At 58.7% G+C, this 57671-nt stretch carries 53 protein-coding genes (2 of these 53 cut by a window edge); 41 read left to right on the top strand and 12 right to left on the bottom strand.

The genetic code is table 11. From position 1 onward, the window contains the following. Positions 1-1491, bottom strand: partial view of a L,D-transpeptidase family protein gene (locus G359_RS06230; protein ID WP_045835421.1) — the 5' portion only. It extends 240 nt beyond the left edge of the window; 1491 of the gene's 1731 nt are visible here — the first part of the coding sequence; its start codon is at positions 1489-1491; its stop codon lies off the left edge, out of view. A 376-nt stretch (positions 1492-1867) separates the two neighbouring features. On the opposite strand from G359_RS06230, the gene panB reads away from it, so the two are divergent. The 9 genes from panB (at position 1868) to G359_RS06275 (ending at position 9613) form a co-directional block, all read left to right on the top strand. Then, positions 1868-2749: a 3-methyl-2-oxobutanoate hydroxymethyltransferase gene (gene panB / locus G359_RS06235; protein ID WP_045835422.1), complete on the top strand. Its 882-nt coding sequence runs from the start codon at positions 1868-1870 to the stop codon at positions 2747-2749. 155 nt (positions 2750-2904) lie between these two features. Further along, positions 2905-3672 (top strand): tetratricopeptide repeat protein, encoded by a 768-nt coding sequence (locus G359_RS06240; protein ID WP_045835423.1) that lies wholly within the window; start codon positions 2905-2907, stop codon positions 3670-3672. Positions 3673-3722: 50 nt separating this feature from the next. Next, positions 3723-5048 (top strand): outer membrane protein assembly factor BamB family protein, encoded by a 1326-nt coding sequence (locus tag G359_RS06245; protein ID WP_156150684.1) that lies wholly within the window; start codon positions 3723-3725, stop codon positions 5046-5048. An 87-nt stretch (positions 5049-5135) separates the two neighbouring features. Further along, on the top strand, positions 5136-6545 hold the full coding sequence (gene der, locus G359_RS06250) for a ribosome biogenesis GTPase Der (protein ID WP_245279945.1): 1410 nt from the start codon (positions 5136-5138) through the stop codon (positions 6543-6545). Between the two features lie 139 nt (positions 6546-6684). Next, positions 6685-6945 (top strand): hypothetical protein, encoded by a 261-nt coding sequence (locus G359_RS06255; RefSeq protein ID WP_052699215.1) that lies wholly within the window; start codon positions 6685-6687, stop codon positions 6943-6945. Between the two features lie 202 nt (positions 6946-7147). Further along, entirely contained in the window at positions 7148-7594 is a 447-nt protein-coding gene (locus G359_RS06260) for a DNA polymerase III subunit chi (RefSeq protein WP_045835425.1), read from the top strand. A 57-nt stretch (positions 7595-7651) separates the two neighbouring features. After that, entirely contained in the window at positions 7652-8494 is an 843-nt protein-coding gene (locus tag G359_RS06265) for a 23S rRNA (adenine(2030)-N(6))-methyltransferase RlmJ (RefSeq protein WP_045835426.1), read from the top strand. A gap of 240 nt (positions 8495-8734) precedes the next feature. Then, positions 8735-8950, top strand: coding sequence for a cold-shock protein (locus tag G359_RS06270; protein WP_013948788.1), 216 nt, complete (start codon positions 8735-8737; stop codon positions 8948-8950). 399 nt (positions 8951-9349) lie between these two features. Then, on the top strand, positions 9350-9613 hold the full coding sequence (locus G359_RS06275) for a hypothetical protein (protein ID WP_045835427.1): 264 nt from the start codon (positions 9350-9352) through the stop codon (positions 9611-9613). A 105-nt stretch (positions 9614-9718) separates the two neighbouring features. On the opposite strand, the gene G359_RS06280 is transcribed toward G359_RS06275, so the two are convergent. Next, entirely contained in the window at positions 9719-10003 is a 285-nt protein-coding gene (locus G359_RS06280) for a hypothetical protein (RefSeq protein WP_045835428.1), read from the bottom strand. Between the two features lie 92 nt (positions 10004-10095). Here G359_RS06280 and G359_RS20345 point away from each other — a divergent pair, with 92 nt between their 5' ends. Together G359_RS20345 and G359_RS06290 are read left to right on the top strand one after the other, a co-directional pair. Further along, complete coding sequence (locus G359_RS20345) at positions 10096-10605, top strand: hypothetical protein (RefSeq protein ID WP_156150685.1); 510 nt, start codon at positions 10096-10098, stop codon at positions 10603-10605. A gap of 196 nt (positions 10606-10801) precedes the next feature. Next, positions 10802-11587 carry a hypothetical protein gene (locus tag G359_RS06290; RefSeq protein ID WP_045835430.1) on the top strand — a complete coding sequence of 262 codons (786 nt, stop codon included), beginning with the start codon at positions 10802-10804 and terminating at the stop codon, positions 11585-11587. A 49-nt stretch (positions 11588-11636) separates the two neighbouring features. On the opposite strand, the gene G359_RS06295 is transcribed toward G359_RS06290, so the two are convergent. Continuing rightward, entirely contained in the window at positions 11637-12005 is a 369-nt protein-coding gene (locus tag G359_RS06295) for a response regulator (protein ID WP_045835431.1), read from the bottom strand. A 169-nt stretch (positions 12006-12174) separates the two neighbouring features. Continuing rightward, positions 12175-12822: a histidine phosphotransferase family protein gene (locus G359_RS06300; RefSeq protein WP_045835432.1), complete on the bottom strand. Its 648-nt coding sequence runs from the start codon at positions 12820-12822 to the stop codon at positions 12175-12177. A gap of 280 nt (positions 12823-13102) precedes the next feature. Here G359_RS06300 and G359_RS06305 point away from each other — a divergent pair, with 280 nt between their 5' ends. From G359_RS06305 to G359_RS06335, 7 genes are all read left to right on the top strand, one after another. Continuing rightward, positions 13103-13957, top strand: coding sequence for a 3'(2'),5'-bisphosphate nucleotidase CysQ family protein (locus G359_RS06305; RefSeq protein ID WP_045835433.1), 855 nt, complete (start codon positions 13103-13105; stop codon positions 13955-13957). Between the two features lie 151 nt (positions 13958-14108). Next, positions 14109-14951 (top strand): DUF1134 domain-containing protein, encoded by an 843-nt coding sequence (locus tag G359_RS06310; RefSeq protein WP_045835434.1) that lies wholly within the window; start codon positions 14109-14111, stop codon positions 14949-14951. Between the two features lie 124 nt (positions 14952-15075). Further along, on the top strand, positions 15076-16479 hold the full coding sequence (locus G359_RS06315; protein ID WP_045837726.1) for a hypothetical protein: 1404 nt from the start codon (positions 15076-15078) through the stop codon (positions 16477-16479). Positions 16480-16615: 136 nt separating this feature from the next. Beyond that, positions 16616-17614 carry a cation diffusion facilitator family transporter gene (locus G359_RS06320; protein WP_045835435.1) on the top strand — a complete coding sequence of 333 codons (999 nt, stop codon included), beginning with the start codon at positions 16616-16618 and terminating at the stop codon, positions 17612-17614. Between the two features lie 120 nt (positions 17615-17734). After that, positions 17735-18628, top strand: coding sequence for an NAD-dependent epimerase/dehydratase family protein (locus tag G359_RS06325; RefSeq protein WP_045835436.1), 894 nt, complete (start codon positions 17735-17737; stop codon positions 18626-18628). Beyond that, complete coding sequence (locus G359_RS06330; RefSeq protein WP_045835437.1) at positions 18625-19869, top strand: class I SAM-dependent methyltransferase; 1245 nt, start codon at positions 18625-18627, stop codon at positions 19867-19869. Before G359_RS06325 ends, G359_RS06330 begins: the two co-directional genes overlap by 4 nt. A gap of 6 nt (positions 19870-19875) precedes the next feature. Then, the gene (locus tag G359_RS06335; protein WP_052699216.1) at positions 19876-20652 is read left to right on the top strand and encodes a glycosyltransferase family 2 protein; all 777 of its coding nucleotides are present in this window, start codon (positions 19876-19878) and stop codon (positions 20650-20652) included. A gap of 20 nt (positions 20653-20672) precedes the next feature. On the opposite strand, the gene G359_RS19615 is transcribed toward G359_RS06335, so the two are convergent. Then, a complete protein-coding gene (locus G359_RS19615; RefSeq protein WP_052699217.1) occupies positions 20673-22115 on the bottom strand; it encodes a tetratricopeptide repeat protein in 1443 nt (480 codons plus the stop codon). A gap of 116 nt (positions 22116-22231) precedes the next feature. Next, positions 22232-22621 carry a PilZ domain-containing protein gene (locus G359_RS06345; protein WP_245279946.1) on the bottom strand — a complete coding sequence of 130 codons (390 nt, stop codon included), beginning with the start codon at positions 22619-22621 and terminating at the stop codon, positions 22232-22234. Between the two features lie 205 nt (positions 22622-22826). On the opposite strand from G359_RS06345, the gene G359_RS06350 reads away from it, so the two are divergent. The 4 genes from G359_RS06350 to G359_RS06370 all read left to right on the top strand — a co-directional run bounded on the left by G359_RS06350 (position 22827) and on the right by G359_RS06370 (position 29030). Next, on the top strand, positions 22827-23069 hold the full coding sequence (locus G359_RS06350) for a hypothetical protein (RefSeq protein WP_045835439.1): 243 nt from the start codon (positions 22827-22829) through the stop codon (positions 23067-23069). Between the two features lie 1009 nt (positions 23070-24078). Continuing rightward, on the top strand, positions 24079-27567 hold the full coding sequence (locus G359_RS06360; RefSeq protein WP_052699218.1) for an autotransporter domain-containing protein: 3489 nt from the start codon (positions 24079-24081) through the stop codon (positions 27565-27567). Positions 27568-27667: 100 nt separating this feature from the next. Further along, positions 27668-28207, top strand: coding sequence for an invasion associated locus B family protein (locus G359_RS06365; protein WP_045835441.1), 540 nt, complete (start codon positions 27668-27670; stop codon positions 28205-28207). Between the two features lie 121 nt (positions 28208-28328). After that, positions 28329-29030, top strand: a complete 702-nt coding sequence (locus tag G359_RS06370; protein WP_045835442.1) for a hypothetical protein — start codon at positions 28329-28331, stop codon at positions 29028-29030. A gap of 14 nt (positions 29031-29044) precedes the next feature. On the opposite strand, the gene G359_RS06375 is transcribed toward G359_RS06370, so the two are convergent. From G359_RS06375 to G359_RS06390, 4 genes are all read right to left on the bottom strand, one after another. Next, on the bottom strand, positions 29045-29740 hold the full coding sequence (locus G359_RS06375; protein WP_045835443.1) for a response regulator transcription factor: 696 nt from the start codon (positions 29738-29740) through the stop codon (positions 29045-29047). 223 nt (positions 29741-29963) lie between these two features. After that, positions 29964-31643 carry a putative bifunctional diguanylate cyclase/phosphodiesterase gene (locus G359_RS06380; RefSeq protein WP_052699219.1) on the bottom strand — a complete coding sequence of 560 codons (1680 nt, stop codon included), beginning with the start codon at positions 31641-31643 and terminating at the stop codon, positions 29964-29966. A 61-nt stretch (positions 31644-31704) separates the two neighbouring features. Further along, complete coding sequence (locus tag G359_RS06385) at positions 31705-33258, bottom strand: O-antigen ligase family protein (protein WP_082072831.1); 1554 nt, start codon at positions 33256-33258, stop codon at positions 31705-31707. Beyond that, on the bottom strand, positions 33255-33728 hold the full coding sequence (locus tag G359_RS06390; RefSeq protein WP_045835444.1) for a hypothetical protein: 474 nt from the start codon (positions 33726-33728) through the stop codon (positions 33255-33257). Before G359_RS06390 ends, G359_RS06385 begins: the two co-directional genes overlap by 4 nt. A gap of 215 nt (positions 33729-33943) precedes the next feature. On the opposite strand from G359_RS06390, the gene G359_RS06395 reads away from it, so the two are divergent. The 14 genes from G359_RS06395 to G359_RS06460 all read left to right on the top strand — a co-directional run bounded on the left by G359_RS06395 (position 33944) and on the right by G359_RS06460 (position 50191). Beyond that, positions 33944-34714 (top strand): tyrosine-protein phosphatase, encoded by a 771-nt coding sequence (locus tag G359_RS06395; protein WP_045835445.1) that lies wholly within the window; start codon positions 33944-33946, stop codon positions 34712-34714. A gap of 214 nt (positions 34715-34928) precedes the next feature. Continuing rightward, positions 34929-35504: a polysaccharide biosynthesis/export family protein gene (locus G359_RS06400; protein WP_245279947.1), complete on the top strand. Its 576-nt coding sequence runs from the start codon at positions 34929-34931 to the stop codon at positions 35502-35504. Between the two features lie 44 nt (positions 35505-35548). Beyond that, positions 35549-37831 (top strand): GumC family protein, encoded by a 2283-nt coding sequence (locus tag G359_RS06405; RefSeq protein ID WP_045835447.1) that lies wholly within the window; start codon positions 35549-35551, stop codon positions 37829-37831. Next, positions 37828-38412 carry a hypothetical protein gene (locus tag G359_RS06410; protein ID WP_052699221.1) on the top strand — a complete coding sequence of 195 codons (585 nt, stop codon included), beginning with the start codon at positions 37828-37830 and terminating at the stop codon, positions 38410-38412. Before G359_RS06405 ends, G359_RS06410 begins: the two co-directional genes overlap by 4 nt. Continuing rightward, positions 38409-39716, top strand: coding sequence for a tetratricopeptide repeat protein (locus G359_RS06415; protein WP_156150686.1), 1308 nt, complete (start codon positions 38409-38411; stop codon positions 39714-39716). Before G359_RS06410 ends, G359_RS06415 begins: the two co-directional genes overlap by 4 nt. Positions 39717-39946: 230 nt before the next feature. Then, positions 39947-41041 (top strand): glycosyltransferase, encoded by a 1095-nt coding sequence (locus tag G359_RS06420; RefSeq protein ID WP_045835448.1) that lies wholly within the window; start codon positions 39947-39949, stop codon positions 41039-41041. A 56-nt stretch (positions 41042-41097) separates the two neighbouring features. Further along, entirely contained in the window at positions 41098-42177 is a 1080-nt protein-coding gene (locus G359_RS06425; protein WP_245279948.1) for a glycosyltransferase, read from the top strand. Further along, positions 42177-43325, top strand: a complete 1149-nt coding sequence (locus tag G359_RS06430; RefSeq protein ID WP_045835449.1) for a glycosyltransferase family 4 protein — start codon at positions 42177-42179, stop codon at positions 43323-43325. Before G359_RS06425 ends, G359_RS06430 begins: the two co-directional genes overlap by 1 nt. Continuing rightward, positions 43318-44541: a glycosyltransferase family 4 protein gene (locus tag G359_RS06435; protein WP_045835450.1), complete on the top strand. Its 1224-nt coding sequence runs from the start codon at positions 43318-43320 to the stop codon at positions 44539-44541. Before G359_RS06430 ends, G359_RS06435 begins: the two co-directional genes overlap by 8 nt. Before the next feature lie 53 nt (positions 44542-44594). Continuing rightward, on the top strand, positions 44595-45962 hold the full coding sequence (locus tag G359_RS06440) for a hypothetical protein (protein ID WP_045835451.1): 1368 nt from the start codon (positions 44595-44597) through the stop codon (positions 45960-45962). After that, positions 45953-47134 (top strand): glycosyltransferase family 4 protein, encoded by a 1182-nt coding sequence (locus tag G359_RS06445; protein WP_245279949.1) that lies wholly within the window; start codon positions 45953-45955, stop codon positions 47132-47134. Before G359_RS06440 ends, G359_RS06445 begins: the two co-directional genes overlap by 10 nt. Before the next feature lie 13 nt (positions 47135-47147). Then, complete coding sequence (locus tag G359_RS06450; protein ID WP_045835453.1) at positions 47148-48305, top strand: glycosyltransferase; 1158 nt, start codon at positions 47148-47150, stop codon at positions 48303-48305. Between the two features lie 15 nt (positions 48306-48320). Next, the gene (locus G359_RS06455) at positions 48321-48875 is read left to right on the top strand and encodes a WcaF family extracellular polysaccharide biosynthesis acetyltransferase (RefSeq protein WP_045835454.1); all 555 of its coding nucleotides are present in this window, start codon (positions 48321-48323) and stop codon (positions 48873-48875) included. 56 nt (positions 48876-48931) lie between these two features. Beyond that, on the top strand, positions 48932-50191 hold the full coding sequence (locus G359_RS06460) for a glycosyltransferase family 4 protein (protein WP_197077537.1): 1260 nt from the start codon (positions 48932-48934) through the stop codon (positions 50189-50191). Positions 50192-50197: 6 nt separating this feature from the next. Here G359_RS06460 and G359_RS06465 read toward each other — a convergent pair whose 3' ends face one another. Further along, positions 50198-50722 carry a transcription termination/antitermination protein NusG gene (locus G359_RS06465; RefSeq protein WP_045835456.1) on the bottom strand — a complete coding sequence of 175 codons (525 nt, stop codon included), beginning with the start codon at positions 50720-50722 and terminating at the stop codon, positions 50198-50200. 175 nt (positions 50723-50897) lie between these two features. Between G359_RS06465 and G359_RS20350 the strand changes: the two genes are divergently transcribed. From G359_RS20350 to G359_RS06490, 4 genes are all read left to right on the top strand, one after another. After that, on the top strand, positions 50898-52343 hold the full coding sequence (locus tag G359_RS20350) for a sugar transferase (RefSeq protein WP_156150687.1): 1446 nt from the start codon (positions 50898-50900) through the stop codon (positions 52341-52343). A gap of 291 nt (positions 52344-52634) precedes the next feature. Then, positions 52635-53363 carry a Crp/Fnr family transcriptional regulator gene (locus G359_RS06480; protein WP_082072833.1) on the top strand — a complete coding sequence of 243 codons (729 nt, stop codon included), beginning with the start codon at positions 52635-52637 and terminating at the stop codon, positions 53361-53363. 229 nt (positions 53364-53592) lie between these two features. Then, on the top strand, positions 53593-54696 hold the full coding sequence (locus tag G359_RS06485) for an alpha/beta hydrolase (RefSeq protein WP_045837737.1): 1104 nt from the start codon (positions 53593-53595) through the stop codon (positions 54694-54696). A gap of 208 nt (positions 54697-54904) precedes the next feature. After that, positions 54905-55534 carry a hypothetical protein gene (locus tag G359_RS06490; RefSeq protein ID WP_045835458.1) on the top strand — a complete coding sequence of 210 codons (630 nt, stop codon included), beginning with the start codon at positions 54905-54907 and terminating at the stop codon, positions 55532-55534. Between the two features lie 62 nt (positions 55535-55596). Here G359_RS06490 and meaB read toward each other — a convergent pair whose 3' ends face one another. Continuing rightward, entirely contained in the window at positions 55597-56598 is a 1002-nt protein-coding gene (gene meaB, locus G359_RS06495; RefSeq protein WP_045837738.1) for a methylmalonyl Co-A mutase-associated GTPase MeaB, read from the bottom strand. Between the two features lie 177 nt (positions 56599-56775). Between meaB and G359_RS06500 the strand changes: the two genes are divergently transcribed. Then, positions 56776-57671: the 5' portion of an alpha/beta hydrolase gene (locus G359_RS06500; RefSeq protein WP_045835459.1), read on the top strand. Its footprint extends 793 nt past the window's final position; the window shows 896 of its 1689 coding nt (coding positions 1-896); its start codon is at positions 56776-56778; its stop codon lies beyond the right edge, outside the window.

Consider the following 57671-nt stretch of genomic DNA (forward strand, 5'->3'; position numbering starts at 1 on the left):
CGGCGTCTGCGCGCTGACGAGCCTCCAATCGAAGGTATTGGGGTCTGAGCCATACCGCATGGCCGTGAAAACGTGCGTCCCGACCTTGTGCGGCAATGGCGCGACTTCAATCGGCGCCTCGAGAAGCGGATCGAACCCTTGGCGAATATAGAGCCGCTGGGCACGCAGACTGACGAGAACGGAAATCGGCTTCGATCTGAGCCGCATTTCCTTGTTGGCGTCTGTCAGCGAGGCCTGCGCTGAGGAAAGATCCGTTTGCGCATCGCGCAGAGCTTCCGCCGCTCTGTCGCGCGCCGTCTGAGCAGCTGAATATGCCGCCTGAACCTCAGCGAAGCTCATCTCGGTCTGCGCCGCTTGTGCGCGAGCCCTATCGGCTTCGATGGTCAAGTCGAGCAATGCGTTTTCGAGCACGCTTTCGCGATCTTGGGCGCTGTCTGTGTCGCTATCGGATGATCTGAGATCGGCCACCAGTTGCGGCTTCGGCGCTCCGCCCGACATATAGGCCTCGAACGCCTTCATGGCATCCAGCTGCCGCGCTTCCGCAGCCGCGAGAGCTTCCCTGATCGGCGCCACCGAACGCCGCGCCACTTCATAGCGTTGGTTCGTGCTATCGAAGTCCTTTGCCGTTACGGCCACCTTCTCCTGAGCGGCGGTAAGCGTCGCCTGCGCGGTCTTGAGCGACGCGCGAGCGCGATCGAGCTTTTCCTGGATGATCTGATCGGCTTCGGCGCGCGTTGTCGGGCGGCGCTGAGGATCGCGCGGCATGTCGGCAACGGCTCTGACGAGTGCAGGCGAAACGCCGATGAACAGCGGCAATTCCTGCGGAGCGTCCGAGGTTGAGCGGTCATCCGCGAGGTTGCTGTTGACGGCGATCAGCGCGGGCTTGGACTGGTTGGATTTCAGCGCCGAAACTTCGTCCGCTGGAAGAGGCTTGAACAGTTTCGGACTATCGAACGCGATCGGCTCGACTTCCTCGGTCGTGACGACGACACGGCTGCCGATCTTGGTCAGCCCGTAAAGTTTTTTTGAGAAAGCGAAGGGAAGGCGAACGCAGCCGTGTGAGGCGCGAAAGCCCGGAACGACGCCCGCATGAAGCGCGACGCCCGACCACGTGATGCGCTCCTGATAAGGCATCGACGCGCCGGAGTAGATGTTGCTCGTGTGATAGACGTTCTTCTCAAGGATCGAGAAAACGCCAGTCGGCGTATCGAAACCGGGACGGCCGGTCGAGACACGAGACGACGTGATTTCGCCGTTCGCATCGTAAACACGGATCTTTTGCTGGTTGATCGAAACGACGAGCAGAAGTGGAGACGTCGGTGCTGCGTTGGTCGCGCCCTCGACGGGTGCTTTCAGAGATTTCAGAACGCCGGATCTGGATTTTGCATCGACGGCAGACGGGCCGACAAACATGCTTAATACGAGAGCGCTAGTCGCGATCGAACGCAACGCCGGCGAAACTCTGCCTTTGAACTTGTTCGAACGACGCACGCGACCCACCCGACGTCGAAATGACAACACCCGTCAGAACGCCAGCATCGGGTCCGTAATTAAACCCTCGTCCAGCGGTATGAATTGGCTATCAGAGGCCAGTCAGACGACGCAACCACGGTGCCGCACCACTGACGATTCGGAAGAAGCGATGTGGCGCTAATTCAACGCTTTCGCAGATATTGCGGGATTAACTGTGGATAGTCAGTGGAGAAATTTACCAATCGACCGCCTTTTGCCGTCCCATCAACGCTAGCGGCTCGGCCTATGGTTTCGTAAACTGTGTTTTCGTCGATAAGGCGTGGCCCGCGGGTTCGTTCAGTCTGGCCATTTGCTCACTTTGAGAATGCAAGGCGCGTGCGCCGATCGGAGTAAAATGTCTATTCACGTCAAGCGCCGCCGGCTCATGGCGCCCGACATCACCGCCCAGAAAGGCGGCGAGCCCATCGTTGCGCTCACGGCTTATCACGCACACACCGCAGCGATCGCGGACAACCACTGCGATTTTCTGCTCGTCGGCGACAGCCTCGGCATGGTGATGCACGGCTATGAAACGACGGTGCCCGTGCCGCTCGAATTGATGATCATGCACGGGAAGGCAGTTGTGCGCGGCTCGAAAAGGGCTCTCGTCGTCGTCGATATGCCGTTCGGCACTTACGAGGAAAGTCCCTCCATCGCCTTTCGCAACGCTGCGAAAGTGATGAAGGAAACCGATTGCGGCGCCGTGAAGCTCGAAGGCGGCCGCCGCATGGCGGAAACAATCCGCTACCTCGTCGATCGAGGCATTCCGGTGATGGCGCATATTGGCCTCACGCCCCAGTCAGTGAACGTGCTGGGCGGATTCAAGACGCAAGGCCGCACGATCGATCAGTGGCATGCGATCGAAGAGGACGCGCGCCTCGTCGCCGAAGCTGGAGCATTCGCAGTCGTTCTCGAAGCGATGACCGCGCCACTCGCCGAACGCATTACCAATGCCATCCCCATTCCGACTGTCGGGATCGGTGCGTCAGCCGGTTGCGACGGCCAGATCCTTGTCATGGAGGATATGCTGGGTCTGTCGCCGCACGTCCCGAAATTCGTGAAGCAGTTCGGCGCGATCGGAGCGGCCATCGATAGCGCCATCGCGTCCTACGCTGAGGCGGTCCGCGGCCGGACGTTCCCCGGGCAAGAGCATACATACAATATGAAGAGCGACGATGCCGAAGCGCCGCTCGCCACCGCCCGAGCCACGAAAAAGCCCAAGACCACGAGCACTTAGCGGTGTTAGGCCGAGGTTAATGTACGCTTACGCAAAGGAAACTTCGGGCGAGGGCTTGCTCGGAGCGCCCGCTCCGCTATCTATGCCCCGCTGGCCGGGCTGATCGTGAGAATATTCTCCGCCATCTCCGGCGACTAGATGAGGTTCAAGAGTTAATGGCCGACGATAATGACAGTCTGCTCCGCGAGGTCCAGGAGGAACTCCGCCGCGAGCAGATGCAGAAAATCTGGCAGCGCTATAATGGCCTGATTGTGGGCGCTGCGGCGCTCATTATTCTCGGCGTGGCAGGCTATCAATTCCTCGAGAAGCGTCGCATTACGGCCGCCGAGAAGGGCGGAGCCGATTTCACGGCCGCCGAGAGCCTCAGCGATCAGAAAAAGAAAGACGAGGCGGAGAAGGCCTTCAAGGCGATCGCTGATAGCGGTCCCGCAGGTTACGCCGCGCTCGCCAAGTTGCACCTCGCCGGCGACCAGGTGAAAGAAGGCAAGTCGGCGGATGCAGTTGCAACCTATGACTCGCTCGCGAAGCAGCCAGGCGTCGATGATCTGTTGAAAAACTTCGCCCAGCTGCAAGCCGCATCCCTACGGGCGGCAGATGCGGACTATCAGGAAATCCAGAATCGCCTGACACCTCTGATTGGCGAGGATGCGCCGTTCGATAAGAGTGCGCGTGAATTGCTCGGCATCGCAGCGTTCAAGGCAAAAAAGTTCGACGAGGCGCGCAAGTATCTTGAGCCTCTGCTTCTCGATCCCAATGCCTCGGATGCTCTGCAGGAGCGTGTTAAAGTCATAATGTCCAGCATAGCTGCCGACCAAGTCGCAGCGAACGCGCCGCCGGCCGCAACGCCACCGCAGGCGACGGCGGCAGAGCCTGCGAAACCGGCCGAGCCGGCGAAGACGGAAGCGGGCGCCGACAAAAAGTAGAACCGCGAAGCGGTGAGGGGAGAACGGGGTTGGGCAAAGGGGGACAGCAGATGCGTTTCGGTGCGTCGTCGCTTTTGGCGATCGCTGCTACGCTGTTGCTCGGCGGTTGCGCCGGTGACGGTCCGTCACTGCCGAAGTTGAGCGATCTCAACCCGTTCAAGGAAAAGCAAACGCCGTTGCCCGGCCGCCGCATTCCGATCGTCGAGACGACGGAAAGCATCTCCGCCAATCTGGCCGACGCAAATGCGCCGGTGATTATCCCAACAGCGCGCGCGAACGATTCATGGTCGCAGCCCGGCGGCGACCCCGGTAACGCACCCGGCAATCTCGCCCTGAATGGGCCGCTGCATCAGACGTGGAGCGCGAGCGCCGGCCAAGGAACTTCCAAAACCGGTCGTGTGACGGCTAGCCCGATCGTATACGACGGGCGCATCTACACGCTCGATGCGGCAGCAAATGTAGCGGCCTTCTCGCTCACCGGCTCGAGCGTCTTCACCATCTCGACGAGGCCCGACACGACTGTCGGCCTTGGCGGCTACGGTGGTGGTCTGGCCGCCGAGAACGGCCGCCTTTATATCGCAAACGGCTATGGCGTCGTCGCCGCTCTCGACCCCGCATCGGGCAAAGCAATTTGGACCAAGAACCTCGAGGTCCCCGTGCGCGCCGCTCCGACCGCATCCGGCGACCGGCTCTACGTCATCACGGTGGATGGTAAGTTCTATTGCTTGAACGGAGTTGACGGAGCCGAGATCTGGTCCGCCCGCGGACTGCCGCAAAGCGCCAGCCTGATGACCTCATCAAGCCCTGCCGTTGACCAGGATGTCGTCGTCGTGCCGTACCCTTCGGGGGACATCATGGCGTTCAAATTGACCGACGGCTCGACCGTTTGGACCGAAAACCTCTCTCGCACCCGTCAGACCTCGCAAATTGCCTCGATGAGCGATGTCGCACGGCCCGCGATTGATAATGGGACAGTGTTCGCCATCGGCCACGCCGGCCGCATGATCGCCGCCCGCGCCAAGACCGGCGACCGGTTGTGGTCCGCAAACATTCCGGGCTCCGAACCGCCGTGGGTCGCAGGCGACGCCGTTTACGTCGTTGACACGGGTGGACGCCTCATGGCGCTGAACCGCAACGATGGGAAAACGCGTTGGACGGCGCAGTTGCCTGCGGCAAAGAGTTATTCCGGCCCCGTTATGGCCGCTGGAACCCTGTGGCTCGTGTCGAGCAAGGGCGATATCGTGAGCGTTGACGCAGCAACCGGCAAGATTGGCGGCCAGATGAGCGTCGGCGACACGGTTTATATTCCGCCAATTGTGGCGCAGGGCAAAATGTTCGTTTTGACCGACTCGGCAAAACTCATCGCCCTCAACTGAGAATTGAGCTAGGAGGTCAATGTTGGCTGTCCGCTTTGCGCGGAGAGGCAACGATCCCCCAGCAATCATATTCTTGTCGGCTCCCTTTTGAATCTCCCTAATCACATTCCTGTCGTCGCGATCGTAGGCCGTCCCAACGTTGGCAAGTCGACCCTGTTCAACCGCCTGACCGGGACGCGCGCGGCGCTGGTCTCCGATCTGCCGGGCTTGACGCGCGACCGCCGTGAGGGCACCGCGGACCTCTTCGGCGCAGAAATTCGCCTCGTCGACACCGCAGGTCTCGAAGAGGCGCAACGCGGTTCGATCGCGGACCGCATGCGCAAGCAATCCGAGCAGGCGATCACCTCGGCGGATCTCATCCTTTTCGTCATCGATGCGCGCGCCGGCGTCACCGGCTCGGATAAGGAATTTGCCCGCATCGCCCGCCAGTCGGGGAAGCCGGTCGTCCTGGTTGCGAACAAGGCTGAAGGTCATAAGGGCACCGACGGCGTGCTCGATGCTTTCTCACTCGGGCTCGGCTCACCGATCGCTATCTCGGCGGAGCACGGCGAAGGCATCGGCGACCTCGCTGACGACGTTCTGGCCGCGCTCGGACTGAAGGCCGCGCCAACGACCAGGAAGCGCCGATCCAACGACGCTGAAGTGACCAGCGAAAAGCCCGAAGCAAAGCCGGAGCGCGAGAAGCGCATCCGCGTCGCAATCGTTGGCCGTCCGAACGCCGGCAAGTCGACGCTCGTGAACGCCTTGCTCGGCGAGGACCGGATGATAACGGGGCCGGAGCCAGGACTGACGCGCGACAGCGTCTCGAGCGACTTCGAATACAAAGGTCAGGCGATCCGGCTTTTCGATACCGCCGGACTTCGCCGCAAAGCCAAGATCACCGAGACCGCGGAGAAGCTGTCGGCGAGCGATGCAGTGCGCGCTATCCGCTTCGCCGAGGTCGTCGTGCTGCTGATCGATGCCGAACGGCCCTTCGAGCACCAGGATCTGACGATCGGCCACCGCGTCACCGAAGAAGGCCGCGCCCTCGTCGTTGCGATCAACAAGTGGGATCTCGTCCCCGAAAAGCAGAAGACGTTGCGCGAACTCAAGGCCCGCGTCGCCGAGAGTCTGGCACAGGTTCCAGGCGTTCCGCTCATCGCGATATCGGCGCGGTCGGAGAGCGGACTGGATCATCTGATGTCGGCTATCGCGAAAACCTATGAGACCTGGAATCGCCGCGTTTCGACGCCGCAGCTCAACCGCTGGCTTGAAGGCGCTCTGAGCCGTCACTCGCCGCCGGCAGTCCATGGACGCCGCATCAAGATCCGCTACGTCACGCAACCTTCAACCCGTCCCCCGACGTTCGTTGCGTTCTCACAGCGCGCGGAGGCGTTGCCTCAGTCCTATGTGAAGTACCTGACGAACTCTCTGCGCGAGACCTTCGATCTTCCCGGCGTTCCGATTCGCTTCAGTCTCCGCTCGGGCGACAATCCGTTCGCGCCGACGAAGCGGTAAGGCGAACGGCGCAACATCCTTTCCGCAATTTGAAATCGTGCGAGCAATACCGCGTGCTCGCAACGAGGAAAAAAGTTAATTTTCGAATCAAGTTCGTTCGCGTAGAGGACGCCAACCACGAAACTTCGAGGATCGACGAATGAGAAAGTTTGATGCGGCCCTGATGTCAGTTGTTTTGGCAGCAGGCACTGCAGTTTTCGCTGGCGCGGCTGCGGCTGCCTACACCGCGAAAGTCCGCCAGGCTTGCGCGGGTGACTATCAGAATTTCTGTTCTCAGTATTCTCCCGACAGCGTCGAACTTCGGCGCTGCATTGAGAGCAACAGAAAAGGCCTGACGCATACCTGCGTGACGGCACTGATCGACGCGGGCGAAGTCCCGGCGAAATATCTGAAGAAGTAAAATCTGAAAGAAGATCGCAGCGGGCGGGAGCGAGGGGCACCATGAAGGGCCGCCATGCTCACCGCCCGCACGGGCGTCAGCCGCATCAACTGGCGCCGCTCCGGACGGGGTTAGATAGGTGCCCCGCGCCCCCATTCAAGACCTGAGTTCAGCCTTCCCGCAAAATCTTGCGTTCTCGCGTCCGGTGCGCCATGCAAGCGGGATGGACGTTTTCTTCTACCATCTCGAGCAGCAAACTCTGGAGCGCGTTCTGCCGAGCCTCCTCGAGAAGACTCTCGCGCGCGGTTGGCGCGCGGTAGTCCAAGTCGGGAATGAGGAACGGCTGGAAGCGCTCGATCAAGCGTTGTGGACCTACGCCGACGACAGCTTTCTGCCGCACGGGACCGCCCGCATAGGCCATGCGAGTGAGCAGCCGGTTTATTTGACGCTGACCGACGAGACACCGAACGGCGCCGGCGTGCGATTTCTCGTCGATGGCGCCGAAGCGCGCGAGTTCAAGGGAGCCGAACGGTTTGTCTATGTATTCGACGGACACGATCCCGATGCCGTCGCCACCGCGCGCGCTCAATGGAAAGCTGCGAAAGCCGCGGGATGCGCCGTCACGTATTGGCAGCAGTCGCAAACCGGGCGCTGGGAACAGAAAGCCTGACGCGGTGATCCCGCCGCAGCGCGGCTTGCCGAGTATCACGAACGCGGTCGTCAAAGCATGAACTACCACCACGACTATCACGCCGGTAACTTCGCCGATGTCTTGAAGCACGTCATTCTGGCGCGCGTCCTGACGTACATGAAGCAGAAGCCGCGGCCGTTTCGCGTCATCGATACGCATGGTGGCGCTGGGCGCTACGATCTCGCCGGAACGGAAGCCAGCAAGACCGGCGAATGGCAGGACGGCATCGCCCGCCTGATCGATGCAGAGCTTCCTTCGCCCGCAGCCGAATTGTTGTCGCCCTACCTCGAAACGGTTCGCGCAATGAATGGCGCTGAACTTCGATATTATCCGGGAAGCCCGCTTATCGCGCGCCATCTGATGCGCCCCGAGGACGTGTTGATCGCGAACGAACTCAACCCCGCCGATTTCGCGCGGCTTAAGGACGAGCTTCGCCGCTTCAAATCGACGACGGTACTCAACATCGATGCCTGGCACGCGGTGAAGTCGTTGCTGCCGCCGAAGGAACGGCGTGGTCTCGTTCTGATCGATCCGCCGTTCGAAGAGCGAAGCGAGTTCGCCGACCTGGCAACCGCCGTCGGCGAGGCCATGGCGCGCTTTGCTTCGGGCACCTACGTCATCTGGTATCCCTTGAAAGACGAAGCGGCGGCGGATCGCTTCGTGGCAACGGCTACGTCGCGTTCCGGCCTCGAATTCCTCGATGTCAGGCTGGCTGTCATGAAGTCGTTTGCGGGCCTTGGGCTGACGGCCTCCGGCGTTCTGGTGATCAACCCGCCCTATACGCTTCGAGCAGAACTCGAAACGATCATGCCCGTGCTGAAAGATCAGCTGGCGGAGGGTTCCGGTGCCAGCTTTGAGTTGCGCTCCGCCGTTCAATAAGTGTCAGATGGTTGCTGTGCAGCATTTCGTCTTGCAAGGTGCCCGTATTTACAGGATAAATTGCCGCACGCTAAGGCGGGCAGCGGCACGGTAGCTCCCGACGCGTTCGACATGACCGGCGCGTTTTTTTGCGACCCGGCAGGAGGCGCTTGGGAACATTCGGCTCCGAGGCCCGCCGCGGTGTCGATGCGAAGCTTGCAACAAGCTTCCGTCGAATGCCGGGCCGCCAGGAGACGATGCATGCGCCAGACAGGTACCGTTAAATTTTATAATTCCCAGAAGGGCTACGGCTTCATCAAGCCGGACGCAGGGGGCAATGACGTTTTTGTACATGTAACTGCAGTTGAGCGATCCGGCATCGGTGAGCTCAATGAGGGGATGCGAATTTCATTTGAGACCGAGCCCGACAAACGCGGCAAAGGTCCGAAGGCCGTCGATCTCCAAAGAGCCGGCTGAAGTTCGTTGCGACGGGAATTGCTCACGTCGCGGCTCTGGTCGCGGCGACGAGTTAGTGTTGGCTTGAGCATCGTCGTTCGAATTTCCGCGTCGCTTTGACGTATGATTGTCAGCACTTCGAAGCGATTTGATCTTGGCATTGCCGCAGATGGGGAACAGCGCTCCGCCTGCTCTGGCGTTATCATGCGCGCGGTCGGTCCGAACGATTCGGGGGAGCACTTCGAAGCATTTGGCCTGTTCCGCATTTGAAAGCTTCGAACCCGAGGCTTTGAACAATGGTGTGACGAAGGCCGAGTATCCGGGATGGGAGCGGCTCGTCGGAAGGCGCACTTACAAGCGCAATTTCCGCGAGATCCCAGATGGCGGCATCACGCACCGGTCCAGGGGAGACTGAAAAATATGAAGACACTTATTCGTACAGGACTCATCGCATTCGCAGCCACAGTCGGAATGGCTTCGAGTTCGGCTTACGCCGGTTGCGTTCTCGCTGGCGGCGAGTCGGTCATGGTCACGGAGGACCTCGCGAAGTTCATGGCTGGCCAGGCACTCAAGCACTCGATCGAAAACCATGGCTGGAAACCGCATGGTGCCGTCAGGGTTCAGTGCGATACGTCGTCGATTGGCCTGCCGCATTGCACGGCTCGTCAGAAGGCTTGCGGCTGAACTGACACTGTCTTTCTGAGCGAGACTTTCAAAAGCGGGCCCTCAGAAATATCACTCGCCGGCGTCGCCCGCCGGCGAGTTTTTTATTTGCCTGAGCAAGTCACATCACTTTGCCATAGCGTTTCGAACGGCGCCGACGATCGCCGTCAGAATGCCGCCGCTGACCGCGCATCCCAGAATCTGAGTGATGATCGCAGATTGGTTCAGGGTATCGGCGGTCTCGGCGGTACGGGACACGAGCTCGAGAAGCTGGCCGCCGATGCCGCCGCCGACGATCCCCGCGATCGCATTGCCGAATGTTCCAAGGCTGAGCTTTTTGAGCAGAACCCCGGCGACATTGCCTGCGAGAGCCCCGCTGATGAGCTGAATGATCAGGAGAGCAATGTCCATGCGCCAATCTCCTCGAGTCCGACGGGACGAACGGCAAAGACCCGCAAAGTTTTCCTTATCGGCAAAGCCTTGCGCATGAAAGCGCTCCAGTAGTGGGAATCGTACCACACCCGCCGGATAAATCGTCGAGCTGGGTCCATGTGGTCGAGCCTAAACTCGCCGATCCGTTGTCAAGAAGTGACAGCCTTGCGCCAATTGCGGCGCGCAACCATTTCTTCAACTCCCGCTGCAAGAATTTAAGTATCTATGGGCTATATGAATGCGTGCGCAGTGAACGTCGTCGAAGAGAGGCTACAGCGATGAAAATCAGAATTATTTCGGCTATCGTCGCCGCTGTTGGGCTTTTCGGCGTTGCAGCCCCCGTGATTGCCGCCGATGGGCAATCTTCGTCGGATGGCTATGCACTTCGTCATAAGCGCGGCGGCTACTCGTACGACAAGTCCGAGTCGGTCAACACCTACGGCAACCCGGCGCGCAAAAAGCGGCCCCCCGGCCCCCCGTCATTCCGGGAGCAGACGATCGCTGGCCCGTTCGACAACAGCTTCTTTTTCGATTCGGGCGTGGGCAGCATCTGGGGCGGCAACTCGCCCTACATGCACTGACCACCTAGAGCATTGGTTTTCCTGAGCATAATTGCCGTCTGACCACACTGGCGGACGGGATTCTGTGAATTCTCCCCGCATCGGCTGTCAAACCTGTCAACTGATGCCGATGCGCCACTCGCCCTCGTCTTGCCATTGTGCTGACAATAGAAAGTCAGCCTGATCTCAAGGTGGGGCTTTGAGGGAGAATTACGTTATGCGCTTCTCGGTCAAACTCGTTTCGGCATTCGCATTGGCCGCGACCTTCGCTGTTGCAACAACAGTTTCGGCAAGTGCGGAGTGCAAGCGCTACGGGTTCACGGTCAACGACTACGGCAAGGACGGCCCGACCAAAGACGCGAAGGAGCTTCTCGACAAGCTCATCCAGTCGAAGATGACGGAGCGCGGCGTCAGCGATTATCGCACCGGCAAGAAGAGCGTCTCGTGCGAGATGTTTTTGAACTTCATCGTTTTCGATGAGCACACCTGCACCGCGGAAGCGACCGTGTGCTGGGGCGGCTCGACGCTTCCGAGTTCCGAACAGTCCGCAGTGGACGATCCCGAGCCTGCGAAGAAGACCGCAGCCGACACCGCGCCTGCCGAGGAAAAGCCCGCAAAGAAAAGCGTGACGAAGGAAGCGGCCCACGCGGACACTGCAACGCCTGCAGCACCCGTAGCTCACAAGACGGCCGCTCAGTCAGTGCCTGATCCGAAGTCGCTCCTCGCTCACAAGGCGAAAAAGACGGAAGAGAAGAAGCAGGTTGCCACGGCGCCAGCTCAGAGCAGCGAGGCAACCCCGTCCGAAGCGACCGTCAAGCCGATCAATACGACAAGCAAGGTTGAGACGGGTTCGTTAGCCGATGTTCCGGCAAAGCCCGTGAAACATAAGACGCAGAAGGCCGCTGTCGATGCACCGGCTGCTGCGCCCGCCAAGGCGGATGCGGACGATGCCGGATATCCGACGCCTCTGCCGCCTCAGGACGGCGCCGACGACGCCAAGTAAGGCCAAGCGCTGAACGAGAACGCCTCAAATTTTTCAAACCGCCGCTTGGTCAAGCGGCGGTTTGAATTTCGAGAAGCTTCATTTCGACGATCTGCCGATTGAACGGTTTCAAGAGGAAATTGTCGGCACCGTGTGTGAGTGCTCGCTGGATTTCGTGCGGATCGTTTTCCGTGACCAGATAAATGATGTAAGGCCGAACGCTGAGCGGCAAGGCGCGTATTTTCCCGAGAAGCTCTAAACTATTCGAGCCCGGCATGCGCCAATCGAGCAGGATATAATCGGGCGCTTCCGACCTCAGCCGCTCCATCGCCGCGATGGGGCTGTCGGCTTCACTGACGCGAAAGCCCAAGTTCTCGAAGATCAGCCGAGTGTATTTTCTGATGATCTCTGAATCATCGATGACGAAGCAGTGGAGCATGAGAAGGGCGTCTCGCAAGCAGAGTGCTGCACCAACCGACAGCAAGGCGACCAGAACAATCGGACGATGTTCTGAAAACTGCCCGTAAAATATTAAGGTGCGATTAAGACGTATGGCAGAATGCGGACGCGATCGTTGCCGATCGCGCCCTGTTCGGCCTCACCGAGCCTTAGCCCGCTGGTTTCGCGACGAGAAGAATGTCCGCGCCGTCCTTCAGGATCTCGAGCCGCATGCCAGCCGACGGCGCAATGCGCCACGTGTAGTAGGCCTGGATTGTGATCGCATCGAGCGCCAGCGGCTTGCCGGCGACGAAATCCGTCAGATATTGCGGCGGCCGCGCAGCCGTGCCCTTGCAACGGATAAGGAACGTCGGCTGCTCGAACGAGCCGCCGATCGAAACATCGATCTCACCTCCGCGCGGCAAAGCCGTCACGGCAGAGGCGATGAGATTGAGAAGCAGCTTCACCTTGTCCTTGGCGACGAGGCCTGGAGCGCCGCGCCAGATCAGCTTGTGCTTGCCCTGCGTGATGCTGACGAAGCCGCGCGAAATCTTTTCCGCAGTGGCGAGGTCGATCATGCTGCCGGCCGATCCGGCGGCACCGAAAGCGAAGCGCGCAAATTCCAACCGCGCGGAGGCCTGCTCCGTTACGTTGCGAATGACGTTCAGCGCGTAGCTTTTCGCCTGTTCGTCGTCCTCCTCGTCAAGGATTTCCAGTCCGTTGAAGATAGCGCCGACCGGATTGATGATGTCGTGACAGATCTTGCTCGAGATCATTGCGGCGAGTTCAAGATCTGACGGCGGAACGCGCTGGTTCATTAGTAGCCCTTTTCTGAGATGCTCCCTATCGAGAGCGTGCGGCAGCTCAAGCGCGACAGCGCGACGCGAACCGACGGGGGCCGCTTGCGATAATGCCCTGTGCTCTGATACATGCGCCGAATGACGGTTGCCAAGTCTCGCGGCCAATGGGCTCTCGAGGCCCGGATTTTCATGGAAGACATGGGTCTTACGCGCCACGGTAAGAACTGCGGTGCGGAAGACGTATTCGTATCGCGGGCTCGCTCCGTGCAAACTGATTCGAACTGGGGTTAGCTTCGCGATGTCGCCAATCGACGTCAACGATCACGATGCTCTGATCGCTGCCTTGCTCCCGGCTGTTCGCACGGCCGGACGGCTTGAGATGGCGCATTTCACCAACGGCGTAAAGTTCGAACAGAAAGCCGACAGGTCACCCGTAACGGTCGCCGATCAAGAGGCCGAGGACGTTCTTCTGGCGGCGCTCGCTCAAGTTGCGCCTGATGTGCCTGTCGTGGCCGAAGAGCAAATCGCAGCAGGCGGCGTCTGCGAATATGCCAAGCTCTTCTTCCTTGTCGACGCGCTTGACGGAACGCGGCTGTTCATTCGCGGCAAGCCCGAGTTTTCGATCAACATTGCTCTCGTCGAAGACGGAAAGACGCGATTTGGCTTGATCTATCTGCCTCCGTCCGAACGGCTGTTTGTGACGAGGTCGGATGGCGCGTCCTACGAGGCTCGCCTTTCTCAGCAAGAAGAAACGCCTTTCGCCGCGTTGAAGTTCAAACGTCTGGCGACACGCAAGCCTGATCCGGCTGCGCTGGTCGCCTTCAATAGCCGCGGCACCGGGAACGCCAGCTCCAGCCTCCTGACGACGCTCAAGGTGCAGGACGCAAGGCCGCTCGGCTCGTCCATGAAATTCTGCCTGATCGCAGCAGGCGAGGGCGATCTCTACGCGCGATTTGGCGAAACATACGAATGGGATACGGCCGCCGGCCAAGCAATCCTCGAGGCCGCGGGCGGCACGGTCGCGAAAATCGACGGAACGCAGTTGACCTACGGGCATTTCGAGCGCGGCTATCGCAACCCCTATTTCGTCGCCTGGGGACGCCAGCCATTGTGGCGCGGCGGTGAGGCCGGAATGCCCGCGCCAAGCGCATAGGCAACGCGAATTGGCCATACTTTAGCAACACATGGCGGCGAATCTGTAAAATAGAAGGCGAACACTCGCTCGGCCCTAGGTGGGCTGCACGAATCGCGTGCGATGGCCGGACGAGGGTCTCGTCGAATAAGAACAATGAGGGGTCACGCCGATGCGGCGCCGCGGCTTCGATAGAACAACGCGAATAAAAGGTGCGGCCTACGCATCGATCTTCAGCTTAGCTGCGTGCTTTTTCGTCGGAGGCTCGACCGCCGACGCGCAGGATGACGCCTATCGGCCGCCGGCGGACACTTACACCGGCCAAAGCGGCGTCGACTCATACCGCACAGCTCCGCCGCCGCCACCGGACAACAACTACGCCCCGCCGCCGCGAAACTCCGCAGGCGGAGATCCCTATGGCCCCTACAACGGTCCGCGTGATCAGGGTGGCGATCCCGGCGGCTACGGCGCGCCTTACGCGCCGCCTCCCGAAAGCGCAGGCCGCGGCTACGAGCCCGGTCCTCCCGAGCGAGACACATATTCGGAAGATGAAATCATCCGTGCCGGGAACCACTTCTTCGGCAAGGTCAGCGGTGGACTGGCGTCAGCCGTCGAATGGGCCTTCCAGAAGGCCGGCAGGCCCAATGGCTACATCCTGGGAGAGGACGCAGCCGGCGCCTTCGTTGCCGGTCTGGCTTATGGCGAGGGCACCCTTTACACGAAGGACGCCGGTTCCTTCCGGGTCTACTGGCAAGGTCCTTCGGTCGGCTATGATTTTGGCGCCGACGGCTCTAAAGTCATGACGCTGGTTTATAACCTCCGAGACCCAAACGACATTTTTGATCGTTTCGGTGGCGTCGAGGGAAGTGCCTACCTCGTAGGCGGCGTTAGCGTACAGTTCCAGAAGTCCGGCCACGTCTCCTTAGCCCCAATTAGGGCTGGAGTAGGCCTTCGGCTGGGTGCCAATGTCGGCTATTTGAAGTATACAAGGAGCCCAACCTGGAACCCATTCTGATGGCCGCGGCCAGCTCAGTACGGGTTTGGCATGGTAGCGAGGCCCAAAAGTGGGCTTTTCTGCCGGTTAGAAATTGTTGCCATCGGCGGGGGCCGAGAAGCTTTTCAATTCAGGGCGAGTTTTCTTGATAACCCTTTCTGCCGCGATGCTCGTGATGCTGGGCTTTCTAATCGCGGCCCTGATCGTGGTTGTGCTTTTGCCTGCCTACAGGCGGCGCGTCGAACGCTTTACCTCCGAAGCATTGAAACGGACGCTCCCGCTCACCGAAGCCGAAATTCGCGCCGACAAAGACCGCCTGCGCGCTGACTTCGCGATGGAAGTGCACCGCCTCGAATCCAAGCTCGAGGAAGCGAGCCTGACGGCCGCGCGCCAAAGGGTCGAGGTCAATCGCCGCGACGCCAAGATCCAGGAACTGTCCGAGTCGATCGCCGATCAGAAGATGAGCGTCGAGGAGCATGAAAATGCTCGCCGCGTTCTCGAGCAGGCCATCCTCGACAGATTGCCGAAGGTTGAGCAGCGTCTCGTCGAGACGCGAAAGCTGCTGGCCACGCGCGACCGAGAGATCAAGACGTTGTCCGCGACGAGTGCCAAGCAGGCCGCGGCGCTCGAGGAAGCAACCCAGCTCAACAAGCAACGCGAAAGAGAACTCGCTCAGTTGCGCACGGCGCTCGAAACGCGAGCGGTTCGCAATCGCGCCGGTTCGGCTGGCGCAATCGCTGATAGCGACGTCGCTCTTCGCACCGAACTTGAAGCCATGCGCGAGAAGACGCGCGAACAGGCCGCTCTGATTGAACGCCTGAAGGGCGCCGCCGCGGTTGCTCAATCGGCTCCCGAGCGCGACGAGCAGAATGCGGAAATTAAGCGGTTGCTGCTGACCCTCGCCAAGACGGAGGCCGAGTTGGCCTCGCTTAAGTCTTCGATCGGCGGCGATGACGCGGAAAAAATGGCGCTCGAAGATCGCATTGCCGATCTTCAGTCGGCTGTCGATGCGAAGTCGACCGAGATGGCGAAGCTCAAGGCCGCGCTCAAAGTCTACGAGGAGAAGGACGCTGAGCCGCGAGGCCTGGCGGATAAAGCGGATCTCAGCGCACTGCAGGCCGAGCTCGAAAATCAGCGCCGCATCATCACCGAGCTTCGTGCCGAGATCGCTTCTGGCCAGGAACGTCTGTCGCGGCAGGCCCTTCGCTTCCACGAAGAGCTTCGGCGGATAAATCCGGAGCCGGTTGCGGAACCGTCAGCCGATAAGGCCGGTTCGCCGCGGCCCTCGCTCGCGGAACGCATTTCGTCTCCGCGCGGACCGCGCCCGGCGGTCGCCTCAAATGATCACGGGGCGGAAACACCCGATCAGCAGCGGCCGGGATCGTATCTGCGCGCTTTGAACAGCAATGGTGCGGGCGCACCGGGTGACGCAGCCGCGGACAAGCCGCCGTCATTACCGGCCAGTGAAGCAGACCAGAGTGCTAGTCCCGCAACCCCGCCGCACCGTCCCCGCCTTCTCGAGCGCATTAGCGGCATCGATAAGCGCTAGCTGTCGGCGAAAGGAAAGGGATCGCTAGCAAGGGGCATAGCGTTTCCAAACATTGCCTTGCCGCCCGCAGTTCCCATCTTATGGTATCGGCTGAGGCAGTACGTTGAACCTGTAACCTCTCATTACGCGGCGGATTATGACTGAAGTCCAACACCGGCACGACGATCACAGCGCTGACCATGATCACGGGGCTCACGGCCATAACCACAGTCATAGCCACAGCCACAGTCATGTGCCGAAGGATTTCGGGTTCGCATTCGCGCTGGGAACGGCTCTGAACCTCGGCTTCGTTCTCGTCGAGGTCATAGCCGGGTTCCTCGCCAACTCGATGGCGCTTGTCGCCGACGCGGGTCACAACTTCGGTGACGTCCTGGGCCTCCTGATGGCCTGGGGCGCGAGCGTCCTCGTAAAGCGCCGGCCCACGCCGCGCTTCACCTACGGCTTCGGATCATCGACGATATTGGCCGCACTCGCCAACGCGGTTCTGCTTCTCGTGGCCGTCGGCGCAATTGTGCTCGAAGCCAGCCAGCGCCTGATCACACCGGAGCCCGTAGCAGGCGGCATGATGATCGCCGTCGCCGCCGTTGGAATCGTGATCAACGGATTCACCGCTTGGCTGTTCGTTTCAGGCAGCGAACGCGACGTCAATATTCGGGGCGCCTATCTGCACATGATGGCGGACACGGGCGTTTCGCTCGGTGTCGTCGTCGCCGGCGTAGCGGTGGTCCTCACGGGATGGAATTGGCTCGATCCCGTCGTCAGTCTCATCATCGCCGTCGTCATCGTCTGGAGCACGTGGGGACTTCTGAAGGATTCCATGCACCTTGCGATGCAGGGCGTGCCGGTCACCATCGATGTCGCAAAAGTGCAACTGCGACTTCTGGAGCTGCCCGGCGTCGTCAGCATCCACGATCTCCACATCTGGCCGATGAGCACGACGGCAACGGCGTTGACCTGCCATCTGGTCATGCCCGATGGCCACCCCGGCGACGCGTTCATCGAAACGGCGACGAAAATGCTGCACGACGAATTCGAGATCCGCCACGCGACGTTCCAGTTCGAGGTGAGCGGCGATGCCCCGTGTGGCCTTGGCGCAGGCTGCACCGCTGTGGCTGGCCATCATGCGCACGCTTGATACCCATCCCAGCACCTTCCCCAATTGATCCGTAGATGCGGTGAGCCGGTAATCGTCTCAAGGCACGCGCAAGCCAAACCTGAAACAGATCAACTATTCTGCGAGCTGTTGGGGTGAGACGTGAAAATACTTCTTGTCGGCCATGGCTACGTAGGCAGCTACTTGTTACCGGTCCTGGCTCAAGCCGGACTTGACGTTTCTGTTTGCGACCAAAACGTCGAGCGTCTCGCGGGCGTGCCGAACGCCATGCGCTGCCGCTATCAGGAACTGACGATAGCGGATCTCGCCGATTTCAATGTCATCCTGTGGTTCGCAGGGCATTCGAGCGTCCCGATGTCGCTCAGTGACCCCGACGGCGCCCTCGCCAACAACTGCCTCGACCTTCTCCATTTCGCGCGCCGCAAACAGCTCAATGCGCGATTGATCTACGCCAGCACCGCGAGCGTCTATTCGGTGATGATGTCGGAGAATGGCATAGCGCCGCCGTCGCTCGACGAATCCGAGACCCGGCTCGACCCGGTCAATCCCTACGACTGCTCGAAGGTCTCGATGGACGCGCTCGCCCGTTGCTTCGCGAACGCGATAACCGGAATTCGCCTCGGCACGGTGTGCGGCATGAGCCCCTTCCTGCGCCCCGAGCTGATCTTCAATGCGATGAATATCGCCGCGATGCGCGATGGCTGTGTTCAAGTCCGCAATAGGCGCTCCTATCGCAACATCCTCTTCCTCGAAGATCTGGCTCATTACGTCTTGAGGCTCATCGAGCTTCGCGATGATCTTCCGCCGATCCTGAACACCGGTTCGCTCAACATCAGCATCGGTCAGCTCGCCGACAGCATCGCAGCATTCCATGGTGTGCCCGTGGTCGATCACGGCAACGCGCTGACGTACTCATTCCAGATGAATTGTCAGAAGATCCAGTCGCTGTGCGGCGCGGCGCGCGCCATCGGCATTGCCGAACGCTGCGAGCGTTTCAGCGCAAGCTATCGCCCCGAGTTAAAAGCAGCATCATGACGGTAGATTGCGAACCACAGCGTACCTGCATCGTTTGCAATGGGCTGGTGAAGCCCTTGCTCGACTTGGACGTTCAGCCGCCCGCTAATCAGCTGCTCGCAGATCCTGACGAGGCGCACGAAGCGTTTCCATTAGGTTTTGCGATTTGCCCCGATTGCACGCACGGACAGCTCACGCACTTCGTCGATCCGGCTAAGCTGTTCAAGCATTATCTCTACGCGAGCGGAACGAGCGGAACGCTCAAGGCTTACTTCGAATGGTTCGCCGATACGTTGCTGCGCGCGAGCAAGCCCGGCGCCCGCGTTCTGGAGATTGCTTCCAACGACGGCAGCCTCTTGGGATGCCTGGAAGCGCGAGGCTTCGACGCCGTGGGCGTCGATCCCGCAGAAAACCTCAATAAGATCGCCACCGCCGCCGGGCGAAAAGTCGTCACCGGCTTCTTTCCTGCCGCGCGGCCCGAAGGGCAATTCGATATCATCATCGCGATGAACGTCGCGGCCCACACGCCAGACCCGGCGACGTTCATGCGCGGTGTGCGCGAATGCTTGGCTCCGGGCGGCATTGCGATCATTCAGACGAGCCAAGCGTTGATGATCGCCAATGGCGAATTCGATACCGTCTATCATGAGCATTATTCATTCTACACTGTCGCTTCGATGGCCCGCCTCGCCGAGATCTGCGGCTTGCGAGTCGAGGCGTCTCAGCTCACCTCTGTGCATGGCGTGAGCCTGCTTTCTTTCCTCAGAAGATCGGACGATGCGTCCCCGCCCTTCGCTTTCGAGGGCGGCGAGCCTTTCACCGTCGCGTGGCCGTCGCCGACACCGCCGTCGCTGTCTCGCGATCTCTCCGGCGACGAGGTCCTGAGCGCGTACGCGACATTTGCCGACGGCGCGAAGGGCGCGATGAGCGCCGCAGCGGAAGTCGTCAATCAGCATCAGGCATCAGGCCGTAAAATCGCTCTCGTTGGCGTTGCGGCGAAAGCGCTGACCTTCGTCCGCGCTGCTGGCATTGTCCCTGACGTCTACCTCGACGAAGCGGCGCTGAAGGTCGGCTTGACCATTCCGGGCACCGAGCATGCGATCCAGCCATTCAGCAAAGCAGCTGATATCGCTGGCGACACGACGTTTCTGATCGGAGCCTGGAACTTTGCGGATGAGCTCATCCGGAAGATCAGGCAGCAAAGCGCGGGCGCTTCGCCGAAATTCATAATCTATTTTCCGCAGCTTCGTGAGATCGGGTGAGACGGCATGCCGAAGCGGGTCGTCATCTCCCACTTCTTCAACGAGGCTTATCTGCTCCCTTGGTGGCTTCGCCATCATCGTGAGATCTTCGATCACGGCGTGCTGATCGATTATCATTCCACGGACGCGTCCGTTGAAATCTGCCGCGAACTGGTGCCCCATTGGGAAATCGTCCCCTCGGAAAACGCCACGTTTGCAGCGCTTCTCTGCGATTTCGAAGTGATGAAGCATGAGCAGCGTTTCCCGGACGCGTGGAAATTAGCGCTCAACACCACCGAATTTTTTGTCGCTCCAGGATTGGATAAGATGGAGCGCCTTATGACCCAGCACGACCTGACGGGCGTCTGCCTGCCAGGCGCCGTGATGGTCGATACCGATCCGCAGAATCCCGCCGATCCGTTGCGGCCGTTGGTCGAGCAAAAGGCAACGGGTATTTGGGAAGACGAGATCGACTTCGCGTCTTTGGCCATCCCGGGCCTGACATTTCCGACCCGCAGCAGGCTCTATCATCGCTACACGATCGGAGCGTATACGCCCGGCCGGCATTCATCGCATTTGCCGCGCCAATGCAACGGCAGTCGCGACCTCGGATCAATCAGATGGTACGGGTTCAGTCCGTGGTCGAATGCCTTCAAGGCCCGAAAACTGCAGATTTCGTCAAAGCGCGACAGCTTCGACATCAAAAACGGTTTCGGTGCGCAGCATCAGGCCGACATTGCCGAACTCGATGGACGCTGGTCGAAGCTCGCAGCCCTGAGCGGCGTATTACGTAACGCCGCTTGATTTCTTTCACATTACGATAGCTAACCGGCGCTCGGCATGACCGTCGCTGCAATCGTCTCGCGCAATATTTTTGCCTGATCGCGTTTCGCGAACACTTCGAACGCGCGCCGTTCAAGTTCCCGGCGACGCGGCTCGTCGCGAACGAGTGCAACGCAGCTCGAAACGAGATCCTCGTACGGCACCGACAGCATCGCGCTTTTGATATCCTCGTCGATCTCCGTCCGAGGACCGCATTCGGTTACGACAGCTTTACGGTTCGCGAGCAGATACGAGGTCCGGACGATCTCGTGAATGCTGTCCTCATAGAAGTGCATGTTGAGAACGACTTTTGCGTCCGCAATCGCCCGGTCGCGCGCGTCTCCATAAACGTTGAAGAGATGCTTCACGTTGAGACCAGCTGCACCGAGCGCTGCAAGAACCGCCTGACGGCGAGGGTTTGTACTGCCGTAGAAGAGAACGTCGATCGGCTGTGCGGAAGGGGGCAGATCGCGCGTCAGCTCCGGCGCATATCCGATACTGACATGGCGGACATACGGGCTGCCCGTGAGCCGCCGCAGTTCATGGATGTTGCGAACGCTGTAATCCCAAACCGCGAGACGACGTAGGAGGCTGAGATAAATTGGCCGCGAGCGTACGTCGAACCCTGCGACCTGCTCGAGATTGACGATTACCGTGTTCAGCGGAACCCGGTCCGCGAGTTCCTGCGAGTCGATAAGATGCGCGCCGAGAAGCAGATTGATGCCCGATGCATGCAGCGCATTGGTCTTGCGCTCGACCTCCACGCCAAGTGACCTGAGGCCGCTCTCGAAGCCCAGAGCGAGATCGTCGAATCCAGCCGAATGCGGATTGCCATCGGGCGAGATCGTGACGAGGCTGACGCGTCGCCAAGCCGGAGGGATGAGGTCCGTGCTTAGGAAATCCAGTTCGAACAGGTCCGCATCCGGGCGCGCCGCGGGTTTAACTGTCGGCAAAGGCGCGACGGTCGCCGGCGCCGTTTGACCGCCCGAACGCCGCGCAACGGCGTTTTGCAGCTTGCTCTGAACCAAAGGCGCGGACGGATCGAGTTCCAACGCTGAGCTGAAGGCTTCGACGGCACCCTCGAACTGTCCGAGCTTGACGAAAATGTCGCCGAGCATTTCCCACGACGAAGCGGAATTGTAACCGAGGCTGATGGCTTTGCCTTTGGCGCGCGCCGCAAATTCGAGCTTGCCGAGTGGAATGAGAACCGTCGCCAAAGCCTCATACGCATCGGCCGAGTCGGGCTCTTTCACGATCGCCTTGGCGAAGAGCTCCGCAGCAACATCAAGCTCGCCCAGGCGAGCGATCTGCAACCCATGAAGCAGCAATTCCGTGGCCGAAGCCGTGTAAGGATCGAACGGAGCGACGTCGCTCTGAGGGCCATCGGCGCGATCCGATTCATCATCGATCAGATCGGACAGCGAAGGCCATTGGTTCGTTGCCATCGAATTCTCCGGACTAGCGCAATCAAGCAAGACTCCCCCGAAAAGCGGAGCCGCCGAGCGCATGTCCGATTTAGATGGGTAACCCTGCGCGAGACTGTCGCCCGCGGAGAGCCGGCTTAAGGCGATCCCTCACCGGAACGGTCCGCGCTGCGAGCGCGATTTGCAAGCGCCGAAATCGCCCGAACACGTAATTGTTCCAGAGCGGACGCCTGCTCAGATAGGAAGAGGTACGCCGGGTGCGCCTCGTCGAGGGGCGGCAGAAGCTTGATCCCTGCCTTGTGCCAAACGGACCAAACGATCTCGCCAGTCAGCAACATGTCGGGGGTGAAAGAGATCTCGATGGGATCTCCGGCGGCAAGACCCTGAATGCCATCGACCCGAAGTCCGGAAATGGAAAAATCGACGACCTGCACATTCTGCGCGACGCCGCGGCATTCCAGGATCGCAGTAAAGCTCACCCGCTGGCGATCGTCACGCCTGCGCAAAAAAATTCTAGCCAAGGCCACAGGCCGCATCCGCCACCGCTCTAAATTAACGCAAACATGATCCCAAGGTACTATTTAAGTGTTATCGGAAGGTTGCGACGGACGTGAAAAGGCGCACGAAAAACACCTTCTACAGCTGATAATAATGCCAAATACGAGCAATCTTGCATTTTTCCGCAAGGCACTAGTTAATTAAGATTAATACGAGCGATTCGAGGAGAATTACATGCGACCAGAGCTTGAGGCAGTTCTTGAGGCATACCGGCAGGACGCCGCCGTCGAGGAGCAATTAATTCAGGAGATTCTCACCGTGCTGGCCGTAACCGGCGCGGCGCGCAAACGTACTATCCAGGAGCTATCGCAAGTCGTCAGCCGCCACACCATCAAGGCAGCGGAAGATCGCGACTATCGACAGGGTACGGACGAACTCGCCCGTTACGATTTTCACCAGCCGCTAAGGCAGATGTAGTGCGCGGGGCGCGGCACGGTCGATTTTGGGGCGCGACGGTGATCGCTCGTGCTTCCCGGGATGCGACCGTGCAAATATCTTTATGACAGAGCACAATCGAGCATTCTGGCCTCGGTCGTCGTCTCAAAGGGAATGTATCGGGTGACTGAACGAGAAATGAAAACATGAAAAATTTTCTCTCTCTCGTTACCCGCATATGCACTGAAATTGCTGAGACAACAAGCAATGTGACGCAAGCGGCCTGGCCCAGCCGCCATGCATCGTCAGTCGCGCCGGTTGTTAAGAATAGGCCTGGAAATGCCGCTGATACCCAAGCCAACGGCTCGAGCCCGCGCCCGTCCAGATTGGAAAGACAACCCGTATCCGAGACTTCTGAAACATCTCCCGAATATGGAATTGAAAATCGGGACGCGCCTGAGTTCGACGTTGCGAGCTTTTGTTCGGAGCTCGACGCATGGCGCGCTTCGCTGAGATCGCAGCGGACAAGGTCCGCCGAAAGCGAACATCAATCCTCCGCTAAGCAAGAGTCGCCTGCCGCAAGTTCTCGCACTGCGTTGCTGCCCCGTGGCCCCAATAACTCATCCGCGTCTCTTGAGAGCGACGTGGCGCAAGCCGTTCGAAGAATTGATCACGGCCAGCTCTTCCGCTCGCTCGCACACTTGTCCCACGCTTAACAACCAATTGATCATACTCGAACGGAGTGCATCGCGCGGCGGCTGAGCCGCGCGGGCGCCCGATTGTTTCACGTTCGTTTCTCTTTCTGCGCAGCAGGCTGAGACGATCAAGCCACTATGTGCGCGGAATTCTCTTCGCAGGCGACAAATTCTGTGAAGCCCACCCACAAAGCAGTGGGCGGACGCTTTTCTCGGTACTACTCATATAGTACCTAAGAACTACAACTCGCGATTCGCAGCAGCGCGGCTGCTCTGACAATGTTCATCGGAAAGCACCCGCTTTTCCGAGCGCGAGACTGCGCGTGCTGCGTTCCGAACATTTGGGGAGACATTTCATGGATCGCAAGCGCGCATCTGTGCCTGCCAAACCTGGCCAAAACGCCGACACCTGGAAATTCGTTTTTGGACAACGGCGACCCGAACGGGCTCGTCTTCACGCCTTCGCCCCGCCGTCATGCTTCATATCGGCGTTGGCGCTGACGCTAGTTGTCGGCAGCGGGATCGCAGCGGCAGACCCCAGCGGCGGCGTTTATATCCACGATAAACATCATGCCCGGGTCAACAATGACGGTGATGACATCGTCAACACAGGAGGGCCGGGCGTCCGCATCGACAACATCAGCCGCGATGCATCTGTCAAAAATCGCGGAGGCGAAATCAAGGGCTCCGATGAAGGGATATTGATTACCGACGTCGAAGGCGACATCCGCATCGATAATCGTTTTAGGGGAAAAATCATTGGTCGCGGCTATGACGGCATCAATATCGACGACGCAGGGTCCGACGTTTCCATCGACAATCGCTTCAGGGGCAGGATCGAAGGGCACTACGATGGCGTGCACATTCGCGACGTTGATGATCGCGTAACGATAGATAATCGCTTTGGCGGTACCATAATCGGCAAGCACGACGACGGCATCGATATCGGGCGTGTTAATGATGATGTGAAAATCGATAACAGCTTCGGCGGCCGGATAGCAGGCCGCGACGACGGCATCGATATTAGCGACGTCCGCGACGACGTGACGATCGACAATCATTCAGGCGGTAGAATTTCCGGCGGAGATTCGGGCGTAGAAATTTACAAGGTCCGCGGCGATGTGAAGATATCAAACAACGACGGAAGGATTTCTGGCCGCGACGACAGCGGCATCGATATTTCAAGAGTCCGCGGCGATGTTAAGATCGATAGCGTCGGCGGTGAGATCACTGGTGGCGACGATGGCATACACGTGCGCGATGTTCGCGACGACATCAGCATCAACAATAGCCGCGGAGGCCGGATCACCGGGCGAGACGACGACGGCATCGACATCGAGGATGTCGACGATGTCCGCATCGATAATCGCTTCGGCGGCAAGATTAAGGGCCGCGATAACGGTATCCAGATTGAGGATGCCGATGATGTGAGGATTACCAACAGTTCGGGCGGTAGCATCCGCGGGCGGAATGGCGATGGCATTCACATTGAAGACACCGATGGCTCAGTAAGTATCGACAATAAGCGCAGAGGACGGATTGAAGGCCGCGACGACGGTATTCACATCGAAGACACCGAAGACGAAGTCGCTATCGACAACCGGTACGGCGGCAGTATCAAAGGTGAACGCGGAAACGGCGTTGATGTCCGTAACGTCGATGATGACGTCCGCATTGACAATCGCTTCGGCGGCAAGATCACGGGTCGCGATGACGGCGTGAAAATCAGGAATGTCGACGATGATGTCATCATCTCGAACAGCTACGGTGGGAAAATTCGCGGCGAAAGAGGAGACGGCGTCAACGTCAGTCATGTTGATGGCGATGTCGAAATCGAGAATCGGAGAGGCTCGATCAAGGGGCGGGACGACGGCATCAAGATCAGCCGCGTCGATGGCGACGTCTGGATCGATAACGACGACGGCAGGATCGAGGGTCGTCGTGGTACCGGCGTCGATGTTAGGGCTGACGGATCCGTCACGATAGACAACGGCGACGGCACGATCAAAGGCCGCAGAAGCGCGATTGCCATCAATGCCGATTCCGCAACAATTAATTCGTCCGGATTGATCGAAAGCTCTGGAAGGCACGGTGCAACAATCGAGCTTTCGACTGACGATGGGGCGACGATCAACAACTACGCTGAAGGCCTCATTCGCACCTCACGCGCGTTGACTGGAGATCTGATTGTTGAAGCCCGAGGCGGCGCCGTCACGATCAACAACGACGGCACGATGATCGGACGCATAGATCTTTCCGCCGCGGGCGACACGTATGCGGCAAACACCTTCAACAACACGAGCAACGATAGCTGGCACTTCACCGGCACAAGTGACCTTGGTGGCGGCTTCGCTGATGCGTTCAACAACACCGGGACAATCTACACTACCGATCCGAACAACCCGGCCTATAACGACACCACGGTTCTAACGGGCGTCGAATACTTCAACAACGGGGGTGGCGGCGCCACAGGCACAATCGATCTGCAGGACGGCTACACGGGTGATGTATTTATTCTCGAGCCGACTGACGGTGGCGCTCTGACCTATCACGGCGCAGTTGGTGAAAGTGCGTTGAAGGTGGATGCCTTCCTCGGAGGACCATCGACTTCAAGTTCCGACGTGCTTGTGATCGATGGCGATGTGACGGGTTCGACCGCGATCTATGTCAACAACGTCGATGCTGGTTTCGGCGCCTACAATCCCAACGGCATCCTCGTCGTGGAGGCCACCGGCTCGCTGCCGGCAGGAAGTTTCTTCCTCGCCAAAGGTCCCATTGATACGGGCATGTTTTCATACGATCTCTATCTCAACGGTTCGAACGAATGGGTTCTCGCCAGCGCGCCGAATCATACGTTCTTCGAGCTGCCCAGTTTGACGTCGGCGGCTCAATCGATCTGGCACAACGCAGCGGGCGCGTGGCTCGATCGAACGGCCGACTTGCGCACGGCACTGAATGAGACGTGTGCGCCCGTCAGCCTCAAAGATCCGAACGCCGGATGCACAAAGCCTTCGTCTGGAGTTTGGGCCAAGGTGCTGGGCGCATCGGAATCGCGGTCTACGAACCACGCGTTCACACTGATGAATTCGACCGAACGACATTCCGTCGCCACCCAGATGGACGGCGGCGGCGTCATCGGTGGCTACGACTTTATCCGCAGCACCGAATCTGGAAATGGCATCTGGATGGCCGGCATAATGGGCGGCTATCTAAGATCTGAATTGAATTTCGATCACTCAGCAAACAGTGCTGATTTCCAGAGCGGCGCCGTGGGTGCCTACGTAACCTACCTGCAAGGCGGGTGGTTCATCGACGGTCAGTTCATGGCAAATCTCGGGAACGTCAAATACTCCGGAAGTCAGTCTGTAAATGAACACGCAAGTCTGACGGCCATCGGCGGCGTCATCGATGTCGGGTATCGCACGACGTACGGCAATACCTTCATCGAACCGGGAGCGACCCTCTCCTATGTCAACGCCAACATAGACACGATGGATCTCTACGATGCTTCGGTGAACTTCTCGAATGGCGATAGCTTGCGCGGCCGTCTCGGTGTGCGTCTTGGAACCGGGATCGCGAAAGAGAAAGCAAAGTACGAGCCGTTCATCGGTGTAAGCGCACTCTACGAATTTCTCGGTAACAACACGGCAGACGTGACGAGTGGCGATTACGTGCTCAAGGCGGCAGATGATCTAACTGGCGCGCTTGGTGAGGTCACGGGCGGCGTCAACGTCTTCAGCCTGACTGGCAATGGCCTTAGCGCCTTCGCCAAGGGCAACGTGCAATTCGGAAAAGATGATTTCGTCGGATACGGCGGAAGCCTCGGCGTCCGGGTCGACTGGTGAGGTTGGGTCGGAGGGCGATCAGCTCCCGATCGCCCTCCGGCCGCGTCCCCGAGTGCCGCTTTCCCCCAAATTGCGTGTGTCATTCATTGGAGATGTTGAGATGAAAAAATCCATTCTGCGTTTTTCGGCTTGTGCCGTGTTGGTCGCGTTCGCCTTCGCCGGCGTGGCGAGTGCGGAAGCTCCCGCGTCGATCGATGTCGCGAAGGCACAGCCGAGGAGCGAGATCATCGGCGACTGGCTGGTTGCCTGCGAGGCTCCGGTAAAGGGGCGCAAATCCTGCGGGCTGTCGCAAACCCTCGTAAGCGAAAAGCTGAAGACGACGGTCGGCATGCTGACGATTGGCAGGGATCAGACTGGTAAGCTCAAGGGATCACTTCGGTTGCCCGTCGGCGTTTCTCTGCCGGAGGGGGTGGTCGTAGACCTTGAGAACCAAGCTAGGTTGACAGTGCCGTACGCCGCCTGTCACCGGGCAGCATGCTTCGCATCATTCGATCTGACGGAGCCGATACTCGCGCAGGTACGCAAGGCCTCAAAAATCTCCGCCACCGTGCAGAGCACTTCGAAAATGCCATTAAACCTTACCTTCTCCACGCGCGGGTTTCCTGACGCCTACGCGGCCTACGTCAAGGAAAGCAAATAGGCTTCGGTTTGGGTCATCCACCGACGATCACGACTGGAGCATAGTGAAGAATTGACCTCCGGAGGCATGTGAACTAGCACTTCGGAGTGCAATCGAAGGTTGCGGAGGCGAGACCGGGCTTATGGACCATGAACGTGACGGCCCAACTCGGGCATTGACGGGAAAAGTCGCAGCGATCCCGTGCGCGACGACCGCATGCGGCGAAGATCTCACTGGACTGATTGTCGAGCAGGGCGGCCGGCTGGCACTCGGCGCGTCGCCTGCGAGGTTCGAAGCGCTCGACGCTAAAATCGATGGGCGCGAGGGCACGCACTGTCAGCCGGTGGATTTGGATCGGCCGAACTCGTTGCGCGAATTTTTCCAAATCGCCTTCGCGCAGTTTGAGCGATTGGACGTTATTGTTCTGGAGCTGGCTCCATCGAAGCGGCAGCGGATGACAACCGAAAAGGCAATCGATCTGGGAACGCGTCGGCTGCTCCACTGTCTCGACGCCGTGCTGCCCTACATCGATGGGGATCTGCACTTTATATGTGTGGCGCCCGCGTCTGGCCCTGCCGCGATACCGATTGCGACTGCATTTCTCGCTGCCAAATTCGCGACGACGCAAGCAACCGCGGCGCCACGCATTCGCATGTCGATCGTTTCGCCACCCATGGAATCGTCAGTCGACGAGCTCTCGCTCGCGAGGACGGTCGTGCATCTTATGAAGGAAGCGAGGAGCCCAGACATCCTTGAGACGGTTCTCGCACCGCCAAGAAAACAGCGGCGCCTAACGCGCAGGCCGCGCCTCGATGCCACGAGCAAAATGAGTGTGCAAGCGTGACTATGTCGGACGCCTTAGCCTTTCGCACGCAGATTGAGCTGGTTTGCGATCATCGCGGCGCGCGTTCTGTTCGGCAATCGCAGCTTTTGCAATACTGCGGTTACGTGCCGTTTTACGGTATTCAACGAACAGGAAAGCTCATCGGCGATTTCGGCGTTGCTCTTGCCGGCGCCGAGCAGCATTAGAACTTCCCGCTGCCTCGGACTGAGAGATTCAACATCCGGCGGCAGAATCGGCGCGACAGGCGCTTCTCCAAAACCCGGGCCGAACTGTTGGAAAAGTGCGCGCGCGATGGTGTCCTGGATAAGACCGGGATTGAGCGCGACCGGAGCTTTCGGAGCTTTCGATACCGTCTCGGTCTCTTTGGCTTCGGGAATCCACGCCGCGATATCTACGTGCATGAGAACCGCTCCGCTGGCGGCATCCGAACTCACAGGAACACCGATGACGACAACCCACTGCTTCTGCTTGGGACGCGAAGGCACGACAAATGAGACGAGGCTACGCTTGCGCTTCAGAAGCGCTTGTATCTCAGCGCGGTTATCATCATCGCAGTGATCGAAATACGAGTCACCGACAGGATATTGCGCGAGAGCAATTTTCTGGTTGCCATCTGCCGGTCCGGCTTTGGCGCTCACGTCCATGATGACGCCTCGGCTGTCGACGAGCACGACATAGACTGGCGGTTCACGCGAGGGAGAGGATTTCATCGCAGTCCTGCAGCAGTGACATGGAAATGGCCCGGCGCTGACTAGCGAATAGGAATCATTCTGCCCCCGGCCAACGGGCAGTGATTAGCGAGCGCCGCTCACGAAGGCTAGCGGCGCATTGTTGCAACCGCGCCCTGAACACCGCTTTCTTATTTTCTGATTTCCACCTTAAATTGCAGCGGGGTGCACGACGTGGTGCTAGTCCGTAGCGCCAGCGCTCCGCTCACGCCGCGGTGGTCGAGCCGTTCGCCCGTGCGGCGAAATAATCAGAGATTTCTGCCGCGGATTTCGGAGGGCTAAAATAATAACCTTGGATCTCCCCACATCCCTCGGCCTTCACGATTTCATACTGCTCTTGCGTTTCGACTCCTTCCGCCGTCGTGTGCATCCCAAGCGTCGTTGCCAGCTTGACGATGGTCGCAAGAACCAATCGGGCTTCGAGGCTCGTCGTCAAATCGTTGATAAAAGAGCGGTCGATCTTCAAGCGGTCGAATGGACAGCTTCGAAGACAGCTTAATGACGAATAGCCCGTTCCGAAATCATCCATCGCCGTCTCGATGCCGAGTTCACGAAATTGGCCGAGCAACGAATTGGCCTTTGTGAAATCTGCCATGATCGTCGTCTCAGTGATTTCAAGTTGCAACCGATTGGGGGCAAGACCCGTTTCGGACAGCGCTGCGCTGAGACGATCCTTGACGTAAGGAGATTCGAACTGGGCGCGAGATAGGTTCACGGATATTTTTACATGTTCGGGCCAATTGGCCGCGTCGTGGCACGCACGCCGAAGAACCCAGTCTCCAATCGGAGCAATGATTCCGATCTCCTCCGCAATGGGGATGAATTCCGACGGCGACACGTTTCCGCGCGTGTGATGACGCCAGCGGATCAGCGCCTCAAGTCCAGTCACTTCATTTGTAGCAAGCCGCACAATCGGCTGATAATGAACGTCGAAACTATGATCCGCGAGGGCTCTTCGCAGGTCTTGCTCGATCTCTTGCCTCTCTTGGAGGCGCCGGTCCATTTCCGGCTCGAAGAATTGATAATTCCCGCGCCCAGTCGATTTTGTTCGGTAAAGAGCCACATCCGCCCGTCGAAAGAGTTCCAATGCGGAGGTCGTGTCGGGCTGCCAGCAGGCGACACCGATGCTCGCGCCAACGCGGATGTCATGGCCGCCAACCGTCATCGGCGCATTCAGAAAATCCGAAATACGCCGCGCAACGATTCCCGCCGCCACCGGTTGTGTGCCTTTGCTCAGCAACACGGCGAACTCGTCATCGCCAAGCCGCGCGACGACGTCGGCTTCTTTCACGCTATGACGCAATCGCCCCGCGACCGTCTTCAGCAGGTAATCGCCGATATTGTGGCCGAAGGTATCGTTGACGCATTTGAAATTGTCGAGATCGATGAACAGCAGCGCCACTTCATCGCTGCGAGATTGCGCTGCTTCGATGTGCCTGATGAGAAGCGTCCGGCTGGCAAGGCCGGTCAAGCAATCGCGCTCCATCGAATATCTGGGCCGAAAATCGCTCAGCTGATCCTTCATGACATCGGAGCCAGCCGTCACCTTCGTTCGACTGCGAATGCCGATTATGAGATACGACGCGATCAACAGCTCTCCCGTGTTCGCGAGGGCGAAGGCTAGTGCGGCGCCAGTCGATCCACTCAGCGTGCCGCTGATCGACATGGCGGCGACTGCGCCGAGCATAAGTGTGAACAGTCGCAGCTTGACGCCGGATAAGAAAATCAATGCAGTTATCAGGATGCCGTTCGCAGGTAGGATCGCGATGAAATTGTCAGCCGACAGCTGGATGGCGAGAAAGATCGATAATCCCAAGCCCCCGGCAATGCCAGCAGCCCCCAACGCTGCACTCAAAGGATGAGGTTCGTCGGGCTGCGCGTCCATAAACTCCCCCTCTTTTTCGGCCATTGGGAAAGCGAAATAGTCCGAAAGAGTTATATTTAAATTAATTCGTGTTAGTTAATTGCTGCGACCGGCGAATGAGTGCCTCGGAGGGTGCGAGCTGCGCGCCGCTTCTCAGCCGCTTCTCATGTGAGTGCGCGGGCGTGATCAGGAACGCGAGTGCGACGGACGCAATCGTCATCATCGTCGTGGTGCGAAGTGGATAATCAACGAGAGAATGGCCAAGCAGCAGCAACACAGTCGCGGAAGCTGCACGAGCAAGTCCGATATCGATGCCGCGCAGTTGAGAAGAAGAAATATCTTTCCACACCAAAGCGGTGCGCTTCACGATCCAAACGATAAACAGAACCATTGCAACAAGGCCGAATATTCCTGTCTCCAGCCAAACCTCGAGAAAGTCGTTGTGAGCGTGATTGGCATAAGTGAGGCCGAGATCCGACGTGGTCTCAAACAGCTGGTAAACGGGAACGAAGGATCCGAGGCCGGAACCGAACGGCATATAGGCATAAGCGGCGGAGGCTGTTTTGCGCGCGAAGGCGATGCGAGCATCGGTGTAGGGGTCTGCTCCGAACCGATCGAAAATGCGGTAGATAGCGAGCGGCGCTAATAGGAAAATAATTCCCGCCACCGATCCCACAACCAATTGACCGAAGCCGCGGTTCGAAGTCTTGATCCGCCGATCAGTCACACCAATCGCGATGGCAGCGGCCAGCGCCAAGTCCGTTAGAACGAGGCCGGCCCGAGATCGTGCCATCATTTGCGCCGCCGTCAGCATGAGAAGTGCCGTCAGCCAAATCATCAAAGGGAGAACGACATTGGACTCGAGTCTGCGCCGGGGCGCTTTCTGTCCCGCCACTCCGATCGCATCGACGAGATGTGCAGCGACGAAGAGCGTGGTCACATAGAGAAGCGCTGCGAAATGATTTCTGTTCGCAAAGAAGCCAACAGCCTCGGCTTTATTGGTGATGTCGTAAAAGCGCAGCGAACTGTTCGGCCCTTCCGCGAGCTGCAGCAGACCGAGTACGACGCTTCCCACTCCCATCGCGATAACAACGTAGCTGAGGCGTTCGCGATGGCGGTAGCCGAGCGCCAAAGTTCCGAGAAAGACAGCCACGGGAGGAAGCAACGCCAGGCCACTTAGCCAAGTCGCGGATGGAGTCATCGTCAGTGGCAACGGCGGAAGAGGGCGATCGATCAGGGAATACGTTTCCGAAATCAACCCGCGTCCTGGTAACCGGCTCCACAGCTCCGGCGGAAGCGGAACAAGCTGGAGCACCGGAACAAGTGCCAACGCAGCGACGAAAATAAGCGGCCATCTGAAATGCCGAAAAGAACCGGCAATAGCGATCTCACGGAGCGCCGCTATAAGAAGGATGATGGAGAGAAATTGCAGGATTACATCGCCGGGAAAGCCATTCCTCGTCGCCCCGCCCAGAACCATAGACGCCGCCAAGACGCCGCCCGTTAGGTACAGAAGTCCATTCTTCGGAGCCAACTCGGGCAACCGTCGGCGCTGAATGATGTCGCTTATCAGTAGCAGCGCTTTCCTAGCCGAGGCCGCAACGGGTGACGCCATCGAGCATTGATGCCCGATCATGGACTCGTTGGATTTCCGCCTCCGCTCAGGCCCACGGCCGCAGCAGAAACGCCGCCGATCGCCACCGCACCCAAAAGGTACGGAAGGAGGTTTGGCTGCGTCGCGTCGAATGCTGTCGTTTGCGTTGCCGCGGACCAATCCTGAATGAGCGCGGTATCCGTTTCCTGGAGACCGCCGCTGCTGCTGGCGGCTGTCGAAGGGCCGCCGCACGGGGAATTGATCGGCACGCTGAATACCATGCCCGCCCCGAGGAATACGGTGCAGCCGTTTGAAAACGTCACTTTCACCGAGCTGCCGATCTTCGGCACGATCACGTCCCCCGCACCAAAATTCGCGGAACCCTTGAGTGTCTCGTAGCCATCTCCACGGCTGGCGAGGGCTTCCCCCTTAAGCACTGTCACGCTCGCTGCTTCCGCGGACGAAAATCCGGCTAGAAGCCAAGCGGCGGCTATGACCACGCGCGTTCGCATTGATGGGCCTCCTATACCACGATGACACTATAGTGCTATATCTGGGGACTCGGGGTTTGGAAAGACAGCGGGCCCCGTAGAAGGCAGGAAAAAGTGTATAGATGTAGGTTTGACACACACGTAACGAGCTTCGGCAGCTTGACTCACGATTGAAAAATTCAGATAGCAATAGGTATGCTACTTTAGGACTAGATAACGGTGATTGGGGGCGGCCTTTGATCGATATCCATTGCCACATTTTGCCGGGGATCGATGATGGCGCGCCCAGCATCGAGACTTCGCTCGAAATGGCCGCTGCGCTGATCGAAGACGGAGTGGAGGCGGTCATCTGTACGCCGCATATCCTGCCGGGCCTCTATCACAACAACGGACCGCAAATTCGCGAAGCGACCGAAAAATTGAGATATGCGCTCGCGAGATCTGAATTGAACTTGCAGCTGTTCAGTGGTTCCGACGCCCATATCTCCGTAGACTTCGTCGAAAAGCTCAGGACAAAGGAAATCCTGACGCTGGCCGATAGCCACTATGTGCTGGTTGAGCTGCCGATGCACGTACGCGCAGAGCCTCTGAATAAATTTTTCTTCGAGCTGATCGTTGCCGGCTACGTACCGATTCTCTCTCATCCAGAACGCCTTGCCTGGATCGAGCCGCAATTCGGATTGATTCAGCGTCTCGCTCACACGGGCGTTTGGCTTCAGATCACCTCCGGGTCGCTGCTCGGAAAATTTGGCCGGTCCGCGAAATATTGGGCTGAACGTCTGCTGGACGAAGGACTTGTCCACCTCCTCGCAACCGATGCGCACGATACCAAGCGCCGGGCCCCCGATTTAAAGAGAGGGTGGGATGCGGCCGCATCGCGCGTCGGCGAATATGAAGCAAATAGCCTCGTTCTCACGCGTCCGCGAGGCATTCTCACAAACACGCCGCCGTCAAACCTTCCTCTGTCATTGGCACAGAAAACGAATGCTGTATTCAAAAGCGCCTGATCATTCCGTCCCAGTGAACGGGCGGGCGGGTCGCACACCCGTCGTGCCATGCCTCGTGCTCGCGCTGATGGCTGGGGGATGTGGAGCCTCGTTGAGTGAAGGCTCGCATCTCACCAGCGCATCTTCCCCGATTAATAAAACCGGCGCGCCAATAGCGTCGCCTTCGCATTCAATTGCGCTCGGCGAAACGGAATCCCGCCAAGCTGCGGAACTGATGTCGGCGTCGAATCCCGGAAACGCCGGATACAAAATTGGCCCGATGGACGTCGTCGAGGTTTCAGTTTTCCAAGTTCCCGAGCTTTCCAAGACCATTCAGGTTGCCGCGAACGGCACGATCAATCTTCCGCTCACCGGAGAAGTTCATGCCGCTGGCAAGACGCCGCGCGACGTCGAACGTGATCTGACAGAGCGTCTCGGTCGAGACTACCTTCAGTCACCGCAGGTGAATGTCTACATCAAAGAATACAACAGCCAGCGTGTAACCGTTGATGGTTCGGTGAAGAAACCCGGAGTATATCCGCTGCGCGGGCCGGCAACGCTTCTGCAAGTCATCGCGACCGCCGACGGCTTCACCGATACTGCCGACGCCTCCGTCGCCATCTTCCGCAATGTAAACGGCGAGAGATCTGCCGCAAAATTTGATGTCGGAGATATTCGATCGGGAAAAGCCAAGGACCCGCCGATCGTCGAAGGCGATGTGGTCGTCGTCAGTAACTCGGCGATGAAGGAATCCTATCAGGCGTTGCTGAAAGTGCTCCCGGTCACAAACTTCTTCGTTCCGTTTTTGTAGGCGGCGCGCTTGCCGTATTTTCGATCCCCTTAGATGACGGCTCCATGACTTCTCCAAGAGACGCAAACAGCACGCCTCTAACATATGCGGACATCCGAGCCCTTGAGCCGAATGATCCATACGAGATGTACGGAGGCCGCGGGCTCGATCAGCCGCTGGAAAAAGGCGCCGACTTTGCTCGAAAGATGCAAGCGGCGCTAAGGATTTTGCTGAAACGCAAGGGGTTGATCTTTGCCGTTACCGTCGCGGCATTTTCCTTAGGCACCGTCCGAACTTTGATGATGACGCCGCTCTACACGTCCAAGATACGGCTTCAAATTGACCGCAGCGTCGCGAAAATTGTCGAAGGCGGCAACATCACGCCCGTCGAAGGAACCGACGCCGAATTTCTGCGGACCCAATATGAGCTTCTGCTTAGTAGAAGCCTGGCCGAGAGAGTGGCGCAACTTGCGAGATTAGCAGACGACCAAGATTTCTTTCGGCCTCGCTCATTCTCTTTTCTCGCGACAATCAGGAGTATCTTGCGGCCCGCCCAATCCGGTGCCCCGCAGAGCCAGAGAGAACTCGTCTCAAACGCCGCTGCCATCGTAGAGCAGAACATTTCGGTGCGCCCGATACCGGGATCTCGTCTTGTCGATATTTCATATTCCGATCCCAATCCGGCTCGCAGCCAAAAAATTTCCGCAGCATATGCAAACGCATTTATTGCCTCCAACCTCGATAAGCGCTTCGAGGCGAACGCCTACGCAAAGGCATTTCTTGAAGACCAAATCAAACAACTGAAATTGCGTCTGGAGCAGTCAGAGAAGGCGATGCTCGCCTTTGCCGAGAAGGAGCAAATCGTTTCAATCGGCGCAAGTTCGTCGATGGTCGAAACGGATCTCGCGAATTCCAGTGCGGCCCTCGGCAACATTGCGCGCGAGCGGATAAAGAACGAGCAGCTTTGGAGACAGGTCGAGAAATCTGACGCGCTGAACTTTCCGCAGTTTCTATCGAGCAACGCCATCGACGGCTTGCGCGCTAAACGCAACGATCTCGTGACCGAGTACCAGGAGAAGCTGCAGACGTTCAAGCCGAGCTACCCTGTCATGGTTCAAATCAAAAACAAGATAGGGGAAGTGGATCGGCAACTCGCGGCGGAGGTTAGAACGATCCGTGCCTCGCTGAAGAATGCTTATGAGTCTTCGCTCAGTCAGGAAAATGAAATCACGGCACGGGTCGCAACGCTGCGCACCGACGTTCTCGATTTTCAGAAGCGCTCGATCGAGTACAACATTTTAAAGCGAGAGGTCGATACCAATAGGGATCTCTACAACGGGCTTCTGCAAAGATATAAGGAAGTCGATGTTGCGGGTGGTGTTGGAAGCAACAACGTCTTCGTGGTCGATGCGGCAAGCCTGCCGAGTTCGCCATCTTCTCCGCAGCTTATGAAGTCCGTGCTGCTCGCTCTGTTTTTGGGCTTTGGGATAAGTATCGCGCTCGCCTACGTCATTGAAAATTTCGACGATGTCATAGATTCCGTTGAAGAGGCCGAGCGTGTCGGCGGGCTCGTAACGCTCGGTGTCATTCCCCTTGTGAATTCGCGCGTTGACGTGAAGGAGGCTCTTCTCGATGCCAGGTCTCCGCTGGCGGAAGCCTATCGCTCTCTCTGCACGTCATTACAATTTACGACACCGCGAGGTATGCCAAAAACGCTCTTCGTGACGAGCGCTGGTGCGCAAGAGGGGAAGTCGATCAGCTCGATCGCGATCACCCAACACTTCGCGCGCTTGGGACTGAACGTTCTGCTCGTCGATGCCGACATGCGAAACCCCTCGCTCCACAAATATCTCGAAGCGGATAACTCTGTCGGACTAAGTTCGTGTCTGGCCGGCGCGTGCACGCCACCGGATGCAATTCAGAAGACCGCCACCCCACATTTGGCCTTTCTCTCTTCCGGTCCTCTGCCACCGAACGCCGCGGATCTTCTCGCTAGCCCCCATTTCATGTCGCTACTATCGGGAAGCCTCGAAGTTTTTGATCTCGTCATCATTGATGGGCCGCCGGTGCTCGGCTTAGCGGATGCTCTGCTGCTGTCGAATGCCGCCGAGGCGACGATTTTCGTAATGGGTAGCGGATTGGCGAGGGGTGGGGCAGTCCGAAGCGCGCTCAAGCGTCTCGAAATATCGAAGGGGCCGCTGATCGGCGGCGTCATCACCAAGTTGGACGCAAAGACGGCGGGCTACGGTTATGGATACAGCTACGGTTATGGCGCCGACGCGTTCTCATATGGCACCTCGGTGGCGAGCGTCCGCAGTACGGCGCACACAATCCTCGGACCATCATGAAAGGAAGTCAGAACCCCGCATTGAAGGCTGCGCTCGATCTGCTCCGCATGCCCTCGCAAGTCCGTATGATGAGATCGGCGCCGTTGCCGCTTGGCGTTCTCCTGCTTCTGCGGCTCGCTGCGGCTGAAGCGGGCGCGGAATGCGAAGCTGAGGAAGTGAATAAGCGTGCCTCTTCTGCAAATCGTGACGCCGCAATCTTCTTTATCGAACAAGTTCTGCTTGCGTGGAATTCGGATGCCTACCGCGTGCTTGGTCTCGACGATACAGCGACCGCCACGGAACTCCGCCGGCATATGGCGTATTTGCTCAAATGGCTTCATCCAGACGTGAGCAGAGATCCGCACAAGGCGCGGCTGGCCCAAAGAGTTCTAATTGCGTGGAATGAAGTAAAGGCCGCCAAGCGCGACAGTCGCGAAAAGCAAGACGGCTCGCGGGCACCCTCCTTGTGGAACTCTTCGAACGGCGGTGATAGGCCGCGAGCACTCGCGAAGAGGCGACCGGCACGCCAACACCGGGGTAAGGGTTGCACGCCTCACAGCCGCCTTGGGAAAACGCTTCGAAGGCGGATCTGGCCGCTGTGAGCGTGACAGTTCCGAACGATGGAAATTCCGAATCGACGACATCACAGCTGTCACGGCCATGTCTTGCCGCTGCGCTCGCTGCGTTGGCTCTCGTTCTGAGTTGGCTCGTCGTTTCGCGGACCGTCGTTGCTTGCCTTGAACGATTTGACCCGGAATGGGCGCTTGCGATCCGTGTGTCTGACGCAAACGCCGAGCTTGAGCTTGTCAATAACTGGGTCGCAAAAAGCGCGAAAGCCGACGGCAGAATTCCTAAGCCGAACTTGGAAACAAATGAGGCCAAGCAGCACCTTCTGCGTGTGCTCAACGCTGAACCGCTCAATGCTTCGGCGTTCGAGCTGCTTGGAATTCTATCGGCAGCCAGCGAAGATACGGTGGCGGCAACTAGGTTTATGCAGGCTGCCGAGGCAAGGTCGCTTAGGAGACCCGCGGCTCACGACTGGCTAATGCGGCAAAGTCTTGCCGCGAAGGATATCGAAAGTGCGATTAATCACGCGAATGCCTTGCTTCGCATTAGACCGGATTTGATATCCGGGGTCGCTCCCGCACTCTCCCAAATCGCGGCGATGCCCGGGGGTACGGAAGCCTTGATCGCAACGCTCTCAACGGCGCCGCCGTGGCGCGAGAAGTTCTTTCGCGCGGTCAACGGAGCGACGAGCAATGTCGATGCGCCCGCCAAATTGCTTCTCGGATTGCTGCCCTCGGAGCATCCCCCGACACCTAAGGAGATCAACGCGTATCTTCGATACCTGATCGACGAAAAAAAATATGAGCTCGCATATTCCTCTTGGCTCCAGCTTCTTCCGCCGAGCCAGTTGAGATCCGCGGGCCCGCTTTTCAATGGCAACTTCCAATTTGCCCCTTCAGGTCTTCCATTCGACTGGACGATCGAGAGAAGTGATCGCGCACTGGCGGAAATCATCGCCGCGCAAGGTCTGACTGACCAGAACGCGCTGTCGGTTGAGCTCGGCGGCGGGCGTGTCGACTTCCGGCCGATTTATCAATTCCTCCAATTGGCTCCAGGGCGTTATCGTCTTCTCGGGAATTCAAAGGGGAACCTGAAGGGACTACGCGGTCTCAAATGGCAGATCGCATGTCTTGAGCAGCTCGCTCGTCCACGCGGGGAGAGCCCGGCATTCCTGGACGGATCTTCCGCCTGGGCAGAATTCTCGGTGAGGTTTGACATTCCGGCCAGCTGCAGAGCGCAGATTATCCGGCTGATTCTCGATGCGCGGTCGGCCTCCGAAACTTTGGTTGCGGGATCGTTTGCCTTCACAAGTCTCAAGATCGAGAGAGACGGGGACTAAGGCACGGCGATCGCGTCCCACACAAAAGGCGCAGCTGTTGCTCCAAGGTCATTGCCGTCTGGTCCGTTGAATGATAGTCCGAAAGCATCACTAGTCATCAGCATATCGAACCCGTTGGGCTTCACCCGGCGAGCGGCAGCAATGCCGGCCGGAATGACCACCGGACGGAGCGCGATCGCCCATGCGTGCTCATTGTGGTGTCGTCCCTCGCGGCAGAGGGAACGCCGCGGATGGCGCTTGTTCTATGCCAGCATTGGCTGTCGTGGGGAATTCGTCCCGTCCTCGTCATCCTCAAGTCGACGCCAGCAGATCTAGCGCCAGATTTCGATGCGCTCGCCACCGATCGAGTTACGCTCGGCATCTCAAAAAGTGGGCTCGTCAGATATTTCGTTCTGGCAGCTCGTGTCTTCTCGACCGCTCGCAAGTATCGCGCGGAAGGTCTGCTATCTATGCCGTTCGGTTGGCATGCCTTCATTGCGATCGGTGCTAGATTGGGTGGCGTCCGGAACATCATCGCCCACGTCGGAAACTATCCGAATGACCGCCACAAATCGGCGTTCGCAAAGTTCAGGATATTGGTTCAGCTTGGCCGTCCACTAACTGATCGCCTCGTCTGCTGCAGCCAGTACGTTCAGCAGGGCACGATGAAGTATTTCGGCGTGCGCCAAAGAGAAACGGCCGTCGTCTACAACGGCGTGCCTGTCCAAGAATTCACGCCGAGCGTGGCGCTAAGGCCGCGAGAGAGAAGCAAGTCCTTCACGATAGGCATGGTGGCGCGATTGGAGAAACATAAGGATCAGACCACTTTGATCCGCGCCGCCAAAATACTCAAGGAGCGAGGCCGAGACATCAGAGTTGAAATCGTCGGCGATGGCAGTCAACGCCAAATGCTTGAGCAAATGATCGATGCCGAAAGCCTTTCTGATCGGGTGATCCTCCTCGGCATGCGCCGCGACGTTCCAGCGATCATGGCAAGATTGGATTTATTCGCATTTTCGACGACGCCGGATGAAGGCTTCGGAATAGCGCTCGCCGAGGCAATGATTGCGCGCGTGCCGATTGTAGCGAGCGACGTTGGAGCATGCCGCGAAGTTCTGGGCGATGGCAGCCTCGGATTGCTCGTGCCGCCCGCAGACGCCGCGGCGCTGGCCGATGCCATAGATGCCGTACGCGCCGATCCTCAGGCAGCAAGGATACGCGCCAGCCGAGCGCGAGAAACAGCTCTGCAAAAATTCTCCGGCGAAGCCATGGCGCGTGAATACGGCGCACTTTTGGGATTTTCATTTGCTGCACGCTTATCGGACGCGGGCCGGCAAACAGCGTGAACGCGCGGCCGCAGCTCATGCATATCGTCCACGGACTTGGGGCAGGGGGCACCGAGATGACGTGTTTGCGCCTGGCCCAGCATTGGCAGCCGCGATTCCGTCAGCATGTTTTAGCCTTGGGGGCCGCCACGCGCGCATTGGGGCCGGAATTCGAGCAGCTCGAAAATTGTCGGCTCACCATCGCGCCTGAAAAGCCTCTGACCAATCTCACCATGTGGCGCTGGCTTCGAGCTATCTTGAAAGAAAATTGTCCGGACGCGCTGATCATTCATGTCTTCGGTGTGCCCCATTTGATCGCGGCATCAGCCGCGAGAAGCGCCGGCATAAAATCGCTCGCGGTGAAGGCCGGAAATCCCCCGCCGCTGGACATGCCGGGCCGGCGAAGATGGGGAGCCGTAACATTGGCTTCGCAACTGCTTCGGTGTCCCATCGCGTCCTGCTCCGCGGCGGTTGATGGAGAGCTTCGGAAGCTCGGCGTGGGCATGCCAAAGCATTCGCACGCGCTTCCAAATGGTATCGATATTTCTCGCCTCGCAGCCAGGGCGGCGCGTTCACGTAAGGACAGATCGAAGAGGCCAGCCGTGATCGGGATGGTCGCACGTCTGGATGCCATCAAGGATCATCGCACGCTTTTAAATGCGTTCAGTCTTGTGTGCTCGCAATTTCCGGATTGCGAGCTTTGGATCGTAGGCGAAGGAGCATTGCGCAACACGCTCGAAAGTCACGCCCAAAGCTTAGGGATCTCGGACAGGACGAAGTTTCTCGGCAACCGCAACGATATTCCGGAATTGCTGGGTCAAATGGACGTTTACGCTTTCAGCACGACACGCGCAGAAGGTTTCGGCATTGCGCTCATCGAGGCAATGGCCGCCGGCGTCGCCGTCGTAGCGTCGGACGTACCCGCATGCCGCGAAGTTCTTGGAAACGGAGAGGCGGGAATGCTTGTGCCTCCGGGAGATTCAAGCAAGCTAGCACAAGGCATCGCTGCGCTTTTGCGGGATCGGGACCTTCGAGAAAATATCAACGCCGCGGCTGCCATTCGCGTTCGGCTTGAATACAGCATCGAAAAATGCGCCGCGCGATGGGAAGCACTTATTTTTCGCAATGCCGAAGCAATATCGTCAGCGGTTGCCTGATGCGCATCCTGACCTGTCTCGGTGATGCGACGTCGATCGATACATGGAGCAATACGCCATTCTTTCTGTTGGAGGCGGGGAAGAGCGCACGCTTTCTCGATGACGGATGGCGACTTGATACCAAAGTCTTGCGCTATCATCGGCTCGCTTGGAACGCCGCTAGAACGATGAAGCGGCTGGAGAGGGGAGGCTTTCAATATAGCCCATCTTTTCTTCGCCGCCTGATCGAGCAGGTGCAGCCGATAGATGTCGAAGCCGAAGTCCTAAGTCATTTTCCGCTGTTTCCACCCTTGGAGAGTGGGGTTCGAAGAACGAGCTTCTACATCGACGCGACACTGACGCAGAACTTCAACGATTATGGATTGGTCGGACGAGGCGGTGTTGGAAAGGAAATGGCGTACGACGCCGTCGCAAGAGAGCGCGATCAGTACGAAGCAGCCGACCGTATCGTGTGCATGAGCCGCTGGGCAGCGCGTTCGGTTGTCGAGCATTACGGAATATCGAAAAGCAAAGTTCACGTAGTGCCACCCGGAGCAAATTTGCCTGCCAATGAAAGCACCTCGTTCGTCGCAAAGTCTGGCGGCCCGGTCTCACCTTTAAGGCTGGGATTTATCGGCAAGGACTGGAGACGAAAGAATCTGCAATTCCTTCTTCAAATTGCAGATGTCTTGCATGCGCGCCGTGTGCCGGTTGAAATCGCAGCAGCCGGATTTGAACCAGATACTGGTCCCCGTCACCACTTGTTGAAAGTGGTGGGCTTCATCGACAAGCGCCACGAACTGTCGACGTTCGTGCGCTTCATCCAATCCTGCCACTTCACCTGTCTGTTCTCGAATGCGGAAGCGTTCGGCCTCTCCAATAGAGAGAGCTTGCGGTTAGGCATTCCTGTGCTCGCGCGAGACATCGGCGGAATTTCCGATACGATGCCGAACGGATGCGGACATCTTTTCGACGCGTCCGCGCAGCCTGAAGACGTTGCTGTAACGATTGAATCCTACGCTCGAAATCTCGATCGATATTGGGCACTCCATAGCGCCGTCGCCGCCAGAAGCGAAGAATTTACATGGGCCACCGCCGTCGGAAAATTGCAGGCGATCTGGTCAGGCTCAGATGAATACGTCTACGAGAGGATAAATTCTTATGCTTGATCGCGCGCCCCTGCGCTTTGCGGTGCTTCAACCCGGCGCGCGGTTGCACTATGCGCTTCCAGCAGTACTGCAGCGGGCTGGAATGCTCGAGCGCTTATATACGGACTTCTGTGTCGACACGGGACCGTTGCGCCATCTCGAACAGTTGTGGCCGCTCGCATATCGACCGGCGCCGGTCCGACGCATGCTCGGGAGAAGACTTCCGGCGGAAATTCCGCGCGCAAAAGTGCGGGAGGCGCGTGCCGCCGTTGTGCGGGAGAGCGCAGCGAAGATATTCGCAAAGGACGGAGCAAACAGCGCCGCATCATTGCTGGAAGTCGCTCGGAAGGAAAATTTCGGCGGAGCCAATGCCATCTACACCGTATTGGTCAATGAAGACATCGAGATCTGCCGGGAAGCGAAATTGCACGGCTGCAAAATCGTACATGAAGCGATGATCGGACCCGATGTTGGGCTTTGGCTGAACGAAGAGCACAAGAGGTTTCCGGGTCGCCGTCAAAACGGAAATTCGATTGATCGCATAAATGCGGGACGTGAACGCGACCGATTGAAGTACGAAATTGCAGACCTGATTATCGCACCATCGGACTTCGTCAAGAAAGCCGTCATCGCGTTGGGCGCCGACCCCGCCCGGGTCGCCATCGTTCCATATGGCATCGACGAGAGCTGGCTCCAGACAGAAACTATGCCCGAGCGAGGGCGCGCGCTATTCGTGGGGAGTGTTTCATTTCGCAAGGGTAATCACTACCTCGCGGAGGCGGCACGCATACTCATGAAAAAAGGAGTTGATTGCGACGTCCGCGTTGTCGGCCCGGTCGATCGTCAAATCTTGAATGACTCACTTTTTCATGGACCAAGCTATGTCGGTCAAATTCCCAGGGCTGAGGTGCGAAAGGAGTTTGGCGCCGCCGACGTCTTTGTGCTGCCGACGCTATGCGACAGCTTCGCGTTGGTGCATCTCGAAGCGATGGCGTGTGGTGTCCCGGTAATCACCACTCCAAACTGCGGTTCCGTTGTCCGCAACGGAATTGACGGATTGATCGTTCCAATAAGATCCGCGACGGCCATAGCCGAGGCCATTGAACGCATCGTGACGGACAGAAATCTTCGCGAGAACATGTCGCGGAACGCTCGGGAACGAGCGGCATCCTTCACATTGAAGCAATATGAAGACCGCCTCGTCGGTGCAATATCCAGAGTGCAGGCTAACGATTAGACGGCGCGAGATGGAAGCAAGCGATTCACTGAAACGCGATACTTGCTGACCACGTGTATTACGCACTCTTAGGTTTGGTTGCTGCGATCTGCACATTCGCGATCCTGCGCGACTGGAGACGCTGGCGTGATGTTTTCCATCCGACCATCTACTGCGTTCCGCAGTTGATGTTCCTTTACGTAGCATTGCCCCTTTACGGTCTTGCGACCGACGAGTTTGAATTCGTGTCGCGAGCTGGGTACTGGGATGAACTCGCCGACTTTCAATTCATTGCCGCGGTCATGTGCATGGCATTGATATTTGGAATACGGTGGGGCGCTCGCACGGTCGGTGGTCCGCCAATTTCCATTGGCGAGCAGGATGCAAGAGCGATTTTTGCCGTCGCAATTCTTTTTGGCATCTTGGGATTTGTCGCCTGGATTGTCGGAATCATAAATGTCGGCGGATTCGATGCCGCTTACGGACGCGCTTACGGGGGAGGGTGGGACGACAGCGGCTACGTCCGCGAGGCGGCGCAGTTTGGCCTCATTGCTGCACCACTTCTCGTCTTGTCACGTCGCAAAGGCGGAATGCGTCTCCAGCACTGGATACTTGTTTTTATCGCTCTGCTTCCACTTCTCGTGCAAGGCATTCTCGGCGCGCGCCGGGGACCGACTTTTCTTGCGATCACGGGACTGGCGGCGAGCTATGTCCTCACCTTTCGTCCGCGGATACCCTTCTGGCTTGCGTTTACGGCTGCTCTCCTGGTTGGCAGCTTGCTCCTATGGTTGGTTGCAAATCGCGACGCGATCTATTTGGGATCGGAGAAGGCACTGGATAGTCCCGCGTCGCGCATGCTCGAGAATTGGTCGGGTAATGAGTATCTGTTTTCCTCCGCCATCGTCCGATATGTGAACGAGACCGGAGAGGCGTTTTACGGCATGCGGGTTTTTGCCCATATGGCGGCGCGCGTCGTGCCCTCGGCGATTTGGCCAACGAAATATGCCGACGTCCTCGCAGCTGTTGGACTCGATATCGATCTGACGCAGGACGCCGGTATCCCGGTTGATAGAATTGCCACCGTCACGGGCTGTAAAGTTGCAGTCGGCGCCGCTCCCGGAATGGTTGGCGACTTCTGGATGGAATTCGGAATGTTCGCTCCCCTCGCCGTGTTCGCCATGGGAGCGCTCTACGGCAAGCTTTGGCGCGCGAGCCGGGCCGATGCCCGATTGCAGCCCGCGTACGCGATCTTCGCAGCGTTATCGATATACTTTCTCACGCAAACGATTGAGGCGTGGACGTTCAGAGCATTGCTTTTCGGCATACCGGCCGTGGTCGCCCTGCGGATTCTGGCGCATCGGAGAAGCCATGCGCGAGTTGCGAACCCAGTTTGGTACGCACATTCGCTCACGCAACGCCGCGGAGCGCGACATTGCGAATAGCGTTGCTTTTCCGAAGTTATGGGCCTTATCACTTGGCGCGCCTGAATGCCCTTAGGCAACGCCATTCGGTTCTCGCTCTCGAGTATTCTGATTTCGATGGCGACTACGGCTGGGACGAGCGTGAGAGGAAGCGCGATGCCGGGGTTATCGCGCTGTCTCAGACGAAAAGCGCCGCAGAGCCGCGAACGCGGGTCACGAAAAAGCTTGCCGCAGAACTGGAGCGTTTCCGGCCCGACGCGGTGGCCATTCCCGGATATTCGGAAGCGTTCGCCTTGGCGGCGCTGCGAATATGCAATGCCCTTGGAATACCGACTGTCCTGATGAGCGATAGCTACGCGGGAAGCGCCGGTGGGAAATTTGGCCGCGAGACGTTGAAAAGGCAGCTCATGCCTCTCTATCAGTCGGCATTCGTCGCCGGCTCGCCACATGCGGAGTATCTGTCGGCTCTCGGCTTTCCTGCGGAAAAAATCACGACGGGTTTCGACGTCGTTGACAATCGGCATTTCGCGAAACGCGACGCCACCGGAGATGTGTACACGAGGCAGAAGCGGCGCAACGTCCCGCAGGCCTACTTCTTTTGCTGCGCGCGATTTATCGCAAAGAAAAATTTGCCATTTCTCGTCGAGGCATTCGCGCGGTACCGCTGCAGGCAATTAAACGATGCTTGGGATCTTGTGCTCGCGGGTGACGGTCCATTGCGCCAGGGTATTGCCCGCCGGGCGTCGGAGCTTTCGGTTGAATCTAGCGTCCATATCCTGGGTCACAGGAGCTACGCCGACCTACCGGACCTTTATGCCTCGGCCGGTGCGTGCATCCTCCCAAGCATCACCGACGAATGGGGACTCGTCGTAAATGAGGCGATGGCCGCAGGCCTCCCGGTTCTGGTCTCAAAAGGCGCTGGCAGCCACCGGGATCTCGTCCAAAGCGGCGTGAACGGCTACGTGTTCGATCCGAAGAATGCCGATGAACTAGCCGGGTTGATGGTTATCATCGCAACATCCACTAAGCGAACCGAGATGGGAGCAGCAAGCCGTCGCATCATTGCGGGGTGGGACATCGATCGCTTCGCGGAAGGATTGACGAGAGCCGCTGAGATTGCGCGCGCTTCGCGATACGGCCAGCGCAGCCACATAGGCACCGCCGTCGCAACTGCGCTGTCACTGCGGATTTGAAGTCCGCTCGCAGATGAAAGTCATGCTCGTCACTGGCTGTCTTTCGCGGTCGGGTGGCGGCGTCGCCACCGTCGTGCAATGCCTCTCGCGAAGCCTGATTGCGAAGAAAGCGAAGGTGAACGTCGTCGGTTTGCAAGACAGCGGCTGGCATCATGATGCCAAGCAATGGGACGGTATCCGAACTATTCCGCTTCGCGTCGTGGGGCCTTCGACGATCGGCTACGCACCTGGAGCGCGCGGGTGTTTAGAGAGAGCGGGCGCCGACATTGCCCACACGCATGGCATCTGGAAATATCCCTCGAGCGTCGTCGCCCGATGGGGTGCTTCCACTGGGCGGCCGTACATAGTTTCACCTCACGGAATGCTGGACGCATGGGCCCTCAAGAATTCCGCCTGGAAGAAAAGAATAGCTGCGCAGCTTTACGAGAACGCACATCTTCGCGGCGCTTGGTGCTTCCACGCTCTCTGTGAAGCTGAGGCGCGGGCAATTCGCGAACTCGGCTTTCATCAGCCGATTTGCGTGATTCCGAATGGCATCGCTCAACCGCTTATCGAGATGCCGAGACCCGCACCCTGGCAAGCATTTGTGCCGCGGGAACATCGCGTAATGCTCTTTCTCGGGCGGCTCCATCGGAAAAAAAACTTGAGTGCACTCATCGAAGCATGGGCATCCGATGCAGCCGATCGAAATTGGGATCTCGCGATCGCAGGATGGGATGAGGGCGGACACGAACAAACGCTTCGCAAGCTCGTGAAGAGGCATGGCCTCGAAGAGCGCGTGCATTTTCTTGGTCCTCTGTTCGGCAGCGAGAAAGACGCGGCATTTCGCGCGGCGGATGCATTTGTGTTGCCATCACTGAGCGAGGGATTGCCGATCGCGGTTCTCGAGGCGTGGTCGTACGGACTTCCAGTGCTCAAAACGGACGCGTGTAACTTAGCGCAGGGCTTTCGCGAAAATGCAGCGTTTCGCCTTTCTCCCGAGCGGGATCGGATGACTTGCGAGATTCGTGACTTCATGCGGATGGGTCGGGAGGCTCAGCGACAGATGGGACATAACGGACAACGCCTCACCGAGCGGGACTTCTGCTGGAGCAGCGTCGCCGAACAACTTCTCCAAGTTTATAGATGGTTGTTAGACGGCGGAACGCCGCCCGCATGCGTCCGATGCTGAGGACGGGAAAGGGCGATGCGGCTTGACACCTATAACAATGGTGCATTCTCGCGAGGGAAGCCCGCTTGGTTCGAATGCATCTGGCTTCTCGCGCAATGGTTTTTGATCCGGTCGCAGATTCCCGGTTCAGTTCACCGCCGTATCATTTTGCGGGCCTTCGGGGCGCGCGTCGGAGGCAATGTAACGATCAAGCCCGGTCTCCGCGTGAAGTTCCCGTGGCGGTTGACGATTGGCGACCATTCTTGGCTCGGCGAGGACGTTTGGATCGATAATCTCGCCGAAGTCGCAATCGGCTCGCATTGCTGCATATCGCAGGGCGTTTATCTCTGTACCGGCAGCCACGATTGGTCGGCATCCAGCTTTGATTTTCGTGCAGCGCCAATAGTTGTCTGCGATAAAGCTTGGATCGCGGCGCGCGCGATTGTTGCGCCTGGAGTGACTGTCAGCGAAGGCAGCGTTCTTGCGTTGGGCAGTGTTGCAACGCGATCGACATTGCCGTGGACCATAAACGGCGGAAACCCCGCGAGCGTGATGAAGACGCGGCCTCAGCCGACATCTGCGAGCGCTTAAGCTCCGATCAACATGCATATAAGTGATGTCGAGGGCCGCCGTTGCGCATAATTTTCATGAATCGCTTTTTCTATCCGGATTATTCGGCCACAAGCCAGATGCTGACGGATCTCACGTTCGGCCTTGCGGAGCGCGGCGCGGAGGTCAGCGTGATCACGAGCCGCCTTCTATATGAAGATGCCAGGGCGGCCCTGCCGACACGTGAGAGGGTGAGGGGCGTCGATATCGAACGTGTCTGGACCTCGCGGTACGGCCGCACAGGCCTCGTGTTTCGCTTGATCGACTATTTGACGTTCTATTTTTCAGCAGCGTTGACGCTGGCACGCTCGGCGCGCCGAGGTGACATCGTTGTTGCGATGACGGATCCGCCCGCACTTTCGATTCTGGCATTGGTCCTTGCGTGGTCGCGAGGCGCTCACCTCGTCAATTGGCTCCAGGATGTCTTTCCCGAGGTCGCGGAAGCACTCCAGCTCGCGGGCAAGCGTTCGCCTCTGCTGTTCCGCCCGTTGCGCCTCCTGCGGGATCTCTCGCTTCGCCGAGCTTCGATGAACGTCGCGATCGGTTCGTTGATGGCGGAACGTCTTTTGCAATTGGGTGTGACGCAAGATCGAATGATTATGATTCCGAACTGGGCGGATACGAACGCCATTCGCCCCGTACCTCCGATGAGCAATCGCCTGCGGTCCGATTGGGGTCTCTCGGAGAAGTTCGTTGTTGCGTATTCCGGCAATCTGGGTCGAGCGCACGGCATCGAGACTTTGGTCGATGCAATGACGATAACCGGTCAAAACGGCGAGCCGGAAATCCACTGGCTGTTCGTTGGCGGCGGTGTAGGCCTCGAGCAGTTGAAACGCGCGGCCGAAGAGCTAGGTATCGCCAACCTCACATTCCGTCCTTATCAGCCGCGCGAAAATCTCAGCCAAAGCCTGTCGGTGGCGGACGTCCACGTTGTGCTATTGAGGCCCGCGCTTGAGGGCCTTATCGTACCGAGCAAATTCTACGGGATCGCCGCCGCGGGACGCCCCATCATTTTTGTCGGTGCCGCTGACGGAGAGATTGCGCGTCTGATAATGCAATACGGATGCGGCGCAACGATCGCATCCGGCGATGGTATCGGTCTCGCTGAAACCCTTTCGACAATGGCAAAAAACACGGTGCACTGTCGCCGCCAGGGCGAGCGCGCCAGAGGCATGTGCGAGGAGAATTTCAGCAAAGAACAGGCCATCTCCGCCTGGAATGAACTTCTCGAGAGAGTTGAACGGCCGCGAGCGATAAGCCGCTCGAATGAATGCTGTGCTGAACCAACTCTCGAGTGAACAACGCTACACGACTGACAGTAGGTCGCTGGAGATCTTGACTCTGACCGGCCTGTTGAGAAAATCCATCAAGACAACGAGGCGATCATTCTCAGCAAGATCGATGATCTTTCCGGCGAGGCCATCGAACGCGCCACGGCCGACTCGCACGGTCTCTCCGAGTTGAGGAGATGAGACGGAGCGCGCAATAACCCCGTCTTTCTCGCGCGCCTTCAGGTCGTCGATGAGCTGAACAGGAAGGATGCACGGGACATCGCGCGTGCAGACGACCGATCGAACTCCGACGGTCGAAAGAATGGGCCGCCACCGGCTTTGCGTGTCGTTCAATCGCACGAATAGGTAGCCGGGAAACAGAGGGCGAAGAACGTCACTGACGCGCCGCGCGTGTCGGATCTGCTTTCGGATCACCGGCCCATAGACTTCGTATCCCTGGTTTCGAAGATTTTGCTCTGCCGAGCGCTCTCGGTTGGGATGCGTATTCACCGCTATCCAGATTGCGAGCGAGCCTTGCTGGGAAACGAAGCAGTTCATAGGTCCTCCCGGGATTGATCCGAAAGAACTAACACTAGGCGCGCGCAGCGGCTACCAAACGGCCGCCTCAATCCACAGATTCGCTGCGCGGAGCCGCTTGTTGACATGAGCAATAGGAACTAGTCATCGGAGTGCGCTTCGTTTTTTGAACCAGATCGCTGGCGGAGTTCTCTGGATGCACCGTCTTGTGTTGCTAGCCGTTGATGTTGCGTTGATCGTTATGTCGACACTCCTGGCAATCGTTCTGTGCGGCCCCCAGTCGCCACTTCCGGCGATCGCGAACATAGGGCTCTATCCCCTGATCACGATAGGTGTTGCGATCCCGGTCCTCTGGATATTCGGACTCAATCGCACCGTATGGCGGTTCACTTCGCTGAATGACTGCTGGCTGGTTCTGGCGGCAGCAGTGTGGATCGTGGTCTTTTCCATTGCGGGAAATTTTGCCTTTGACGGCGTCCAGGGCATACCCGGTTCGTTGCCGGTGATGCAGGGGCTTCTCATTCTTTGCATGCTCGTCGGTGTGCGGGCGGCGATGCGCCTGCGCCACTCGGTGAGACGCCGAGGACGAATGGCGAGAGCGCTCTTTCGCGACGAACGCGAAAACGTTCTGCTCGTTGGTCTCAATCCAATCGCAGATCTTTTCCTGCGTTGTGCCGCGGAAAATGCCCGCGAACATATTCATATTGCCGGCATTCTTTCGAATGCCGAGCGGCATCACGGACGATCCCTTCGCTCGTGCAAGATCCTCGGACCGCCTGAGGCAGCGGAAGAGGTTCTTCATGAACTGTCGGTTCACGGTATCCGCATCGACCGCATCGTGCTTGCAATGCCTCACGCTCATTTATCTCGAAGCGCACAGGAGGCGCTGGCTGAGATCGAAAGAACAGGGGCCATTCGCGTGGATCAGCTATCGGCTCAGTATGGCTTGAGTGAATTGATGTTCGACAGCGCCGCTCGGGTAAGAGTTGCCGGCTCGGAGCCGTCCGTAATCGCTGCATCTCCGCTCTCCAGCGGCGAACTGCCGGCAAGTTCCTACCTGCGATGGAAGCGTTTGATCGACGCGACGACAGCTGGGATCGGCATCGTTTGTTTGGTGCCGTTGATGCTGATCATCGGCGCGATCGTCTTGCTGGACGTTGGATACCCGCTGATATTCTGGCAGCAGCGGCCAGGCGCTTTGGGACGGCCGATACGGGTGCTGAAGTTTCGGACCATGAGGCGCGCGCGCGACCGAAGCGGCCGCAATCTGACCGATGCCGAACGTGTCTCTAAAGTCGGAAAACTTCTGCGCCGACTTCGCCTCGATGAGCTCCCGCAAGTCTACAACGTGCTGCTCGGACACATGTCGCTCGTCGGGCCCCGGCCTCTTTTGCCGGTCGATCAGCCGTCATTTTCTGCGGCGCGCCTGCGTCTCCGGCCGGGGCTGACGGGCTGGGCTCAAATCAACGGAGGACGTCATCTCTCTGCTGAAGATAAAGCTGCTCTGGACCTTTGGTACATCAGGAATGCGTCTTTCGCCCTCGACATGCTGATCCTGCTCAATACCGCCAAAACGGTGCTCTTCGGCGAAAGGATCGACCACCGAGCGATCGAGGAGGCATGGCGCGACCTGAGGTCTTAAGCCCCAACGCTCTAGACTTAAGTCTCAATTCGGAACTGGATTGCGGTCGCAAAGTTAAGGCGGGAGCTGATCAACCAAACCGGTGGAAAACGATAGATAGTGTGCGGATTGACTTCTGAAGCAATTGGACACAATCGAAGAAATGAGGTAGAGCATATAGGCTTTTTTATTCGTAATGTTCACGTTGGCAATTTTCCAGCCGCTACTTCTAATCCTTCTTCGATCGATTTCTAAACTCGCGCCCTGTTTTCGGCGAGCCTTTTGACGTTTTTTGTTGTGTGGAGTTTGAGCATGTTACGACCAGATTCCGACCATTTCGGTAGCACGATCCTCGTGCGAAAAGTCCCCGCCCCACATCGCGAATTGGGCAAGGTTCGCAGTCTCGCACGTGACGAAGTCCTTTTTGAGTCCGGTGATCTAAAAGCGAGCGTCTACCGTGTCGAAACCGGTGCGCTTTGCATCTACCGCACGCGGCCCGACGGAGCGTCGGAGATCGTCGAATATGCGCTCGCGGGCGATCTCGTCGGCATGGGCTTTTTGGAACGCCATGCCGTCAACGCGCGAGCTTCCGTGAATTGCAGCGTTCGTTGTTTTCCGCTGGATACAGTCGACAAGCTCATCGCCAACGATACCCATAACAAAGCGAGATTTGACGAAGCGGTGGAGCGCGAGTTCATCTTTCGCCGCGATAGTCTCGCCAAGTCGTCGAGCCAACAGCCGGCGGTGCGCCTCGCTTCATTCTTGACGGCCGTTTCGCAGCGTAGCCGCGAAGAGGGAGGCGATCCGACGTTCATCGACGATAGCGTCAACTGCGGAGTCATAGCCGATTTTCTCGGCATTACGATCGAGGAGCTGGCGCTCGCCCTCACGCAGCTCGAAACGTGCGGAATGATCGAAACGGCGCCCTCGCACGGATTGAGACTTAAGGATCTAGAGGGTTTGAAATCTGTCGCGGATGACGCTGCGAGAACGCCGCCCTGGGTCGCGTCGAATGGCGCCGTGCTGGACGCGCTGCAGTAAGCTCAGAAATGTTCTCTAATCTCCGCTGATCCTTTTGCCAGGCGATAATCTTGATCGCCTGGTCGGCAGTCGCGCCGCATATTCCACCAGATATTGACGGCAAAGGGCGCGCGTCCCAGTGGCAAACCCGGGCGACGCTATCGCATTGCTCCTGCGTGGTTTTCTCGCCTTGACGCGCTGCTGATATTCAAGCCTCTCATTGTCTCCCCCGATGGAGAACACCGACATTATGAGCGTCCTCTCGTTTGCCGCGATCAACAAGCAGCTCTCGCTCTCGCGCCGGCTGTTTCTCGGTGGGTCGCTCGCTGCGGCAGCGCTCCCCGCGACGGCAAGTGCCGAGGAGGCCCCGCCAGCCAGCGCTCTCAAGGCCCGCCAGCTCCCTGCTCGCAGCCTGCCAGTGCCGGGAACGGTCAGCGAGGGGCTGCAAGCCGTCATCGCCGCCCCCTATCCGCCGGGATGGAACGCGCTTCCAGAAGACTCTGCAACGTGGAAAGACCTCGCAGCCAAGAGCGCGGCAGGCGCGGCGCCGGCAATCGCGGCCATTCGCGAGCATTTCGGTCTGACCGTAGATCAGACCACGATGGGCGGAGTGCCCGTCTTCGTCATCACGCCGCAAGATATCGCGCCGGAAAATCGCAACCGACTCCTCGTCCACATCCACGGCGGCGGCTACGTCCTCTTTCCCGGTGAGGCTGGAGCCGGCGAAGGAATGCTGATGGCCGGTTACGCCAGATGCAAAGTCGTCTCGATCGATTATCGAATGGCGCCGGATTATCCATATCCCGCCGCCCTTAATGATGTGATGGCCGTATGGGGCGTGCTGCTGGCCGCCTACGATCCGAGCAAGATGGGGATATTCGGAACCTCGGCCGGTGGCGCGCTAACGTTGTGCGCCATTCATCGGGCGAAGGCCGAAGGTATCGCCCTTCCCGGAGCCATCGCACCTGGCAGCCCGTTGGCGGATCTCACCTGGTCGGGAGATTCGATCATGGCGAATGCCTATGTCGATAATGCCCTGGTCTCCCGCCGCAGCTGGGCAAACGCCGCAAGCACGCTCTACGCCGGGCAGAACGATCCGCGCGATCCGCTGCTCTCGCCCATCTTCGGCGATTTTTCAGGCTTTCCGCCCGCTATCCTCACGTCGGGAACGCGCGATCTTCTATTGAGCGATACGGTGCGCACGCATCAAAAGCTTCGCAAGGCTGGCGTCACTGCGGCTTTGCAGGTCTTGGAAGGCCAAAGCCACGGACAATATCTCTCACCATTCCTGCCCGAGACCGACGAGGCATTCGGAGAAATAGCCAAATTCTTCAGTGATCATCTCGCCTCCTAATATTGGGGGTACAAAGACGATTTCGATGGATCGAAATAAAATCGTCGCAGTCCCTAATCGCCGTTTACTGCGCTCATGCCAACAACGAGCATAAAGGCCGCGTGCAAACTAATTTTTGAATGCACGCAATTTTAAGCAAAACAGCTCCATTATCGACCTCGCCGGCGAGACATCGCAAAACCAATTTGCCAAGCGAGGATCATCTCCAATGTCATACATGCGCAATATGCTTGCAATTGTCCTGACGGGACTTGCATTCCACGTCGACGTAATTTCCACCTTCGCTGAAGATGCCCCGCCGTCGATTTCCGATGCCGCGTTTGCGCGTGAGCGAAACGCCGAGATCGATGCCTCAGTGGCGCGCGTCGAAGCTCAGCAGGGCGCCGAATTCGAGCGCGCTCGGAATGCCGAAATTGAAACGGCGTTTGCTGCATACCAGCAAGCTAAGTTCGAGCACGAACGCAACGACGAGATCAACGCATCTTTGGCAGCGGTTCGAGATCGGCGTGTGCGGGAAGCGCAGGACATCGCGGAAGCAGAATTCGAGCGGCAGCAAAACGCGGAGGCCGACGCATCGATGGCTCGCGTTGCGGCTGTTCAGGCTGATGAATTCGAAATGGACCGCAATCGTGAAATCAACCTCGCCATGGCTGCCTACCAGGACGCTCGATTTGCCGATGAGCGAAATGCGGAGATAGAAGCGTCATTGGCCGCAGTTGAGACATCGCGCCGGGAGGCGGAATTCGTCGCCGCGCGAAATGCGGAAATCGAAATCTCGCTGTCCGAGGTCAAGTCTCGCCAGCATTCCATTGAGACAGGAAGCATCGAGCGCCAATAATCGGCATTCGACCGCTATTCGAAATCAATACGTATTCGAGACGGGCGCGACCGGCTAACTTCTCAGATCCCCATCATCGACATGATGCGTTCGACCGCGAGCGTCGGCAATAGCGTGCCGTTGCGGACGGAGGCCTCGATAGTCGGAAGCTCCGCCGCCACCCGCGGATTGGCCCTGAGGGCACCCATCAGGCGGTCTTCAAGCATATCGCGCATCCACGACACGGCTTGAGATTGTCGCCGGGCTGCAAACTCGCCCGTCGCCGTCATCTTTTCGCGATGCTCGAGAACCTTTGCCCAAAGTTCCTTCAGACCGCGATTGTCTCGGCCCGATACGGTCAAGACCGGAGGAAACCACGTCGCGCCATGCGGCGTGAAAATCTGCAGCGCGTTATGGTATTCCCCCGCCGCGCTTTGGGCGCGCTTGATGTTATCGCCGTCCGCCTTGTTGATGGCGATCATATCGGCAAGCTCGATGATGCCTTTCTTGATGCCCTGCAAATCATCGCCGCCGCCCGAGAGCAGAAGCACCAGGAAGAAATCGACCATATCCGCGACGGCAACCTCGGACTGACCGACGCCGACCGTTTCGACGATGACGACATCGAAGCCGGCCGCTTCAACGAGCGCCATGGTTTCGCGCGTGCGTCGCGTCACGCCGCCGAGCGTACCCGACGACGGCGAAGGCCTGATGAAGGCATTCTTCTCCTGCGCGAGCGAGCTCATGCGCGTCTTGTCGCCGAGGATCGAGCCGCCTGAGCGTTTGGAGGTCGGATCAATGGCAAGGACGGCCACCAGATGCCCATCGGCGAGAAGATTCATCCCGAGCTGATCGATCGTCGTCGATTTGCCAACGCCAGGAACGCCGGTGATGCCGAGCCGAACGGCTTTCCCCGTCTTCGGCAGCAGCTCCTGCAAAACCTGTTGTGCGAGGCGGCCGTGATCCGGGTTTGAGCTTTCCACGAGCGTGATGGCGCGAGCGAGCAGCGCGCGGTCGCCATTGGCGATACCGGAAACGTAGTCGGCAACGGAAATTCTGTGGGCGGGGAGGGCTGTAACGGCCATGGGTGAGAAGCTGAATCCTGTTCGTTCATCTGCCGTGACGATGGGCAGGAAAGAGGTCATCCCGCAAGCCGGGAATTCGACGCTATCCGCCGTCACAATCTCCTGCCATAGAGCCGGTTGCTTGGCGCACTCAAGCTGCCTAGCTTGAGCGCGGGCCGCGTCCTAGGGGAGGGTAGCGTGATTTGGGCAACTGAAGGCTGGCGTAGACCGGCACGCAGGACGGGATTGGGGCTGGCGATACTTGCAGCGTGCGGATTGCTCGCGGCGTGTAGCGAAACCCCGAAAATCGGCAAATCTGCAGAAGAACAGTCTCGCCAGATCGAGGCTCCATTGCCGCCCTCTTCGCCACAAGCCAACGCGCCCGCGTGGCCGGAAGTCGCGCCACCCCCAGAAGCTGATCAGCAAAGGGAAGAGGCGAGAAAGCGGGAGTTCGAGCAGCAGGAAAGGTCCGCTGCCCAGCGGTCGCAGGATGAACAGCCGAACGAGCCGACGGACAACAAGGAAGCCGCCGGCGGCGGCGCTGCTCCGCCTCCCCCACCGGAAGAGCCCAAAGCGGCCGGCGCTGCTCCCCCTCCCTCCGAAGAGCCTAAAGCGGCTGACTCGGCCTCACCTCCGCAATCCGAAGAGCCTGCCGGCGGGGCAGCGCCCCCCGAACCCTCGCCCGAGATCACCACAGCAGAGCCGCCGGGAGCCGGGCCTCATCAAGACTACGCGCCGCCCCCACCATCGGCGGAGCCGCGCATTCCTCCGATGGCGGCGCCAGCCCCTGTCCTGCCGCCGCCCGCGGCGCCGTCGGTCGCAGCTCGCGCTGCCATCGAAAGCGATCCGTCAAATAAGTTCAAAGTCGTTCCGGTCTTCTATGGGACGGATCGCGCAGTCGAACCCGACCCCGCGAGATTGCAATTCGGTTCCGAGCGAGGCCACCGGCTGCAGCTCGGGCGCGCGTTGATCACCGTGCCGCTCAGCCACGAGGTTCCGCACATCGAGCGGCCAAAGCTCTTCGAGATCCCGTATTTCAAATACAAGATTTACGAAGAGAAAGAGGATCCGAACAAGCATTTCACGCTGCAGGA

Source organism: Hyphomicrobium sp. 99, from assembly GCF_000384335.2.
Classification (GTDB): domain Bacteria; phylum Pseudomonadota; class Alphaproteobacteria; order Rhizobiales; family Hyphomicrobiaceae; genus Hyphomicrobium_B.

Excerpts from the sequence above, each read along its gene's own strand:
- G359_RS06330 (WP_045835437.1), top strand. The coding sequence starts at position 18,625 with ATGACGGTAGATTGCGAACCACAGCGTACCTGCATCGTTTGCAATGGG.
- G359_RS06300 (WP_045835432.1), bottom strand. The coding sequence starts at position 12,822 with ATGAACCAGCGCGTTCCGCCGTCAGATCTTGAACTCGCCGCAATGATC.
- G359_RS06265 (WP_045835426.1), top strand. The coding sequence starts at position 7,652 with ATGAACTACCACCACGACTATCACGCCGGTAACTTCGCCGATGTCTTG.
- G359_RS06245 (WP_156150684.1), top strand. The coding sequence starts at position 3,723 with ATGCGTTTCGGTGCGTCGTCGCTTTTGGCGATCGCTGCTACGCTGTTG.
- G359_RS06360 (WP_052699218.1), top strand. The coding sequence starts at position 24,079 with ATGGATCGCAAGCGCGCATCTGTGCCTGCCAAACCTGGCCAAAACGCC.
- meaB (WP_045837738.1), bottom strand. The coding sequence starts at position 56,598 with ATGGCCGTTACAGCCCTCCCCGCCCACAGAATTTCCGTTGCCGACTAC.
- G359_RS06365 (WP_045835441.1), top strand. The coding sequence starts at position 27,668 with ATGAAAAAATCCATTCTGCGTTTTTCGGCTTGTGCCGTGTTGGTCGCG.
- G359_RS06420 (WP_045835448.1), top strand. The coding sequence starts at position 39,947 with ATGGCGCTTGTTCTATGCCAGCATTGGCTGTCGTGGGGAATTCGTCCC.
- G359_RS06450 (WP_045835453.1), top strand. The coding sequence starts at position 47,148 with ATGAAAGTCATGCTCGTCACTGGCTGTCTTTCGCGGTCGGGTGGCGGC.
- panB (WP_045835422.1), top strand. The coding sequence starts at position 1,868 with ATGTCTATTCACGTCAAGCGCCGCCGGCTCATGGCGCCCGACATCACC.
- G359_RS06460 (WP_197077537.1), top strand. The coding sequence starts at position 48,932 with ATGAATCGCTTTTTCTATCCGGATTATTCGGCCACAAGCCAGATGCTG.
- G359_RS20350 (WP_156150687.1), top strand. The coding sequence starts at position 50,898 with ATGCACCGTCTTGTGTTGCTAGCCGTTGATGTTGCGTTGATCGTTATG.
- G359_RS06255 (WP_052699215.1), top strand. The coding sequence starts at position 6,685 with ATGAGAAAGTTTGATGCGGCCCTGATGTCAGTTGTTTTGGCAGCAGGC.
- G359_RS06400 (WP_245279947.1), top strand. The coding sequence starts at position 34,929 with ATGTCGGCGTCGAATCCCGGAAACGCCGGATACAAAATTGGCCCGATG.
- G359_RS06375 (WP_045835443.1), bottom strand. The coding sequence starts at position 29,740 with ATGAAATCCTCTCCCTCGCGTGAACCGCCAGTCTATGTCGTGCTCGTC.
- G359_RS06260 (WP_045835425.1), top strand. The coding sequence starts at position 7,148 with ATGGACGTTTTCTTCTACCATCTCGAGCAGCAAACTCTGGAGCGCGTT.
- G359_RS06320 (WP_045835435.1), top strand. The coding sequence starts at position 16,616 with ATGACTGAAGTCCAACACCGGCACGACGATCACAGCGCTGACCATGAT.
- G359_RS06290 (WP_045835430.1), top strand. The coding sequence starts at position 10,802 with ATGCGCTTCTCGGTCAAACTCGTTTCGGCATTCGCATTGGCCGCGACC.
- G359_RS06305 (WP_045835433.1), top strand. The coding sequence starts at position 13,103 with ATGTCGCCAATCGACGTCAACGATCACGATGCTCTGATCGCTGCCTTG.
- G359_RS06240 (WP_045835423.1), top strand. The coding sequence starts at position 2,905 with ATGGCCGACGATAATGACAGTCTGCTCCGCGAGGTCCAGGAGGAACTC.
- G359_RS06370 (WP_045835442.1), top strand. The coding sequence starts at position 28,329 with ATGGACCATGAACGTGACGGCCCAACTCGGGCATTGACGGGAAAAGTC.
- G359_RS06390 (WP_045835444.1), bottom strand. The coding sequence starts at position 33,728 with ATGCGAACGCGCGTGGTCATAGCCGCCGCTTGGCTTCTAGCCGGATTT.
- G359_RS06310 (WP_045835434.1), top strand. The coding sequence starts at position 14,109 with ATGCGGCGCCGCGGCTTCGATAGAACAACGCGAATAAAAGGTGCGGCC.
- G359_RS06280 (WP_045835428.1), bottom strand. The coding sequence starts at position 10,003 with ATGGACATTGCTCTCCTGATCATTCAGCTCATCAGCGGGGCTCTCGCA.
- G359_RS06270 (WP_013948788.1), top strand. The coding sequence starts at position 8,735 with ATGCGCCAGACAGGTACCGTTAAATTTTATAATTCCCAGAAGGGCTAC.
- G359_RS19615 (WP_052699217.1), bottom strand. The coding sequence starts at position 22,115 with ATGGCAACGAACCAATGGCCTTCGCTGTCCGATCTGATCGATGATGAA.
- G359_RS06430 (WP_045835449.1), top strand. The coding sequence starts at position 42,177 with ATGCGCATCCTGACCTGTCTCGGTGATGCGACGTCGATCGATACATGG.
- G359_RS06385 (WP_082072831.1), bottom strand. The coding sequence starts at position 33,258 with ATGATCGGGCATCAATGCTCGATGGCGTCACCCGTTGCGGCCTCGGCT.
- G359_RS06335 (WP_052699216.1), top strand. The coding sequence starts at position 19,876 with ATGCCGAAGCGGGTCGTCATCTCCCACTTCTTCAACGAGGCTTATCTG.
- G359_RS06380 (WP_052699219.1), bottom strand. The coding sequence starts at position 31,643 with ATGGACGCGCAGCCCGACGAACCTCATCCTTTGAGTGCAGCGTTGGGG.
- G359_RS06295 (WP_045835431.1), bottom strand. The coding sequence starts at position 12,005 with ATGCTCCACTGCTTCGTCATCGATGATTCAGAGATCATCAGAAAATAC.
- G359_RS06480 (WP_082072833.1), top strand. The coding sequence starts at position 52,635 with ATGTTACGACCAGATTCCGACCATTTCGGTAGCACGATCCTCGTGCGA.
- G359_RS06490 (WP_045835458.1), top strand. The coding sequence starts at position 54,905 with ATGTCATACATGCGCAATATGCTTGCAATTGTCCTGACGGGACTTGCA.
- G359_RS06350 (WP_045835439.1), top strand. The coding sequence starts at position 22,827 with ATGCGACCAGAGCTTGAGGCAGTTCTTGAGGCATACCGGCAGGACGCC.
- G359_RS06435 (WP_045835450.1), top strand. The coding sequence starts at position 43,318 with ATGCTTGATCGCGCGCCCCTGCGCTTTGCGGTGCTTCAACCCGGCGCG.
- G359_RS06425 (WP_245279948.1), top strand. The coding sequence starts at position 41,098 with ATGACGTGTTTGCGCCTGGCCCAGCATTGGCAGCCGCGATTCCGTCAG.
- G359_RS06465 (WP_045835456.1), bottom strand. The coding sequence starts at position 50,722 with ATGAACTGCTTCGTTTCCCAGCAAGGCTCGCTCGCAATCTGGATAGCG.
- G359_RS06405 (WP_045835447.1), top strand. The coding sequence starts at position 35,549 with ATGACTTCTCCAAGAGACGCAAACAGCACGCCTCTAACATATGCGGAC.
- G359_RS06485 (WP_045837737.1), top strand. The coding sequence starts at position 53,593 with ATGAGCGTCCTCTCGTTTGCCGCGATCAACAAGCAGCTCTCGCTCTCG.
- G359_RS06455 (WP_045835454.1), top strand. The coding sequence starts at position 48,321 with ATGCGGCTTGACACCTATAACAATGGTGCATTCTCGCGAGGGAAGCCC.
- G359_RS06410 (WP_052699221.1), top strand. The coding sequence starts at position 37,828 with ATGAAAGGAAGTCAGAACCCCGCATTGAAGGCTGCGCTCGATCTGCTC.
- G359_RS06275 (WP_045835427.1), top strand. The coding sequence starts at position 9,350 with ATGAAGACACTTATTCGTACAGGACTCATCGCATTCGCAGCCACAGTC.